This is a genomic window from Burkholderia arboris, from assembly GCF_902499125.1.
Taxonomy (GTDB): domain Bacteria; phylum Pseudomonadota; class Gammaproteobacteria; order Burkholderiales; family Burkholderiaceae; genus Burkholderia; species Burkholderia arboris.
The window spans coordinates 55,411-113,081 of record NZ_CABVPX010000006.1; the positions used below are offsets into that span (position 1 = coordinate 55,411).

At 66.1% G+C, this 57,671-nt stretch carries 39 protein-coding genes and 1 pseudogene (2 of these 40 only partly in view); 14 read left to right on the forward strand and 26 right to left on the reverse strand.

The genetic code is table 11. From position 1 onward, the window contains the following. Positions 1–94: the 5' portion of a hypothetical protein gene (locus tag BLA15945_RS09405; RefSeq protein WP_059240518.1), read on the reverse strand. The gene continues 182 nt to the left of window position 1, outside the view; 94 of the gene's 276 nt are visible here — the first part of the coding sequence; it begins with the start codon at positions 92–94; the stop codon falls past the left edge of the window. 263 nt (positions 95–357) lie between these two features. Beyond that, entirely contained in the window at positions 358–1,908 is a 1,551-nt protein-coding gene (locus tag BLA15945_RS09410) for a sensor domain-containing diguanylate cyclase (RefSeq protein ID WP_059240519.1), read from the reverse strand. A gap of 490 nt (positions 1,909–2,398) precedes the next feature. Here BLA15945_RS09410 and BLA15945_RS09415 point away from each other — a divergent pair, with 490 nt between their 5' ends. From BLA15945_RS09415 to BLA15945_RS09425, 3 genes are read left to right on the forward strand one after another with little or no spacing between them, the layout of a single operon-like run. After that, a complete protein-coding gene (locus BLA15945_RS09415; RefSeq protein ID WP_174992142.1) occupies positions 2,399–5,278 on the forward strand; it encodes a xanthine dehydrogenase family protein molybdopterin-binding subunit in 2,880 nt (959 codons plus the stop codon). Continuing rightward, positions 5,275–5,991, forward strand: a complete 717-nt coding sequence (locus BLA15945_RS09420) for a (2Fe-2S)-binding protein (protein ID WP_174992143.1) — start codon at positions 5,275–5,277, stop codon at positions 5,989–5,991. Before BLA15945_RS09415 ends, BLA15945_RS09420 begins: the two co-directional genes overlap by 4 nt. Next, on the forward strand, positions 5,988–7,247 hold the full coding sequence (locus tag BLA15945_RS09425; RefSeq protein ID WP_174992144.1) for a cytochrome c: 1,260 nt from the start codon (positions 5,988–5,990) through the stop codon (positions 7,245–7,247). The genes BLA15945_RS09420 and BLA15945_RS09425 overlap by 4 nt, the downstream gene beginning before the upstream one ends. A gap of 89 nt (positions 7,248–7,336) precedes the next feature. Here BLA15945_RS09425 and BLA15945_RS09430 read toward each other — a convergent pair whose 3' ends face one another. After that, positions 7,337–7,507, reverse strand: coding sequence for a hypothetical protein (locus BLA15945_RS09430; RefSeq protein ID WP_174992145.1), 171 nt, complete (start codon positions 7,505–7,507; stop codon positions 7,337–7,339). A 97-nt stretch (positions 7,508–7,604) separates the two neighbouring features. Here BLA15945_RS09430 and BLA15945_RS09435 point away from each other — a divergent pair, with 97 nt between their 5' ends. Then, the gene (locus BLA15945_RS09435) at positions 7,605–8,048 is read left to right on the forward strand and encodes a hypothetical protein (RefSeq protein WP_233464161.1); all 444 of its coding nucleotides are present in this window, start codon (positions 7,605–7,607) and stop codon (positions 8,046–8,048) included. Between the two features lie 278 nt (positions 8,049–8,326). On the opposite strand, the gene pal is transcribed toward BLA15945_RS09435, so the two are convergent. From pal to BLA15945_RS09450, 3 genes are all read right to left on the reverse strand, one after another. Continuing rightward, positions 8,327–8,818 (reverse strand): peptidoglycan-associated lipoprotein Pal, encoded by a 492-nt coding sequence (gene pal / locus BLA15945_RS09440; protein ID WP_059240523.1) that lies wholly within the window; start codon positions 8,816–8,818, stop codon positions 8,327–8,329. Positions 8,819–9,228: 410 nt separating this feature from the next. Continuing rightward, complete coding sequence (locus BLA15945_RS09445) at positions 9,229–10,446, reverse strand: porin (protein WP_174992146.1); 1,218 nt, start codon at positions 10,444–10,446, stop codon at positions 9,229–9,231. A gap of 223 nt (positions 10,447–10,669) precedes the next feature. Next, positions 10,670–11,248, reverse strand: a complete 579-nt coding sequence (locus BLA15945_RS09450; protein ID WP_174992147.1) for a hypothetical protein — start codon at positions 11,246–11,248, stop codon at positions 10,670–10,672. A gap of 296 nt (positions 11,249–11,544) precedes the next feature. On the opposite strand from BLA15945_RS09450, the gene BLA15945_RS09455 reads away from it, so the two are divergent. Then, complete coding sequence (locus BLA15945_RS09455; protein ID WP_174992148.1) at positions 11,545–12,633, forward strand: hypothetical protein; 1,089 nt, start codon at positions 11,545–11,547, stop codon at positions 12,631–12,633. Between the two features lie 20 nt (positions 12,634–12,653). On the opposite strand, the gene BLA15945_RS09460 is transcribed toward BLA15945_RS09455, so the two are convergent. Beyond that, positions 12,654–14,069, reverse strand: coding sequence for an ATP-binding protein (locus BLA15945_RS09460; protein WP_174992149.1), 1,416 nt, complete (start codon positions 14,067–14,069; stop codon positions 12,654–12,656). After that, a complete protein-coding gene (locus BLA15945_RS09465) occupies positions 14,069–14,782 on the reverse strand; it encodes a response regulator (protein ID WP_059240528.1) in 714 nt (237 codons plus the stop codon). The genes BLA15945_RS09460 and BLA15945_RS09465 overlap by 1 nt, the downstream gene beginning before the upstream one ends. 157 nt (positions 14,783–14,939) lie before the next feature. Between BLA15945_RS09465 and BLA15945_RS09470 the strand changes: the two genes are divergently transcribed. The 9 genes from BLA15945_RS09470 (at position 14,940) to BLA15945_RS09510 (ending at position 27,173) form a co-directional block, all read left to right on the forward strand. Beyond that, positions 14,940–16,145: an ABC transporter substrate-binding protein gene (locus BLA15945_RS09470; protein WP_174992150.1), complete on the forward strand. Its 1,206-nt coding sequence runs from the start codon at positions 14,940–14,942 to the stop codon at positions 16,143–16,145. Next, complete coding sequence (locus BLA15945_RS09475) at positions 16,142–17,236, forward strand: FecCD family ABC transporter permease (RefSeq protein WP_174992151.1); 1,095 nt, start codon at positions 16,142–16,144, stop codon at positions 17,234–17,236. The genes BLA15945_RS09470 and BLA15945_RS09475 overlap by 4 nt, the downstream gene beginning before the upstream one ends. Then, positions 17,233–18,060, forward strand: coding sequence for an ABC transporter ATP-binding protein (locus tag BLA15945_RS09480; RefSeq protein ID WP_174992152.1), 828 nt, complete (start codon positions 17,233–17,235; stop codon positions 18,058–18,060). The genes BLA15945_RS09475 and BLA15945_RS09480 overlap by 4 nt, the downstream gene beginning before the upstream one ends. A 36-nt stretch (positions 18,061–18,096) precedes the next feature. Further along, positions 18,097–20,466, forward strand: coding sequence for a TonB-dependent receptor (locus BLA15945_RS09485; RefSeq protein ID WP_174992153.1), 2,370 nt, complete (start codon positions 18,097–18,099; stop codon positions 20,464–20,466). Positions 20,467–20,507: 41 nt separating this feature from the next. After that, on the forward strand, positions 20,508–21,188 hold the full coding sequence (locus tag BLA15945_RS09490; RefSeq protein ID WP_174992154.1) for a Fe2+-dependent dioxygenase: 681 nt from the start codon (positions 20,508–20,510) through the stop codon (positions 21,186–21,188). A gap of 167 nt (positions 21,189–21,355) precedes the next feature. Further along, positions 21,356–22,153 (forward strand): hypothetical protein, encoded by a 798-nt coding sequence (locus BLA15945_RS09495; protein WP_233464162.1) that lies wholly within the window; start codon positions 21,356–21,358, stop codon positions 22,151–22,153. A gap of 760 nt (positions 22,154–22,913) precedes the next feature. After that, complete coding sequence (locus BLA15945_RS09500; RefSeq protein ID WP_174992155.1) at positions 22,914–24,863, forward strand: Xaa-Pro dipeptidyl-peptidase; 1,950 nt, start codon at positions 22,914–22,916, stop codon at positions 24,861–24,863. A gap of 158 nt (positions 24,864–25,021) precedes the next feature. Then, the gene (locus tag BLA15945_RS09505) at positions 25,022–26,758 is read left to right on the forward strand and encodes a S10 family serine carboxypeptidase-like protein (protein WP_233464163.1); all 1,737 of its coding nucleotides are present in this window, start codon (positions 25,022–25,024) and stop codon (positions 26,756–26,758) included. Between the two features lie 13 nt (positions 26,759–26,771). Beyond that, positions 26,772–27,173: a hypothetical protein gene (locus BLA15945_RS09510; RefSeq protein ID WP_059240535.1), complete on the forward strand. Its 402-nt coding sequence runs from the start codon at positions 26,772–26,774 to the stop codon at positions 27,171–27,173. Positions 27,174–27,351: 178 nt separating this feature from the next. Here BLA15945_RS09510 and BLA15945_RS09515 read toward each other — a convergent pair whose 3' ends face one another. The 18 genes and pseudogenes from BLA15945_RS09515 to tssM form a co-directional block, all read right to left on the reverse strand. Continuing rightward, entirely contained in the window at positions 27,352–30,237 is a 2,886-nt protein-coding gene (locus BLA15945_RS09515; RefSeq protein WP_174992156.1) for a hypothetical protein, read from the reverse strand. Between the two features lie 359 nt (positions 30,238–30,596). Beyond that, positions 30,597–31,100 (reverse strand): annotated as a pseudogene (locus BLA15945_RS09520) (helix-turn-helix domain-containing protein); the annotation flags it as partial. A 300-nt stretch (positions 31,101–31,400) separates the two neighbouring features. After that, positions 31,401–32,198, reverse strand: a complete 798-nt coding sequence (locus tag BLA15945_RS09525) for an SMI1/KNR4 family protein (protein WP_174992157.1) — start codon at positions 32,196–32,198, stop codon at positions 31,401–31,403. Next, a complete protein-coding gene (locus BLA15945_RS09530; RefSeq protein ID WP_174992158.1) occupies positions 32,198–36,772 on the reverse strand; it encodes an RHS repeat-associated core domain-containing protein in 4,575 nt (1,524 codons plus the stop codon). The genes BLA15945_RS09525 and BLA15945_RS09530 overlap by 1 nt, the downstream gene beginning before the upstream one ends. Then, the gene (locus BLA15945_RS09535) at positions 36,769–38,067 is read right to left on the reverse strand and encodes a hypothetical protein (RefSeq protein WP_174992159.1); all 1,299 of its coding nucleotides are present in this window, start codon (positions 38,065–38,067) and stop codon (positions 36,769–36,771) included. The genes BLA15945_RS09530 and BLA15945_RS09535 overlap by 4 nt, the downstream gene beginning before the upstream one ends. Before the next feature lie 16 nt (positions 38,068–38,083). Continuing rightward, positions 38,084–38,707, reverse strand: a complete 624-nt coding sequence (locus BLA15945_RS09540) for a hypothetical protein (RefSeq protein WP_174992160.1) — start codon at positions 38,705–38,707, stop codon at positions 38,084–38,086. 56 nt (positions 38,708–38,763) lie between these two features. After that, on the reverse strand, positions 38,764–41,037 hold the full coding sequence (tssI, locus tag BLA15945_RS09545) for a type VI secretion system Vgr family protein (protein WP_174992161.1): 2,274 nt from the start codon (positions 41,035–41,037) through the stop codon (positions 38,764–38,766). Further along, on the reverse strand, positions 41,034–43,682 hold the full coding sequence (gene tssH, locus BLA15945_RS09550) for a type VI secretion system ATPase TssH (RefSeq protein ID WP_174992162.1): 2,649 nt from the start codon (positions 43,680–43,682) through the stop codon (positions 41,034–41,036). Before tssH ends, tssI begins: the two co-directional genes overlap by 4 nt. A gap of 12 nt (positions 43,683–43,694) precedes the next feature. Next, positions 43,695–44,762, reverse strand: a complete 1,068-nt coding sequence (tssG, locus tag BLA15945_RS09555) for a type VI secretion system baseplate subunit TssG (protein ID WP_233464164.1) — start codon at positions 44,760–44,762, stop codon at positions 43,695–43,697. A 20-nt stretch (positions 44,763–44,782) separates the two neighbouring features. After that, positions 44,783–46,654: a type VI secretion system baseplate subunit TssF gene (gene tssF / locus BLA15945_RS09560; RefSeq protein WP_174992164.1), complete on the reverse strand. Its 1,872-nt coding sequence runs from the start codon at positions 46,652–46,654 to the stop codon at positions 44,783–44,785. A gap of 4 nt (positions 46,655–46,658) precedes the next feature. Further along, complete coding sequence (gene tssE / locus BLA15945_RS09565; protein ID WP_174992165.1) at positions 46,659–47,207, reverse strand: type VI secretion system baseplate subunit TssE; 549 nt, start codon at positions 47,205–47,207, stop codon at positions 46,659–46,661. Between the two features lie 16 nt (positions 47,208–47,223). Further along, positions 47,224–47,715: an Hcp family type VI secretion system effector gene (locus tag BLA15945_RS09570; protein WP_027791618.1), complete on the reverse strand. Its 492-nt coding sequence runs from the start codon at positions 47,713–47,715 to the stop codon at positions 47,224–47,226. A gap of 59 nt (positions 47,716–47,774) precedes the next feature. Next, the gene (tssC, locus tag BLA15945_RS09575) at positions 47,775–49,283 is read right to left on the reverse strand and encodes a type VI secretion system contractile sheath large subunit (RefSeq protein WP_059240546.1); all 1,509 of its coding nucleotides are present in this window, start codon (positions 49,281–49,283) and stop codon (positions 47,775–47,777) included. Then, the gene (tssB, locus tag BLA15945_RS09580; RefSeq protein WP_059240547.1) at positions 49,276–49,830 is read right to left on the reverse strand and encodes a type VI secretion system contractile sheath small subunit; all 555 of its coding nucleotides are present in this window, start codon (positions 49,828–49,830) and stop codon (positions 49,276–49,278) included. Before tssB ends, tssC begins: the two co-directional genes overlap by 8 nt. Positions 49,831–49,903: 73 nt before the next feature. After that, positions 49,904–51,016 (reverse strand): type VI secretion system protein TssA, encoded by a 1,113-nt coding sequence (gene tssA / locus BLA15945_RS09585; protein ID WP_174992166.1) that lies wholly within the window; start codon positions 51,014–51,016, stop codon positions 49,904–49,906. Continuing rightward, complete coding sequence (locus tag BLA15945_RS09590; protein WP_174992167.1) at positions 51,003–53,351, reverse strand: serine/threonine-protein kinase; 2,349 nt, start codon at positions 53,349–53,351, stop codon at positions 51,003–51,005. Before BLA15945_RS09590 ends, tssA begins: the two co-directional genes overlap by 14 nt. A gap of 52 nt (positions 53,352–53,403) precedes the next feature. Further along, positions 53,404–54,084, reverse strand: a complete 681-nt coding sequence (tagF, locus tag BLA15945_RS09595) for a type VI secretion system-associated protein TagF (protein ID WP_407045096.1) — start codon at positions 54,082–54,084, stop codon at positions 53,404–53,406. Continuing rightward, positions 54,081–57,671: the 3' portion of a type VI secretion system membrane subunit TssM gene (gene tssM, locus BLA15945_RS09600; RefSeq protein WP_174992169.1), read on the reverse strand. The gene runs 36 nt beyond the window's last position; the window shows 3,591 of its 3,627 coding nt (coding positions 37–3,627); its start codon lies beyond the right edge, outside the window — the gene reads right to left on this strand; the stop codon is at positions 54,081–54,083. The genes tagF and tssM overlap by 4 nt, the downstream gene beginning before the upstream one ends.

Sequence of the window (57,671 nt, forward strand, 5' to 3'; positions counted from 1 at the left end):
GTTCGGACACGAGCCGGCGGATCAGCGATGCGCCGTCGATCACGTCCAGTTCGTCGATGGTATCGCTGCGGCTGAGGACTTCGACGGTATTCATGTTGGGTCTCCCTGACAACCTGTTTCCCTGACAGAGAGCAATAAGAGTGCCAACCATGAAAAGCCTTGCGCTGCGTCGATCGTGCGGGCTTCTGCGGCCAACGTGTTGCGTGGCGAACGGCGGTGTTACGGAACACGTCACGTGACACGCGAACGGGCGGCGCCACGTGCGAACCCGCAAAGCGTTGCGAAACTGAATCGTCAGGAGGATGCGGCAGGCGGGGGAAAGACGGAGAGCCAGCGGGCGACACGAGTGTCGCCGGCTCAGTTTGTGGCGGCCGGCGCCATGCGGCGGCTGCCGCTCGAATAGAAGCAGTAGATACCCTTGCCGGCCGACTTTGCGTCGTACAGCGCGCTGTCGGCCTGCCGGATCAGTTCGTCGGGCGAGCCGTGCCCGTCGTCGAGCGCGATGCCGATGCTGATGCCGATGCAGACGGTCTCGCCGATCGACAGCGTGTATGGCGCCGAGATCTGCCGGATGATCCGCGCGGCGAGGATCGAGCACGCCTGCATCGTCGTGTCGTCGATCGCGACGATGAACTCGTCGCCGCCGATACGCGCGGCGAACTCGCCGCGCGGCAGCGTCTTGCCGAGGCGCTCGGCGACCTGCGTGAGCACTTCGTCGCCGGCCTGGTGGCCGCACCGGTCGTTGATCGACTTGAAACCGTCGAGGTCGAGATACATGACGGCGAAGGCCGGGCTCGGCAGGCGCGGCCGGCGCGCGAGCATCCGCTTGAGCTCTGCATGCAGTTCGTGGCGGTTCGGCAAACCCGTCAACGCGTCGTGCCGCGCGAGGTGCCGGATGTGCTGTTCGGTCTGGCGGCGCGCGGTGACGTCCTCGACGATGATCACCGCGTTGCCGTCCGGCACGCGGTGACGCGTCAGTTCGAGCTGGCGGCCGTCGACGAGCGCGATGTCGAATGGCCCGGGTTCGTTGCGGCTCAGCCACGCGTCGCACTGCGCGGCGAGACCGAGGCCGCCGGGATCGGTCACGGCGTTCGTGCCGAGCGCCGCGACGACGGCCGGCAGCGGCGTATCGAGCATGATTTCGCGCGGCGAGCCGAACAGTTGCGCGGTGCGCCGGTTGGCGACGATCACGCGGCTGTCGCCGTCGATCATGCACAGGCCGTGCGGCATGTAGGTCAGGGCGGCGTCGAAGCGCGCGACGAGTTCGGCGTTGCGCTGGCGCGCGGCGATCAGCGCAACGAGCACGCGGTAGTGGCGCTGGACGACCGTGCGCATGGCCGCAAGATAGATCGCGAGCGGCGGCAGCAGCAGCCACGCGCCGGACCGGTGAGCGAGCAGTGCGCCGACGCCGATCGGCAGCACGCCGAGTGCGACCTGCGTCATCGCGAGCCGCGGCAGCGCCGAATTGCGCGACGCGATGCCGCCGAACACGCCGCCCGCAACCATCACCGACAGCGTGCCGAGCTCGACGTCGACGGCCTGCACGCAGCCCATCACGCCGAGGCCGAGCACGAAGCACGCGACGAGCGATACCGGCGCATAGCGCGCCGCCCAGAATTCGGCGCGGTCGTCGCCGGCGTTGCGCCGTACCGCGTAGGCCCGTGCGATCGACAGGCGCGCGACGAGCAGGCCGACGTCGACGATCAGCCACGCGAGACACCACAGCTGCTGTAGCCGGATCAGCGCCACGGCCGCGACGAAGCCGCTCGCGAGCCCGGACAGCGCCATCGGACGCACGTCCTCGAACAGCGTCACGAGCATCGACGGACGCAGCGCAGCCGTCACACGGTGGTTGCCGGAGGGAGGAGTGGCGAGAACGGAGTTCAGGAGAGATGCCCTGACTGCCATGATTTTTGACCTCGACACGCTGTCGGGATGGCTGGCGGCGCCCGCACGGCACGTGGCGGAAGCACCGGCCGAGCCGGATGCGCACGACATTACCATGAAAAATAGACAGCGCGGGGCAGCCGGCCGCGCCGCGCGCTAGTCGTAAACCACGCCTGCGAAAGGCTTGCGCATTCGACGGCGCGAGGGCAGCATCGTTGCGAACGGAACGATGCGCGAGGGCCGACCGGAGACCGGCTGCAATGCGTGGCGCGCGTGCTCGTCGGGTGAGGTCGACACGGCCAAAGCCCGTGCGAATCCGGGTTAAACGCAGACGAATCGCTGCCCGCGACCGCCCGCCGCAGCCCGGCTGAATCCCGTTATAAGAAATTCAATAAGTATTTCATGCGAGAAATACTATAGGCGATATATCTAAAACAATGCCAGAATGCGCGCCGCTCCGAACGCCGCGACACCCTATCGCCGTCCGAGCCGCATCAGGAGGTTCCCCCCAATGAAAAACCACGGCCTGTCACGGCGGGGTTTTCTGAAAGCCAGCGTGCTGGCGGGCGTCGCAGTGTATGTCGCGCCCCTGGGCAGCCGCGCATTCGCGGCGCTCTTCGAAGAAAAACTCCTTACCCCCGTCAAATGGGATAGCGTCACCGGCATCCCCCAATTCCGCATCGACGGCATCGCGAAGGTCACGGGCTCGAAAGTGTTCGCCCGCGACGTGCGCGCGGCCGACATGCCGCACTGGCCCCAGCAGCAGTCGCATGCGCTGATCCTGCGCGTCACGCAGGCCGACCGCACGTACGAAGGCTTCGACCTGTCGCTGCTCGGCGACGACCTGAAGCCGGACCGCGTGGTCACGGCCGACGATCTCGCACGCGACGGCGTCGCGTTCCCGGCGTTCTACGGCGACGACATGCTGTTGCCGGCCGGCAAGACGCCCGCGTATCTCGGCCATGCAGTCGCGATCCTCATCTATCACGACTTCGCGCGCTTCCGTTTCGCGAAGAACGCGTTGAAGTTCCGCGACGACGTGATCCGCTACGGCGCGGTCACGGGCCCGCTCGAGCGCGATCCGTGGGGTACCTTCCGCTACGTGCGCGTGGGTGGCAAGACGGCCTATGACGACGACGTCTATTCGAGCCTGAAGGACGCGCCGATCTTCCCGAGCATGATGCGCAAGCACCTGCCGGTCTGGCCGGACGGCAAGGAACACGGCAAGCTGGACGAGCAGGGCATGTTCCTGGCCGGGCAGATCGCCAGCGAGCTCGATCATCCGACGGCCGACTGGCTCGTGTTCGACCGCGAATACAACACGCAGTCGGTCGATACGGCCGCGCTCGAGCCCGACAACGCGAACTGCTGGTACGACGCCGCGACGCAGTCGCTGCACCTCGTCGTGCCGACGCAGTCGCCGCTCGAAGTGTCGGAGAACGCGGCCGCGATGGTCGCGAAATGCCGCTTCCCGGTGAAGAAGCTGTTCGTGCATCCGTGCTACACGGTCGGCTACGGCTCGAAGGATCACTTCAACGTGCCGTTCTACGGCCTCGTCTGCGCGCTGTACGCGGACGGCCGCCCGGTACGTTTCGCGAACGACCGCTACGAGCAGTTCCAGACGTCGCTGAAGCGTCACGCGTTCAAGATGCATTACCGGATCGCGGTCGACCGCAATACGGGCCTGCTGCAGTCGTTCAAGGGCGACTTCGAGGCGAACGGCGGCGGCCGCATGAACTTCTCGCCGTCGGTCGCGATGGTCGGCGCCACGGCCGCGCAATCGATCTACTACTTCCCGAAGAGCGACCTGGCTTCGGTCGCGATCGCGACGCGCGCGATCGACGCCGGCTCGGCACGCGGCTACGGCACGCTGCAGAGCATGGCCGCGACCGAGATGGCGATCGACGAGATCGCCGCGCAGCTGAACATCGACCCGATCGATTTCCGTCTGCGCAACGCGCTGCGTTCGGGGATGAAGAACACGCAGGGTGCGATTCCCGCCGGCGCGCTGCGCGTCGACGAAGTGCTGGAGCGCGCGAAGCAGCATCCGCTGTGGACGCGCCGTGCCGCGCGCAAGACCGAATTCGAGGCGGCGCATCCGGGCAAGCGCTACGGCGTCGGCTTCGCGTGCGTGCAGAAGGATTTCGGCACGGGCGCGGAAGCGTCGTTCGCGAAGGTCGAGTTCGACGAGAACGGCAAGGTGTCACTGCGGCACACGGCGGCCGAGATCGGCACCGGGATGTCGACGTCGCAGGCCGTCGCGGTCGCGAAATGGCTCGGCCGTCCGGCGACGGACGTGCTCGTGGCCCAGACCGAATGGCCGGACCTGCCGGTCGAGACGAGCGGCGATCCGTACCTGATGTCGCAGGCCGACCAGGATCGCCTGAGCGCGAACCCGCGCTGGTCGCCGGGCTATGCGTCGCCGTCGAGCGCGACGAACTCGGCGTATTACTTCACGCACAGCACGCGCGAAGCCGCCCGTGCGGTGTTCCGCTACGGCCTGTGGCCGGCCGCGATGTCGATCTGGACGCGCGGCCTCGGCGGCGGTCAGGCCGCGCCGTACACGATCCGTATCGAGGACGCGCGCTGGGTCGACGGCAAGCTGACCGCCGACGGCCTCGAGCCGCTGACGTTCGAACAGCTTGCGAAACAGGCGCATGCGCTCGGCCTGCCGACCGGCGCCGCCGTGCACGTGTTCAACCGCTGGCAGTGGACCGAAGCCGAGTTCGAAGTGGGCGGTGCGGTCGAGCGCTTGCCGATCGACGCGCTGTCGCTGCGCGTCGGCGCGCCGAAGACGGGCGCCGACAGCGGCCCGGTGCCGGGCACGGCCGCGCCGGCCGGCGCGACCGCGATGCGCGTCACGCTGGCGCCGACCGCGAACGGCTATCGCGTGCTGGACCGCAAGCGCGTGTTCATCCCGCCGACGAGCCGCAACAACGCGGCCGTCACGTACTACACGGCGGTCGGCACGCTCGTCGAGCTGGCCGTGCACGAAGCGACCGGCAAGGTCGAGCTGCTCACGCACCACTCGATCATGGAATGCGGCAACCAGATTTCGCCGCAGCTCGTGTCGGGCCAGTTGCAGGGCGGTCTCGCGATGGGCATCGGTCACGCGCTGCACGAGTACCTGCCGCTCTATGAGGACGGCCCCGGCAACGGCACGTGGAACTTCAACCGTTACCAGCTGCCGCGCGCGTCGGATGTCGCCGTGTGGACGCAGACGGGCGACGTGTTGCCGCCGCTGTCCGAGACCGATCCGCCGAAGGGCGTCGCCGAAGTGGTGATGATTCCCGTCGTCGGCGCGATCGTGAACGGCATCGCGCACGCGATCGGCCATCGTTTCACCGACCTGCCGGTGACCTCGCAAAAGATTCAGGAGGTGCTCGCATGACGACCGCCCAAACCGCGGCTTCGGCCGCGAGCGCCAGCGCGGCTGCGACCGGCGCTTCCGCGCCGGCGGCGGCTTCGGCCGCACCGGCATCCGTTCCTGCCGCGCCGGCTACGCCGGCATCGGCATCGGCATCGGCGCCGGCCGCCGTCGAGCGTCCGCTTGTCCGCTTCCAGCAGAAGCCGCTGTCGGTGAACATCAACGGCAAGTCCGTCGGCCCGATGCAGGTGCCGGAAGGGCTGATGATGATCGAGTTCCTGCACGAGTACGCGGGCCTCACCGGTTCGCGGCTCGGCTGCGGGCAGGGCATCTGCCACGCGTGCGTCGTGATCGTCGACAAGCCGGACGGCACGAGCGAGGAAATGCGCACCTGCATTACCGGCGCGCACTTCTTCCACGGCCGCTCGATCCGCACGATCGAAGGCCACGCGAAGCGCAATGAAGCGGGCGAGGTGGTCGAGCTGTCGCCGATCCAGCAGAAATTCCTCGAGCACTTCAGCTTCCAGTGCGGTTACTGCACGCCGGGCTTCGTCAATGCGGCGACCGTGCTGATCGAACGCCTGAAGCGCGAGCCGATCGCGAAGGCCGACGTCGAACGCACGATCACCGACGCGCTCGACGCGCACATCTGCCGCTGCACGGGCTATGTCCGCTACTACGAAGCCGTCAAGGACGTGGTGCTGACGACGCCGGGACTCGTGAAGGACGCCGCATGAAACGCACACTCGCTCATCGCGTCGCGCGGGCTGCGGGCCTGCCCGCACTCGCAGCGGCCTGCGCGCTGCTGCTCGCCGCATGCGGCGGCCACGACGCACCGGCCTCGAACGCTGCGTCCGGCGCGCCCGGCGCCGACCAGGTCGCGCGCGGCCGCTATCTCGTCAAGGCCGCCGACTGTGCGGCGTGCCACACCGCGAAGGACGGCGCGCCGTTCGCCGGCGGCGCGGCACTCGAATCGCCGTTCGGCACGTTCTACGGCTCGAACATCACGCCCGACAAGGATCACGGGATCGGCAACTGGAGCGCGGACGAGTTCTACGCCGCGCTGCACGACGGCAAGGCGCCCGGCAAGCGCCTGTATCCGTCGATGCCGTACACGTCGTACCGGCAGCTCACGCGCGCCGACGCCGACGCGATGTATGCGTACCTGATGACGGTCAAGCCGGTCGCACAGGAAAACCGCGCGCACGACCTGAAGTTCCCGTACAACCTGCGCTTCGGCATGGTTTTCTGGGACATGGTGTTCCTGAAGGACAGCCTGCCGGATGCGTCGGCCGGGCAATCCGCCGACTGGCAGCGCGGCCGCTATCTCGCGGGGGCGCTCGGCCACTGCGCGGAATGCCACACGCCGCGCGCATTCACGGGCCAGCTCGACGGTGCGAAGCCGTTCGCGGGTGCCGCGCTCGGCCGCGTGGCCGCGCCGGACATCACGCCGGCCGGCCTCGCCGCGCGCGGCTGGACGGGCACCGACCTGCAGACGTTCTTCGGCGTCGGCATCGCGCCGCAAGGCTCCGCGTTCGGCGAGATGTATCCGGTCGTGCACCTGAGCACGCAGTACCTGACGAAGGACGACCTGCGCGGGCTGTCGGTGTACCTGCTTGGCGACAAGCCGCCCGCGCCGGAACCGGTGAAGCCGGTGTCGGCCGATGCCGCGCAGCTGGCGGCCGGACGCTCGGTGTATCTCGCGGTGTGCGCGGGCTGCCACGGCTTCAACGGCGAAGGCAAGCCGCACGTGGCGGTGCCGATGAACGGCAACTCGACGGTGCGCCAGGGCGATCCGCGCAACCTGCTGGTCGCGATGCTCGACGGCATCGGCGAGCAGAAGTTCGCCGGCTTCGAAAACCTGCAGCCGATGCCGGGCTTCGCGCACACGCTGAGCGACGATGAACTCGCGCAGCTCGCCAATTACCTGCGCGCGACGTGGGGCGGCCAGCCCGCGAGCGTCACGCCGGCCGACGTGAAGGCGATGCGTTAAGTCGTACCGCGGGGCGGGGTGTCGCGCGCGAGGCAGCCGGTTTCCGGCGCTTGCGCGCGATGCGTCGCCCCGTTTATTGCTGCGGCGCTTCAGTAGCCGCCGCCTCCGCCACCGCCACCGCCTCCGCTCCCTCCGGAGCCGCCGCCGTACCGGCTCATGCCCGGTCCTTGCGACACGCCGCTGCCCGACGACGTACATCCCGCCGACAGCACGAGCATCAGCGCCGCGACCAGCGCCGCGGCCAACGTTGCCGATTTCATTGCAATCTCCTTGCAGCGCGCAGGCCGCAGGAAAGGCCGGTTCGCGTGAACCGCGCGTCTGCGCGATGAAAAGACGTTTCGGCGGGCCGATTATTCCATGCTTTTTGCGTATCGTCGCGCGCGAAGGGGCCGGATCGACGGCATGGCGCGGCGACTTGATACACCCCGGCAGGCCGCCATTCCGATTCCGACAAAAACAGCCATGCGTGCCATCACCGAGCGAGCGTCTCGCGAGCCGTTGCGAACGTCCCGTCCGGTCTTGTCCGGCTGCGTGTCGTTCGCCATCGGCGGCCCGTTGATGGCCGCACTCGCATGGCCGCTCGTGATGCTGGTTGCGTGGTCCGTCATCCACGGGCCGCAATGGGACACGCGGGCACTCTGCGCGGGCAGGGTGCCGATGATCTGCGTCGCGTCGTTCGGGTTCGGCGATGTCCTGCCTGCGATCGTGGCCGGCGGCATCATGGGCGCGATCGGCATGCGCGTACGACGATGCCGGCTCGTGTTGCTGGGGGTAATCGGCGCGGGCGCGATGACCGGATAGGCGTTTCTGACCGCAGTCCTGCTTGGCATGGACGGAGTCGGCGGCATCGACGGCGTTGCGATCCTCGATTCGATCGTGACGTCAGCGGTGATGTCGCACTGGTTGCGCCGGCAGTTCGAACGCCGGGGTTGAGCACGACGCGAAGCGCCATCGAGCGCTTGCCCGATGATACGTATCAACCGGGCAATCCGGGGCGGCACCGCGCGGCCGTGACGACGGTCAGCGGCCTGCGTGGCTTTCCTTCATTCGGAGGCCGCCGTCGCGGCGGCGGTGGCACATCAACGATAGACGAGATCGGCGCGGCGGTTCTGCGCCCACGCGTCCTCGTCATGACCGAGCGCGACCGGCTTTTCCTTGCCGAGGCTGACGGCCTCCATCTGCGTCGCCGGCACACCGAGCGTCTGGAGCGCGCTGTATACCGCTTGCGAACGACGCTGGCCGAGCGCGAGGTTGTATTCGGACGTGCCGCGTTCGTCGGTGTTGCCCTGGATCAGCACGCGCCGCGACGGATGGCTGCGCAGGTAGTCGGCGTGCGCCTGCAGCAGCGACTGGAATTCGGGCTTCACGGAATACTGGTCGAAATCGAAGTAGATGCTGCGCTTCGCGAGCGGGCTGTTCGGATTGTCGAGATCGTCGGCAGACACCGTCGCGACGGCTTCGCTCGAGGGCGTCGGCGCCATGCCGGCATTCTCGGGCGTTTTCGCCGCGTTGTGGCAACCGGCCAGTAGTACGAAGGTTGCCAGGACCGCAAACCGGTTCATTTTGCTCATCGTTCGTCTCCAGCGGTTGACTGCGTTGAAAGCGCGGCGCGTGCCGTCTGCACGCGCCAGTCCGGCCGTCATGGCGCGAAAGGTCCGGCTTCGCCGGCATGATGCAGGTTCGTAAGCCAGTGGTGCGCCAGATGAAAGTGTGTTGCGGCCGGAACGTCGAATAACGGTGTCGCTGCAAATAGATTAGGAAAAATGTCACAACGTGACCAGTTTCTCCGCATTTTTTGCGCAGACGCGACACTCGGGGAGACATTCTTGCTCCCGCCTGCCGGGTGCGGTACGCGACGCCACAGCGAAAAGGCCGCGCACGGGCGCGGCCTTATCAAGTGCGGATCGCGACGATCGGGCGGTGCCGGCAACGCGTACCGGATGCAACCGGCCGAGCCGTTCGGCAGCGACGCGTCGCGTCGTCAGAACTTGTGTCGCAGCCCCAGCGCGACGACGACCTGGTTGCTGTTCGCCGACGGCGTCAGCGTCCAGACGGTCGCGTTGAACGCGGGATTGCCGTTGCCGCCGCTCACGCTCTGGTAGGTGCCTTCGAGATACGCGTCCGTGCGCTTCGACAGCGCATAGTCGGCCTGCGCGACCACCTGGTTCCATTTCGGGCGCGTCTGGCCCGTGCGCGTGTCGAAGCGGCCCATCGTGTACGTGTAGGCGGCGGCGACGCTCAGCGCACGCGTGACGAAGTAGCGCCCGTCGATCGTGAAGTTGTCGAACACCAGCGATTCGCCCTTCAGCGGCGCGATGTTGCCGCCCTGGAGCACGCCCGTCACGCCGTCGGTGGTCGAGTGCGACCAGGCGGCGCCGACCGAGTGCGGCCCGAATGCATAACGGCCGGCCATCGCCCAGATCTGCTGGTTGCCGCCCGTGATCGTCGCCGAACCGTCGACCGTGCTCAGCGCGCCGTCCGGATTCGGCGCATTGCGGTCGCGGCTGATCTTCAGGTAGCCGGCGCCGAGCTTCAGCGGCCCGTTCGCATACGACAGCCCCGCGCTCCACGCTGCGTTGTTGGCGAACTGGCCAGCCGTGTTCGAGAAACCAGCCATCGCGCCGAACGTCAGCCCGCGATACGTCGGGCTCGTGTACTTGACCGCGTTGTTGATGCGCAGGTTGCGGTTCGAATCGTCGTTGTCGTACGGATGGACCGCGAGGTTGCCGCCCCAGCCGGGGCCGGACGCACCGAGCGGCGTCACGAAATCGAGGATCAGGTCGTACTGGCGGCCGAACGTGAGCGTGCCGGCCGTCTTCGAGCTCACGCCGACCCACGCCTGGCGGCCGAACAGGTCGACACCTTTCTGCGACAGCTTGCCGGTGGTGCCCGAGAAGCCGTTCTCGAGCGCGAAGACCGCGGCCATCCCGCCGCCGAGATCCTCGCGGCCGCGCAGCCCCCAGCGCGACGCGTTCAGCGCGCCGCTCGTCATCGCGACGCTGCCGCTGCCGCTGCCCGGCGAGCCGGCACCGTGCGTGCGCTGGTTGGTCGAGTAGGTGATCGACGTGTCGATCAGGCCGTACAGCGTCACGCTGCTTTGTGCGTGCGCGAGGCCCGGTGCGAGGCCGGTCAGGCATGCGGCAATGACGGTCCCCGCGACGCGTGCGCCGGCATGCTGGTGAATCTGGTAGGAATGCATAGGAGTTTTTGTTGTTTGGCCGGCCAGGTGTGGCGGCTGGCGGATCGAGCGGCCATTATTGGAGATCCTGCGGCGGTCGATTAAGGCGTTGCACAGGAAAGGTCCTCTGCGGAATCGCACGGAATCGCGGTGCGTCGACTGCGGGGATTCAGTCGGGAAGGGGCGTGCGTCGCGCCGCGCGTGGCGGTTCAGGCCGCGATCGCGCGAGGGTTCGGTCGAACGCTCAGCGGCGGGCGAGCGGCAAGGCGGCGTCGGCGCCACCGCTGCGATACGCGGCGCGAACGGCGCTGGCCTTGGCTTCGAGCGCTTCGGGCGACAGCCAGGGTCTCAACCGGACGGCAACGCGCGGCAATGCGGCCAGCTGATTGCGCAGCAGCACGATCGACCGGCAGCAACGACAGGCCGACGAAGCCGCATCGGGGCCCGCCGCGGCCTCGGCCAGCTCGACCGTCCACGCGACGCCGCGATGGTGCCTGGCGTCGTCGAGGTGCGGCAGGTAGCGTGCCTCTCCCGACAACGCGATCAGCAGCGCGGCCCATTGTGCGCCGTACCACCCGAAGTCCGCGTCTGAGGTCAGGTCGGCCAGCAGTGCGTCGTCGAGTACAGACAGGCTTTGCTGGCACAAATAGTGGAAGTCGAGCGGCTGGTAGCGGACCTGCGGGTAGTCGCGCAACACCTGTTCGAGTTCGTTGCCGGTATCGACGGCGGCGGAAAGAAACCGTTCGGCCGGGGCCGGGCGGTTCAACTGCAGCGTCGGAATGCTCCGGAACAGCCGGCGGATGTCGTCTGGGTGGTAGTGCATCGCGAATGTCGTGGTGGCCGCCCGACGCCAATGTGGTGCTGCGTGCCGGACGGAAGCGCCGTGTAATGCCGCTGATTCCATCGGGTTCGACCGCTTCGCTCGTCTGCCCGATATCGGCCGCAGCGGCGGCCGAGACTCATGCCGCGGATCGGCTCGTCAACGGCGAACAGGCCGATTCTACAAACGAATCGGGCGGCCCGTGCAACGCCGTGGCCCGCGTGACGCTCCGGGCGTCAATCGCTAGAATCCGGGTGGTTCGGCATCCTGCGCGCAACCCACACCGCCCGGTTTCCTTCATGCGACTGATCACGCCTCGTCACTTTTCCCTCGGGAAACGCGCGGCCCTGCTGTTCGCGTTCACCTTCGCGACGATGGCGGTCACGCTGGTGATGCTCTACCGCGTCGACCGCACGGGGGCGATCGACACGCAGGCAGGCAATCCTTACGTCATCGGTGTGCAAACCTGCGTGATCGTCCTTTACGCGCTGCTCGGCTGGGTGTGGATCGTGCGTCCGGCCCGTCACAATCAGCTGTATTTTCCCGGGATCGTCAACCAGGACCGTCAACTGATCGCGTGGTTCGTGCTGGTTTTGAACGGCGCGATCTTCGTGATGGTTCCGCTGCTTTTCAATACCGCGACCCTCAACCGGATGGCGGAGCGTACGAAGCATGTCCGCAGCGTCGTTGCGAGGTCGTATCGCTGGCAGGCCACCACGGGCGGCGGGAAGAATATTCCGCGCCACAGCTATACGACCGGCGGGCTGCTGTTCGCCGATGCCGCTGGCCGCGGGATGGAGCGCGTGCCGTCGCCCGGCGGCCCGTCCGGCGACGGCGCAACCTGTTTCGTCGAGCATACGGGCTGGCTCGGCCAGCGCTGGATCAGCGACGTGCATCCGTGCGACACGCCCGTCGAACACATCCGGCTCGAGCGGCTGGCCGACGGCGGCGGCGAGCTGGCCGCGCAGCCGGGGCTGCAATGTCTGGACGATGAGCCGGCGACCGCGGTGCTCACGATGGGCGCCGATGCCGCGCGATGTCCGGCTGTCGTCAGGCGGGACGGCCGCTGGGTCGTCGTCGCGAATGGGGCCGCGCCATCGTCGCCCGTGCTGGCCGCGCTGCCGTTGCCGGACGACTTCTGGGATGCGCCGAAGGTGGCGTCGGTGTCACCGGACGGCGACCGGATCCTGGTCGGCGATTTCGGGCTGCGCAGCCCGCTGTTTCTGTGGAGCCGGCATGCGGGCGCGTGGGTCGCGCTGCAACTGCCGCCCAGCTACCCGTACAACGCGCCCAACCGCTACGTGCTGACGAGCGATGCGCACACGATCGACGATTGCCCGCAGGGGCCACTTCGCACCTGCGAACGGTGGGGCGACGCGGGCGGTTGAGGCGGTCGCATGCGTGACGGTTACGCGGCGTCGCGCGGCAGCGTGAGAATCGCATCGAGGCCGCCGCCGTCGCGATTGCGCAGGATCAGCGTGCCGCCGTGCAGCGTCGCGATGCTGCGTGCGATCGTGAGCCCGAGCCCGGTGCCGCCGTCGTCGCGGTCCGCGTGCTCGCCGCGCCGGTACGGTTCGAACACGCGTTCGAGCCAGTCGTCCGGCAGGCCGGGGCCGCTGTCGCCGACGACGATGCGCACGGCGTCCTTGCCGTCGCGCACGTCGATCGTCACCGGTGCGCCGCCGCCGTAGTGCGCGGCGTTGTCGACGAGGTTCTGCAGGCAACGCTTCAGGTTGCGCGCGAAGCCCGAGACCGGCGCCGTCGCGTGTCCGCGGACCGCGACCGCCTGGCCCGTGTCGCGCGCATCCTCGGCCAGCCCTTCGAGCATCGAGTCGAGGTCGATCCCGCAGCGCGGCTCCGTCACTTCCACGCCGCGCACGGCGTCGAGCGCGCCGCGGACCATCGATTCCATCTCGTCGAGATCGCCGCGCAGGCGGTCGCGCCATTCGGGATCCGGAAGCATCTCGGTGCGCAGCCGCAGGCGCGTGAGCGGCGTGCGCAGGTCGTGCGACACCGCGCCGAGCAAGCGTGCGCGTCCGGCGAAGCTGTCGATCAACTGCCGCTGCATCGCGTTGAACGACTCCGCGGCGCTGCGCACTTCCGACGGTCCGTCGACCGCCAGCGGCGGCCGATGGATGTCGCGACCGAGCGCTTCGGCCGCGCGCGCGAGCTGCGTGAGCGGTTTCAGCGCGAAGCGCACGGCAACGAACGCAACCGCGCAGACGGCGACAAAGCGGATCAGGTAGAGCCGCAGCAGGTAGTCGGCCACGAGCGACGCGGGCATCGCATGCATGCCCGGCTGGCCTTCGTCGGCCTGCACGTCGAGCCAGCCGCCGGACGGCAGGCCGACCTGAACGTGGAATTCGCCGGTCGGCATCCGTGAATCGAACAGGCTCAGCGGGCCCGCATGGCGGCCCGTGTCGTCGTGCAGTTCGGCATCGACGAGGCGAAACGGCGGATCGGCACCGAGCCGGGTCGACAGGACCCCGGCGATCAGCCCGGCCGTCGCATGCTGCGCGAACGTCAGCGTGCCGGCGGGCGAGGGCGCATCGACATGGCGCAGCCGGTAGCGTGCGTCGCCGAGCGCGGCGATGACCGCGTCGCGTGCGTGAGCATCCGGCGCGGCGTCGACGAGCCGCAGCGTATCGGCGAGCCGGCTCGCGAACAGCCGCGCCGGAATTTCCAGCATGCGGTTGTCGTGCGTGTCGAACCAGATCGTGCCGGTCAGCATCTGGCCGGCGAACATCCCGGCCGCAAGGATCGCGACGAGCCGCCCGAACAGCGAGTCGGGCCAGATGCGCAGCGCCGGGCGCCGCGTGCCCATCACGCTTCGTGCACGACGTCCGCGACGAGCATGTAGCCCTCGTTGCGAACCGTGCGGATCAGGGCCGCGTTGCGCGCGGCGTCCTTCAGGTGGTGGCGCAGCCGGCTCACGCACACGTCGATCGAGCGATCGAGCGGCGCCAGCTCCTTGCCGAACACGCGGTCGAGCAGGAACTCGCGCGACAGCGGGCGGTTCGGGTGATCGAGGAGCGCGCGCAGCGTGCGGTAGTCGGAACCGCCGAGCGATACGACGACGCCGTCCGGCGACATCATCTGCTTCATCCGCGTATCGAGATGCCAGCCGGCGAAGCTGACGCGGGACGATGCCTCGGTGCGCCGCGCGCCCGGAACCGCGCGCGTACGGCGCAGCACCACCTTGATCTTCGCGACGAGCTCGCGCGGATCGAACGGCTTCGGCAGGTAATCGTCCGCGCCCATCTCGAGGCCGAGGATCCGGTCGAGCAGGCCGCCGCGCGCGCTCAGGATCACGATCGGCACGTCGTGGCGCTGGCGCAGGTCGCGCGTGAGGTCGAGGCCGTCCTCGCCGTCGAGCATCAGGTCGAGCACGACGAGATCGACGGTCGCCGTACCGAGCGCCTGCCTGAGCTGCAAGCCGTTCTCGGCCAGCGTGACGCGGTAGTTCATCGCGCGCAGGTAGTCGCCGAGCAGCGTACGGAGGTTCGGATCGTCGTCGACGACAAGAATGTGGTCCATCGGGAGGTGCTTCCGGATCAATCGAAATGAATCTGAAAGGAATGTCGCGCCAACACATTCCATTACAAAAGGCCGTGCTTCCAACACATCGCCATTACACGCCGTGATTACAGTGTCGCCCTTCAAATGGCAATGATTCTCATTCAGAGGCGACATTATGGCAATTTTCAGGCATTCGTGGGTGCGACGTGCGGGCTTCGGCGCCGTCGCATGGGTGATCGGCGTGACCGCTGCGCACGCAGTGACGGCGACGAGTGTGCCGCTTGCCGCGATGTCGCCCGCACCGGCGACCGTGACCGACCTCGCGGGCCGCACGGTTCGCGTGCCGGCTCAGGCGCCGCGCCGGATCCTGCTCGGCGAGAGCCGGCTGCTGTCGGCCGTCGCGCTGCTCGACGGCAAGCAGCCGCTCGCGCGTATCGTCGGCTGGCAGGGCGACCTGCCGCTGATGGACCCGCAGACCTTTGATGCATACGCGCAGGCATTCCCGCAGATCCGCCGGATTCCGCTGATCGGCCAGGCGACCGAGGACAGCATCAGTGCCGAGAAGGCGCTGAGCGTGAAACCGGACCTTGCGATCTTCAGCCTCGGCGGGCACGGGCCGAGCCGCTACAACGCGCTCGTGAAGCAACTGGAGGCGACCGGGACGACGGTCGTGTTCGTCGACTTCCGGCTGCATCCGCTGCAGAACACGCTGCCGAGCATCGCGCTGCTCGGCGCGGTCATGCATCGACCCGAGCAGGCGGATGCGTACGCGGCGTTCTACCGGGCGCATCTCGCGCATGTCGAGGCGGTCGTGAACCGGATTCCCGACGCGCAGCGGCCCAAAGTGTTCGTCGATCTGCTCGCGGGCGTGTGGGACGCCGGCTGCTGCCACACCGCCGGCAACGGCAATTTCGGCGAATTCGTGACGGCCGCGGGCGGCCGCAACATCGCGGCGGGCCTGCTGCCCGGCGTGCTCGGCGACATCAGCATGGAGCAGGCGATCGCCGCGCGGCCCGACGTGTATATCGCGACCGGCAGCCGCACGAAGCCGGGGCTCGCGTCGCTGCGGGTCGGCGCACGGACGAGTGCGCATGACGCCGCGGCCAGCCTCGCGCAGCTCGCCGCGCGGCCGGGATTCGATGCGATCAAGGCGATTCACGACGGCCGCGTGCACGGCATCTCGCACAACTACTACGACTCGCCATACAACATCCTCGCGATCGAGGCGTTCGCGAAGTGGTTCTATCCGCAGCAGTTCAGGGATCTCGATGTGAAGGCAACGCAGGCCGAGCTGCATCGCCGCTTCCTCGCGATCGCGCCGCAGGGCGCCGAGTGGGTCGACGCGCCGCTGCCGGCCGCTTCGTCGCAGGCGGCACGATGAGCGACGCCGTGCTTCGGGACACCGCGCCCGGCCAGGCAGCCGGCCGTGTGCAGGCGGCGAGCCTGCGCGACTACCGCCGGCTCGTGCGGCGGCGCGCGGCCGCGCTGGTCGCCGTTGCGCTGCTGATCGTCGTGTCGGTGCTGTTCGACCTGTCGTCCGGGCCATCGGGCATGCCGGTCGCGACGCTGCTGCGCACCCTCGTCGAGCGCGCGGGCGCCGATCCGGCCGCGCGCGTGATCGTCTGGCAGATCCGCCTGCCGTATGCGGCGATGGCCGTGCTCGTCGGCGCGGCGCTCGGCCTCTCCGGCGCCGAGATGCAGACGATCCTCGCCAATCCGCTCGCGAGCCCGTACACGCTCGGCGTGTCGGCCGCTGCCGCATTCGGAGCGTCGCTCGCGATCGTCCTCGACGTGACGATTCCCGGTGTTGCGCAAACCTGGGTCGTATCGGCGAATGCGTTCGTTTTCGCGTTCCTGTCCGCGCTGCTGCTCGACGCGGTCGCGCGCTGGCGCGGGATGAACACCACGGGCGTCGTGTTGATGGGCATCGCGCTCGTGTTTGCGTTCCACGCGCTCGTCTCGCTGATGCAGTTCATCGCGTCGGCCGACGCGCTGCAGGGGCTCGTGTTCTGGACGCTCGGTTCGCTCGCGCGCGCCGACTGGCCCAAGCTCGCGGTGCTCGCCGCGGCGCTCGCGCTGGCGTTGCCGCTGTCGATGCGCAACGCATGGACGCTCACCGCGCTGCGGCTCGGCGAGGATCGCGCGGCGAGCTTCGGCATCGACGTGAAGCGCGTGCGGCTCGCAACGCTGCTGCGCGTGTCGGTGCTGTCGGCGCTCGCGGTGTCGTTCGTCGGCACGATCGGCTTCGTCGGGCTGATCGCGCCGCATCTGGCCCGCACGCTGTTCGGCGAGGACCACCGGTTCTATCTGCCCGGCAGCGTGCTGCTCGGCGCGCTGATGCTGTCGCTCGCGTCGATCGCGTCGAAGCTGATCGTGCCGGGCGTGCTGATCCCGGTCGGGATCGTCACCGCGCTCGTGGGCATTCCGCTGTTCCTCGGCATCGTCGTGCGTTCGCAGGGAGGTCACGCATGAGCGGGCTGACGATCGACGGACTGACCGTGCATTACGGGCGGCGCAACGTGCTTGTGTCCCTGGGCGCGGGACCGCTGCCGCGCGGTTGCATCACCGCGCTGCTCGGCCCGAACGGCAGCGGCAAGTCGACGCTGCTGCGCACGCTGGCGGGGCTGACGCGTGCTGCATCGGGCTCGCTCGCGCTCGACGGCGCGGCGTTCGTGCCGGGGCTGCGCGATGCGCGCGCGCACGGTGTCGTGTACCTGCCGCAGGCGTTGCCGGCCGGCGTGCGTCTGCAGGTACTCGAATCGGTCGTCGTCGCGCGCCGTGCGACGCGGCACGGGTTCATGCCGGCCGGCCGCCACGCGGGCGCGGAGGATGACGGCACCGCGGCCCTCGCGGTGCTCGCACGGCTCGGCATCGAGGCGCTCGCGCTGCGCACGCTGGACGAACTGTCCGGCGGCCAGCGTCAGCTCGTCGGCCTCGCCCAGGCGCTCGCCCGCGATCCGCAAGTGCTGCTGCTCGACGAGCCGTTGTCCGCGCTCGACCTCAATCACCAGCACCAGGTGATGGCCGCGCTGCGCGACATCACGCGCGAGCGGCAGCTCGTGACGGTCGTCGTGCTGCACGACATCAGCGCCGCGTTGCGCGGTTGCGACCGCGCGATGCTGCTGCACCGTAGCCGCATCGTGCGCTTCGGGATGCCGGAAGACGTCGTGACGCCCGTCAGCCTCGCCGACGTGTTCGGCGTCGCCGCGCGCATCGAACGCTGCTCGCGCGGCCAGCTCCAGGTGCTGATCGACGGGCTCGCGTCGAACGATCCGGTTGCCGCCGCCGCGCGCTAACCCGCCTCTTCATTACTCTCATCACCGGCAGGATTCATGTCGTCGTCTCTTCAACGGGCCGGCCGATCGCCGTCGGCCTTGCTGTCGAACCTGCTGGGCGCCACGCTCGGGCTGGCCATGCTGTCGGCCGCGCATGCGCAGCCGGGTATGCCGGCCGCCGCGCCGGATGCGTCGTCGTCGGGCGCCACGCTGCCCGCGATCGATATCCACGCGCATTCGTCGCCGTACCGCACCGAATTCCTGCAATCGGACCAGTTCACCGCGCCGCTGCTGGACATCGCACAGAGCGTCGCGGTCATCCCGAAGAAAGTGCTCGACGAGCAGCAGGCGCAGAGCCTGCAGGACATCCTGAAGAACGTGCCCGGCATCACGTTCACGTCGGGCGAGGGCAACCTCGGCTGGGGTGACATGTTCACGATCCGCGGTTTTTCGGGCGAGCAGAGCATCACCGTCGACGGCATTCGCGACGCGGGCCTCGCCGGACGCACGGATACGTTCAACGTCGAGCGCGTCGAAGTGTTCAAGGGCACCGGCACGATCGAGTCCGGCGTCGCCGCGCCCGGCGGCAGCGTGAACCTCGTCAGCAAGGAAGCGCATGCCGGCGACGCGTACCACTTTTCGACGACGCTCGGCACCGCCAGCTACCGCCGCGTGACGGCCGACCTCAACAAGCAGTTGACGCCGACGTCGGCGTTCAGGTTGAACCTGATGCGCCACTACAACGCGGTCGACGGCCGCGCTGTGACCGACTACGACCGCTGGGGCGTGGCCGGTTCGCTGGCGCTCGGTCTCGGCACGCCGACGCGCGTGACGATCGACTATCTGCACCAGAACGACGTGAACACGCCCGACACCGGCGTGCCGATCGCGCGCGGCACCGGCGGCGCGCGGATGCCGGGCGTGCCGCGCAACGGCTGGTACGGCGATCCGAACCTGTTCACCGATCGCGAAGTGACGGACCGCGCGACGGTCAAGGTCGAGCACGACTTCAACGACAACGTGCGGATTTCCAACCTCAGCCGCTTCGAGCAGACCGACCGCATCACCGTGCTGTCGCCCGCGCGCTTCAATTCGACCGGCGGCACGTCGTACGGCTATGGCGGCACCGGGCCGCTCGTTACGAGCGGCGCAGGGCTCGCGTCGTACAGCGGCTATGCGCCGCTCGCGAACCCGTCGTCGCTGGCGGTGCTGCGCGGCAGCAACTACGGCACGTCGAAGCGCTATGACATCGTGGCGAACGAAACCAACCTGAATCTCTCGTTCGACACGGGCGGCCTGCATCACGACGTCGTCGCGGGCGCCGAGGTCTATCACGAGCGCTACGGCGATCTTGCGCGCACGATTCTCGCGCCGTCGGTGAACCCGGTGATGAACCTGACGAACGCATACGGCACGAGCATGGGCGGCGTGCCGACGCTGGAAGGCGGCGCGGGCGACTATGCGTCGCTGACCGATGCGGGCGTGTACCTGCGCGATACCGTGACCGTCACGCCGAAGTGGATCGTCGAGGGCGCGGTGCGCTACGACCGTTTCTCGCTGAAGCAGGTCAACGGCGCGGCGAACGCGCACACGGTCGCGCGCAGCAACGACGGCGCGTTGAGCGGCCGGATCGGCATCACGTACAAGCCGGTGCCGTTCGGCAGCCTCTATGCGACCTACAGCCGGGCCGCGCAGCCGTCCGCGGTGGGCGCGACGACCAACAACGTGATCTACGGCAACACGTCGAGCCAGGACCTGCAGGCGGCCGTCGCGCAGACGTGGGAAGTCGGCTCGAAATGGGATCTGTTCGATCACCGGCTGTCGGTGACGGGGGCGCTGTTTCGCACGAAACTGTCCGATTCGTGGGATTACGGCGACGGCACGACGACGGTCGTTCGTGCGCTGCCGCCGCGCCGGGTGGACGGCCTCGAGCTCGGCGTGTCGGGCAACCTGACCGAACGATGGTCCGCGTTCGCGGGATTCGCCGCGATGCGCGGCCGCATCACGAAGGGCGCGAATGCCGGGCTGCGGCCGGCCAACGTGCCCAACGCGACGTTCAACCTGTGGACGACGTATGCCGTCACGCCGAAGCTGTCGGTCAGCTACGGCGCGCAGTACGTCGGCACGCGACGCTATACCGACAACGGCTACGTCGGCGGTCAGAACAACAACAGCAGTACCGTGAACGGCGCGAGCGGCAAGCATCCCGTCTACGTCGCGGACGGCGAAAAGGCACCGTCGTTCTGGCTGCATTCGATCGCCGCGCGCTACGAGGTCGACAAGCATCTGACAGTGGGGCTCAACGTGCAGAACCTGTTCGACACGTTCTACTACTCGGCGATCGGCGCTTCGCTCGACGGCTTCCAGCTGTATGGCGTGCCGGGAGCCGGGCGCACCGTGATGGCAACCGCCGATATCCGGTTCTGACGCCTGCGCGTGTCCGCATTCATTTCGAAGGAAACCACACGATGATGATCGAGATTCCGGGTGTGTTCAGCCCGGCAGAGGCCGCCCGGCTCGTCGAGCGGCTGCGCGCTGCGCAATGGGTCGACGGGCGTGCGACGGCCGGTGCGCAATCGCGGCGCGTGAAGGAGAACCGGCAACTCGACGGCGACGATCCGCTCGCGCGCGAGATCGGCGACGAGATCATTCGCCGTCTCGCACAGAATGCGGTGTTCATGTCGGCGGCGTTGCCCAGGCGGATTTATCCGCCGCTGTTCAACCGATATGCCGGCGGCGAGTCGTTCGGCTATCACGTCGACAATGCAGTGCGCGGCGTTCGCGCGTCGCGCGAACGTGTGCGCACGGATCTGTCGGCCACGTTGTTCCTGAACGACCCGGCGAGCTATGACGGCGGTGAGCTCGTCGTGCGCGACACGTATGGCGAGCATCGCGCCAAGCTCGCGGCTGGCAGCATGATCCTGTACCCGGGATCGAGCGTGCACAAGGTCGAAGCGGTGACGCGCGGCGAGCGGCTGGCGTCGTTTTTCTGGGTCGAGAGCCTTGTGCGCGAGGATGCGCAGCGGAGCCTGCTACTGGATATGGATGTCGCGATCCAGCGGTTGACGCAGCAGGACGCAGATGCGGAGTCGTTGTTGCAACTGACCGGCGCGTATCACAACCTGTTGAGGAGGTGGGCGGATGTCTGAGCCTCGCGTGGCCGGATGACATCCCGAGATCGAAATCCACCAGGACGAGACGCAAATCCACCTGGAACGGCGTGGGGCGGGGCAGAATAGGGCGAACGTGGCGAATGCCGGCCGTTGTCGGCCGATCGCCGACTCATGACAATCCAACTCGTCTCCAGGCGTTCCAGATGGCCACTATCCTGCGTCTATTCCGGTCGGCACCACGAACGACGGCGGGCGTCGCTTGCGTCGTCAGCCTGCTCACGGGGTGCGCCGCGATGACTTCATCCGTTCCGGCCGATCCCGAGCAGCAGTTCGTGACGGAGCAGCGAAACGCCAACATGCTGTACCTCCAAAGCCTGGCCGCGTACAAGCCCGCTTTCGAGAATCCCGGCAGTTTCAGTCGCGCGCAAGTGCTGGCGAAGTACGACGCGATGCTTTATCAATACTCGGTCGCCGCGGTCAGCTATATCCGCACGGTTTATCCGGCCGCCAGGCAAACGCTGCCGCCGTCCCTGCAGCCGTTGCCTGCACCGTCCGGCCCGGTCGGTATCGCGGACGTGAACCGGCACTACGAGCATGCGCTCGAGATGAACGCCGGCATGTGGGAGATCGGCATGGCGGCGGATTTCGGCAAGCCGTCGAAACTGGCGGTTCCGAAATACAACGGACCGTTGCTGTTCATGCCGGTTGCGCCGCCTTTTCCACCGTTGCAGGACGTTCGCGATCCCCAGTTCGCGCGGCTGGTGACCATGACCAAGAAAGTGGACGACGCGCAGAAGGCAGACCTTGCTCGACAGAATGCAGCGAACGCGAAACTGATGGCAGAGACCGCCGCGCGCAGAGCGGCAAACCGCCCGCCGGGGCCGGATCCGCTTGACTCGATCAATCCGCGGACCGGGTTGCCGTATCCGCCGCCGGCACAGGAGACGCAGCGCTGGTGCACGATGATGGGCAATGGCGTCGGCGGTCGGGTTCCGTGTTGACGCGTGGAGATCGGCAGCAGGGTGGTGGGATGAGTCGGCGACAATATGATCCGGATACACGAAAAATCACCGATTTTCCGCTTCAACTGAATTGACTTTTCAGCGTGAAAAATGGCTCTGCGGACATCAGCCGCCATCCACGATGCGGCTGATGCGACGATAGCAGGGATACCACATGCAAACGTCAATGCATTGCGAGTGCAGGCGGAAATTTCTTGAATTCCGGTCGAAATATTTCGGATTCGGCTTTGAATTGATCAATTAAATCGATTCGAGAAATAAAGCATGGAATCACACCGAGCGGCAAAACTGCCGCTCCCGCATCGCCTGCCTGGCCGAAAGTAACCGCGCGCCAAAACGTGCCGGTTCCGGTTTGACGGCACGCCGCGACAGGCGCCGACGGCCACTGCGTCCGGTTCCGGAAACCCGCCACTGTGGCGGATCTCATCGAACACCCTCCCGTTCGGCGACCCGGTCGTCTCCGTGCTTTTCCATGTTCGACAAGGCTCGCGACAGCGGAATGGTCCACGCGTGCGGACACACGGCACGCCGACATCGTTGGCCGGTCCGACCTGTACCGCGAGCGCCAACGACGTAATCCCCACGTCGGCATTCCGGCACGGAAGTTGTCACTCTTTTAAGAATTTCCTTGACATCCGTAATACGGATGTCATTTCATACGGTCTGAAATATTTCACAGTGTTACAAAGAATTCGACTCATTAGTTTAGTTTTCCTCAATAAACAGGGTGTCGGAGAACATGAAAAAAACACAATGGGCGGGGGATCGTCCTTTTTTTGGGAGCAATGCCCGGCTGCTGAGTCTGCTGGTGCCGATTGCAATCCAGCTGGCCGGATGCGGCGGGGATGATTCGGCTTCGCCGCGCGCATCGAACGACGGGAGCGGCCAATCGACTCAACCCGGCACCGTGACGACGGCCCCCGTGCCGGCACCCTTTACGCCGCCCACGCCGGTGCCCGAAGTCGGCGCGCAGTACGAGCGCTCGCCGACCGGGTTGTCCTATCCGAAGCTGGCTGCGCTGTATCCGGGACACGATGGCCCGACTGTCGAGAACGGCATGATCTTGCCCTGGCTGTCGATGCGGCCGCCACTGAAGCTGAACGTGATGGTGCAGACCCCGTTCGACACGGACGCGGACGGCAAACCCGACCGGATCGCGCTGCGCATCGTGCAGCCTGCCGAAGTGGCGGAGGGGCTCAAGACACCGGTCATCGTGCGGCCGTCGGTGTACTACGCGGATCCGACTTACGCGACGCAGGCGCGCGCGCCGTTTCTCGGCGAGGCGGAGTATCTGCGGATGGGTTACACGATCGTCTACGCGGATTCGATCGGCACCAACCAGTCGGACGGCTGCTGGTCGGTGATGGACCGTACCGAACGCGACGCGATGGCGAGCGTCGTGCGTTGGTTGACGGGCGACCCGGTCGCACCGGGTTTCGACCCGCAGGGCAAACAGGTTGCGGCATCCTGGTCGACCGGGCACGTCGCGATGGAGGGGATTTCCTATGGCGGCACGTTGCCCACGATGGTCGCGGCGACGGGGGTGCCGGGGCTGGAGGCGATCGTGCCGGTGGAGGGCATCAGTAGCGGGTACGACTATTTCCGTTACAACGGCGTGATCGCGGATATCGACAACACGGTATCGCTCGGCAGCTACATGAAATCCCAGCAGGCGTCCGCTCGTGCGCCAATCTGCGAACCCGCGCGCGTCGCGGCCGTCACGGCTTCCGACAACACGACCTATGCGTACAACGAGTTCTGGAAGGCGCGCAACACGGTGTCGCTCGTCGACCGGATTCAGGCCGCTACGCTGATTGCACAGGGGCAGGCCGACAACAACGTCAAGACGAAGAACGCGACGCAACTGTACGACGCGTTGTATCGCGCGAAGAAGCCGGTGCAGCTCTGGCTGCACAGCCGAAACCATGACGATCCCGCGTGGCAAAAGGAATGGCAGAAGCAGATCGCGATGTGGTACTCACGCTATCTGTTCGGCGTCAACAATGGCGTCGAGACGCAGCCGACGTACGTTCGGGAGACGCCGGCGGGTGACATCCCGGTTGGCGCAACGCTGCCTCCCGATCCGAACAACACGGACGACACGCTGATCGGCCACTGCCATTCAGGCCACAATCCGCGCGACTGCATTCCGACGGGTGAGCTGTTCATCAAGGAGGATGCATGGCCCAAGACGGCCGACACGTCCTACTACCTGCGCGGCGACGGACGGGCGGGAGGATTGCTGACGCCGAATACGGCGGAGGGCACGCCGGCTGCGTCGGTCGATTTGAGCAACGCCACGGCCGTGACTTACGAGACGAAATCGCTCGCGAACGCGACCCGCTACGCCGGCGCGATCCGGGTCGCGATGCGTGGCCGGTTTGCGCCGGCCGTCACCAACATCAAGGCCACGTTGTCGGTGGACGGGCACGACGTGACCTACGGTTGGGCAAATCCGCGCTTCTACAAGGGGCTGGAGGTCGCACAACCGATCGCGCCGAACACGGACTACGATTTTTCGCTGGAGATGATGCCGCGCGATTTCACGGTACTGCCGGGCAGCAAGGTCAAGTTGAAGCTGGAGGGCTACCAGGGCACGTCACTGGTGACGCTCGACCTGTCGCACACGGTGCTCTCGATGCCGGTTGTTCCGAAGGCACGCGTCGCGGCAGTCATGATGGCGAAGTAGCAGGCGGGGCACGTTGTGAATCGATAGCCGGCGGCGGGACGTCTCGCCGACGCTATCGGGCATGACGCGGTATGCGACGCAAGGTTGTTCGGGTTGATCGAAGTCGTTGTGTGTTTCTAAGCATATCTAATGAATTGAACTGTTCAGGAGATTGATCGATGACGATAAGAATTCCAGTCTGGGCCGTGGCCACTGCGCTCGCCACGGCAGTACTGGCAGCATGCGGTGGTGACGACCCGTCGTCCACTGCCGTGAGCGCGGCGAACACGACAGTCACCTCGCCGTCAACGCCGGTCACCGCGTCAGAGGAGTCCGAGCTGGATGTGTTTGCAAGAGTCGCGCCGGCCGACAAGGTGCTGAACGACGGCAACACCTACGACACGACGCTCAACGGATCGATCGCGTTGTCCAGGATCAACGAGGATTCGTCGGTCAAGCGTCACACGATCACGATCAACGGGAAGGTGTTGCCGTATGTTGCGCGCGCCGGGCACCTCGTTGCCTACCGGCAGAACGGGTCGGGCAAGAAGGCCGAGGCGGCGATCTTCTACACGGCGTACACGCGTGACGCGCTGCCCAAGGAGAATCGCCCGGTCACGTTCTTGTGGAACGGCGGCCCCGGTTCGGCGTCGATCTGGCTGCACATGGGATCGTGGGGCCCGAAACGGCTCAAATCCGACGCACCGAACATGGCCGATCCGACGAAACAGCCCGACAGCTTCCCGTTCGAGGACAATGCGATTTCGCTGCTCGACCAGTCGGATATCGTTTTCGTCGATCCGCCAGGGACCGGCCTCTCCACGGCCATCGAGCCGCTCAAGAACGGCGATCTATGGGGCACCGACGATGATGCCCAGGTCGTTGCCGACTTCATCACGAGCTATACGAACAAGTACAACCGGCAGAGCTCGCCGAAGTACCTGTACGGCGAATCCTACGGCGGCATCCGCACACCGATCGTCGCCAATCTGCTGGAGCAGGCGGGTACCAGCGGCTACGCCCCCGATCCGTCGGGCAAGCCGGCCAAGGTCCTGGCGGGGTTCATCCTCAATTCGCCGCTCGTCGACTACAACTCCAATTGCGACATGATGCGCGGGACGGTGACCTGCGAGGGTTACATCCCGTCCTACGCGATGACGGCAGACTACTTCAAGAAATCCGTCAAGCGCGGTACGCAAACGCAGGAGCAGTATCTTGGCGAGCTGCGCACGCTGGCGAGGGCGACATTCCAGACGACCTACGGGGCCTATTTCACCAACGGCCGGCCGAACAACCAATGGAATGCGTACGCGGCAAGCACGGCCGGACAAGCGCTCCTGAACCGGATGGCCGACTATACCGGGATTCCCGCGTCGACCTGGAAGAGCGCGTTCAACTACACGCCGGGGCCGTTCCGAAGCGCGCTGGTTCCCGGTTACAACCTCGGGCGCTACGATGCGCGCATGAAGGTACCGAACGGCAACAGCTTCGCGGCGGACAGCTACATCGACGTGGCCTTCCTCAATCAACTCAAGACGTATTTCCCCGATTTCGTCAACTACAAGACCCAGTCGAGCTACGAACCACTCAATAGTGCGACGATCTCGAACTGGAAATGGAAGCGGGCGGGGAGCAAATACTATTACCCGCAGAGCATTACCGATATTCAAGCCGTTCTCACCGCGGACCCCGATGCCAAACTGCTGATTCTTCACGGTTATGAAGATATCGCGACGCCAGGATTCCAGACCGAGCTGGATCTCGAGGGGGTGAACCTGAGCGATCGCATCCCGGTCAAATGGTTCGAAGGCGGGCACATGATCTACAACACCGAGGCATCGCGCGCGCCGCTGAAACAGACGATCGACAGCTATTACAAGTCGCCAGCGCGTATCGCGGACGGTTCCTTACTGTAAGCCGAGGACAGCTATGAAAATCGTGACTTATGTTGGTTTCACCGTAGCCGCCTCCGTCATTTCGATGTCGGGCATCGGCGCAGCGCTTGCCTATGACGATTTGCCGAAGCCGCCGCCGCCGCCCGAGGGCTGGGTTCAACCGCCCAAGCAATCGGAGGGCTCCGTGACGCGAGACGTCGATAACCAGGTCGCCCAGCGTTTTACCGCCGCCACCGGCGGCAATCCCGACGGACTCTTGTCGAAGCAGCAGGCCAAGGCGGCTGGCTGGGGGCTGGTCAGTGACCATTTTTCGGAGATCGACCGTGCAGGGACGGGTTATGTCCGGCTCGACGACGTGCTGCGGTTCATGTCTGAACGAACGCCGCAGCACATCATGCGCATGAAAAATGCGACGAAACAGAATCAGCAGCTGTGACGTGAGGGGGATTCCCCGCTGCGGGTGGCGGGGAGTCTTGTTTTGGCCGCGTGGGAATCGCTTGGGTCGGCGCTGCGTTCTTCATCCCCTTCGGGGGGCGGTGCCGATGAAAAGTGGATGACACGCGCCAGTCGAGCTTTTGCGCGCCGAGCGTCTCGACGCGCAAAAGCTCGCACCTTCAATCCTGCGCGGATTGGACACCCAAGCCCATCGCCGCCTTGCAGGCGTTTGCGACGTCGCCACGGGGGCGTCTGTCGAGGAAGGCTTGCCGCGAGTCAGCATCGAGCGGACGGAACATCTGATCGATCAACTGTGCGCGCGTCGCGTCAGGTACTTCCCTGAAGATGGCGTCTGGAATTCCGGCCAGATATTTCGCACGCTTGTCGGCGTCGGCGAGCCGGCGCACCCCCTGCAGCAGCGATTGCACGCCGCGCAAGCGAATCGACGGATCGTCGGACGTCCAGTCGAGCGCTGCGAGCGTCGCTCGAAAAGCGACGATTCGAGTGCGCGTCCTTTCCGATACACCGGGCATTCCTGCATTGATCAGCCCGTCGAGCAGCTCGTCGGCAATTTTGCGATCTGGTTTGCCTGTACGAAAGCGCGTCAACGAATGTTCGTCGAATGCGATCACGCGCGCCATGTGTTCCACTACCGAGGCGATCCGGTTGACTGTAAATCTGCTCCGGGCGTTGTCGCGATGCAGGTTTGCGCGCATGCGCTGTGTCGTCGCGGACAGGCTCGCCTCCATGTCCTGAGATTCGGCTTCCGCGACGCCGATTCGTGCGATCTTGTCCTGCAGCGGTAGCGGTGGAGTACGCGCTGCGCCGTCCGGATCGATCTCCTTCATTGCGCTATCGACGAGCGCCATCACGTGCTTGCGTGCCTCAAGGGTGCCCCAGGCGCTGCGGGGCGTGCGCATGAGCAGGCCAGGTGTGTAAAACATCTCCATCAGTTCGCCGCGCGACTCCAGACCGAACGACAGCCGGATGCTCGACTCGACGTTGATCTTCGTCGTCGACGCGAAGGCGAAGCTGTCGCGTGTCGCAATCGAGTCCATGAGGTGGCCCGGCCGGGTGAAAACCGTCGGCCTGCCGCTGGCGAATCGAAAATACTGATCGGGCGTCTGGGCGTATTGCATTCGGGCGAGGGGAAGGCCTTCGTCGTACGTATCGAATCCCAGGTGCTCCGCGCTTGCGCCAAAGCAGGCAGTCCGAACGAAATCGGCATTGCTTGCCGCGCGTTCCAACAACGTGAATTCATGCGGATCGCCGCTGCGCAAGAAGTGAATCAGCAGTTGCATTTCGTCGTTGCCGGCCCAGCCGGTCGCCCGTTCGCGCAGACGCAACTGGTGCCGGGCTTCGTCGCTGGTTGCGTCGTCGGCGGAGAGCAGGGCGATGCTGCCCGCCATGACCTTCGCCGTGGCCAGATTCGCGTACTTCTGGTAGCTCTTGCAGATCAAGAAGCGTACCCGTCCCGCGGCGATATCGGGCGAGAAGCGGTCCAGTAACGCCTGCATGTCGCCGCGGCGTTCAATCGTCGTGTCGAGCACAACCGTGAGGGGCGTTTCCGCGCGGACGGTCTGCCGCTCGTGCAGCAGGCCATCGAGTTTCCCGATCAACACGTGCACGTTCCACGCGCGTTCCTGGTCGTCGGGGCCGCGTTTCTCCGTGGTGCTGGGATTGAGTGTCGCGCTTACGACATCGCTGTCTTCGACGATATTGTCAAGCCTGAGCAACTGCATGATTTCGTAATAATCGGGCGCAACCTTCGTCGGCGCCGACGACGCCAGTCTGACTTTGTCGTGGCCACTCAGATCCGCGGCCAACTCGAATGCCCACGCCAGTGCGCCCATGCCGCTCGAGGTCAGGAAAATCTCGGGCGCGGCAATGCCGTTCTGTCCGGCAACCGTGCCCATGCGTGTTGCGAACTGGTCGTGAGCGGCCTGTTTGAAATCCGCTTCGCCATAGGGGCGCGCAGCCATCAGGACAACCTGCAATTCCTCGATCATGGCCTGGTACGCATTCGCGAAGCGGTCGCTGCGTTGGGCGAGGGGCGGCATTGCCTCCGCAATGGCGATCAGTGATTGAAGACCGCTGGCGAGAATCGCTGAGTGCTCGAGTACTTCCGCCTTTCCGCTGCGTTCGAGAACCTCGGCCATGTCCGCGATCAGCGCCGCGCTGGTTTGTGCGAGCGCATGGGCCGAGTGGTGTTCGGGGATGGCGCGCAGCGCCGCGATGCAAAGCCCGGGCGTTTCATTGCGAAGGCGCGCGAGGAGGCGGCGATTGCTGATCCCGGGATCCATGACCTCGTCTCGAACGAGGGGGCACGTGAGGCTGGCGATTCGATACGCGGACGGCCGGGCACCCATCATCGTGGTCCACTTGTCCAGAATGTCGGCATCGTCCGCAGAACCGCATCGAATCGCTGTCAGCCCTGGTGCGATCGTGATGATGGGCATGCGCGCCGATTCGACCCGGCCCGTTATCGTTTCGACTCGGCTCATCATCTGCCAGGCGGCATCGTCGCTATGGACAAAGACGACGTTGTCATTGGGGTTGCCGCCTTGCGCTTCATAAAGCGCAAGGCAATCCGCGTGAAACCGCTCCGACTGGAATTCGCGCTGATATTTCCCGGTGTAGGGGCTGTCGAAGCGCAGTTCCGCAAGCGTATTCCGATCTTCGCGGTAGCTGGCCAGGCTGATCCCGTACTGCGCGCTTATCGCTTCTGCGCCGGGCAATGCGTTCAGCGTTTTCCTGCGTCGGGCGGCGTAGGAATTCATGCTGAGTTGATCGATCGCTACTGCGTGGTCGTACACACGCTGACGAACAAAGTTGTGCCTGAGGTCTGTCGACAGCGCACCATCGGCGTCGGGCAGGTGTCGAATCGAGGGCAGCGTGGCCGCGCGCCGTAGCGAATGCTGGCGCGGACGGAGAGGGTAGTCCGGCGATTGGGCGTTGCCGTCGCGAGGAGGCGATTCGCCGATCGCCGTGGCGGACGTTCCCGTCTGGGGCACTGCGTCATTCGATCGATCAGGAAGCGGAGGCAGGCCGGGCGTGATGCGCATAGGGTGCTCCATGCTGCTCGAATAGGTTCGCATGAGCCGGCCATTCCGGCATGTCGATCGATGATTCCGCCGTCGCCGGGCATCACGACCGGGGACGGTCTGCGACACGATCCCGCGTGAACGTGTGTACCTTGCTGCATGCCGTGGCGCAGCGGTGTGCCGACCGCGGCTGGGCCGGGAATGCACGATGCGGCGCGGAGATAGGCAATGGCCTCAACATGCTAGAACGCAAGATCGGTACGCGCTGAGGCAAGACGAAAAGCAAGCGCGCGAAACGAAGGTGTGATGGGGCCATTGCAGCCTCCGGCTGCTGGGCATTTTGCGGTCGGACGCTTGCACGGTGCGAAAGCGGTAATTTGTCGAGTCGTCGTGTTGTCCACATTTACCGGCTGCTTGCAGGCCGGCGCCCGTTCCTCGAACCATCGATGATCGCTGCCGTCGATCTGGATCAGTTCGCCCAGGCAGGCCCGGCGTGCTCGTGGCTGATAGACCTTGGGCGGTCGTTGCCGGCGCGGAATCCAGAGCCCAGCGTCCGTCATCAGCTTCCTGACCGTTTCCTTCGACAACTGCAGCCCGTGACATTCCCAGAGCTTCTCGCAGGCCAGCGTCGGGCCAAAATCGGCGTAGCGCTCGCGAATTAGGCTCAAGGCTCGATGAGCCAGATCCTCGGGCAGTTGATCGTTGCTCACGTGGCCACGACGCTGCGAAACCAGTCCGGCCGGGCCAGCAGCACGATACCGGGCGACCAGTCGTTCAATCTGTCGTCGACTGATCCCAAGCCGTTCTGCGGCTCGCCAAGGCATCAGACGCTGCTCGACGATGGCGTCCACGACCTTCAGACGATCCAGCTCCCGCATGCTCATGGTGATCAGTCCAGGATGGCCCACGATGCGCTCCGGCAGTCCAGATCGCCGCCAGCATGCGCTCAACCCCTCGAGCTACGACATTTCAACTTTGCTCTTACACCCAAACCATCGATAATTCACGTTATGTAAAATCAGTTTTGTTCGGCTCGAGATGGGGCGCGCCGATCACGGCAGCCTGCATCCCCGGCATCTTGTTGAGCTGCGGGATCTGCGCAATACCTGTACAAGGCACTACACGGCCACGTTGCGTCAAGCGAATGCCTTCCAACTCGTACGCGCTCGACTCCGTACTGAAGCTCAAATGTCGATGTCGCGAATCACTCTCACCCTGACCCCGCCACGAGCGCGAACTTCCGGAAGCGTCGGCTCTTTGACCACTCGTCTCAAGCTTCCCGTGCCTGTTTTTTCCAGAATGCGATCGCCTTCCTCGAACGCCGTTATTTCGCTGTTGCACGATATCTCGATCTTCAGGCCGTTGTTCGGTGCGCCTGCGTAGGCCAGTAACAATGAATTTTCCTTGCGCCCGCAATAGAGTCGAGCATCGGAGAACCATTCTTCCAAATATCCGATATCGGCCAGGGTTGATTTGATCGCGTCAATCGTGATTTCACTGTTGAAATTTTCATAATGCGCAGTCAAAGCCAGTGTTGCTCGCTCGTATAGGAATGCGCGCTGATACAAAAAAGACGGCAGATTTCTGCATAAAATATCACCGGGAAGGCCGTCATTCAAAAAGACGACGGGTGGATTGACGGAGTCCTGCTCCACCCACAATCCTATTCCTTCAAATACATCGCCAGTCGCAAATGGAATGCAACGTTCGAATTTTATGTCAGGGATATCTTCACGCAGGTCTTGGCAGTAGGTGGTGACTGTTCTTGCTCGAGAGTCGGCACGTAGCCTGTTGAGCAAGCCGCCGTCACTATCTCCCAGATGCATCAGGTATGCGCGATGCACGGCCGGCAATCTTTCACCAATAACGTCCTCAAGAGCCGAGATCTCGCTTTCCCTGGCTGCCTTTATTGCGACGCCATATTCGGAGTCGAATCGAGAAATATAGGCGATCAGTTCATTGATCCAGTTATTGTCGTCCATTAATGCCACACCTCTCGGGAAGTTCTTCTGGCGAATCGATTGATAACCCCCTCATTCAAGCTGCAATTGTCGCACGGTTCCATCTGGGTTGGCTCGAAAACGCCTTCCTTATCCTTGTATCGTTGCGGAACCTCTTGCTTTCCCGGGTGATTTTCGTCGAGGGGCCATTGATTTTCATTGTATGGCCCGTTGACATTATCGAAGCCCGTGATTTTGCTGTTTGTCTGGTGAGCTGCAGCGGCGGCTCGCGGTTCCGCACAGTTGTCCTTGGCTATTCCTCCAGGCCTCTCAGGAGAGGATCCCAAATGGTTCGTATTCATCGGTTCGGTTGACGCGGAAACTCGCCAGGTACCCGGACTGTCCCGATTGAGATAGTCCTGGATTCGTGCGGCGTCTTCATTTGAAAATTTTTGCCCAGACAAGCCGACCGACCGGGTTCCATCCTGGTGCGTATAGACCGCGATCGACCCGGGCATCTTTCTCTTGGACACACCTGTATCCAGAAGCGCGTCATACACCTGCAGGCAGGCATCGTGAGCTTCTTTGGTTCGCGCCGGGTATTTGTTCTTTGCGCCCCTTTTAATCTTTGGCGGGTCCGCGTGATGTAGCTCCGTCGATTCGGCCTCGCCCCCACGGGCATCACGACCCTTGGGAGCGGGGTCGTTGGTTTGGGCATGCCGCGCGTGCAGTCCAAGTACGTCAACCAGGACAAGGGGATTTGCCGGATAGGCATAGAGATTGATACCACCTGCCTGCCCCATTGGATCGGATTGAAGGTATCGACCCAGTGTCGGGCTATAAGATCGGAATCGGTTGTAGTGCAGTCCGGTTTCTCTATCGAACCAATGTCCCGGCCATCGAAGATCGTATTCAATCGAGTGCCCATCGGCGACCCGGATCGTGCCGTATGGATCAAGATCGTCGGCTCGCCAGACCTCATTCTGGCGTTCGTCTTCGATCCATTCCGGGAGGCCCGCCTGGTTGCAGAATACGAAGTAAGCGCGGCCCGTCTCGGGGGCAGCATCGACGTTCGGGTAATCGACGAACATGAAAGGAAGGAGTGCGACCTCGTTGACGTAGACGTAGATTCGCACTGCGCCTGTGGGACCGATTTCGGCCGCCAGCCGATCGTTGTCCCAGTAATACGAAGTCCGCTGGTCGCGAACGGTCGTTTCCACACGCCGGCAAAGCCCGTCGTATGCAGCAGTCCATGAATGCGGCCTGTCACTCCACTCCACCCTGACCAACAGGTCCATTCCGTCGTAGTGGTACGTTTGCCGCCGTCCGTCACCCGTCAAATGTTCGGCAAGATGGTTGCGATCGTTATAGCGAAAGATGCCGGACGACGCGGTGGAGAGACGATTGCCTTCCGAATAGCGCATCCATGAGCAAGTCGGCATCGATAGCACGTTCCCGCCGGGATCGTATGCAAATTGACGGATGGGCCACCCATCGCGCCTCTCGCCAATCAGGCGGTGTGCCGCATCGTAGTAGAAATCGATGACACCGCTCCTGCCGTCAATTGTGCGTAGAAGCTCCCCCGTTTCGCCATATTGGTAACTCGCATGATTCTTCCTGACTGAACAGGCCTCCGGCCAGATCAGTCTTCCCGTACATCGACCCGCGGCGTCAAAGGTATAGGCCGAATTCGTGCCGTTGCCCAACTGCACGAGCATCTTCGTATCGGCTTCGCGAGATACATGATGGATGCCCCCGGTCGGCGTAATGATTCGCTTCCGGCCTGAACCGACCATTTCGTAGCGGACCTGGAATTTTCCCAGGTAAGTGGTTCGCGAAAGACCGTCTTCCCCATAGATATGCTCGATACCCATGCCGTCGCGTTTATCGGAGGTTCGGCGATGCTCATCATCGAACGTCCGCGTAACATCGAATCGGTCGGTCGAGGCTATCGTGTCGTTGCCGAACGCATCGTAGCCGTAGAAATGCGTCTCTCCAGTCGAAAGCAGCCGTTTGCTGTACAGGCCATCATTCCCCACCTGCAGTCGAAGCAGCGTGTTACCGGCACCGTCGCGTTTTTCGATCAGCCGGTCGCCGGCATCATAGACATAGGTCTCGCGCAGTGTGCCGTGACGCACGACGCTTGTGATACGGTTCTTGAAATCGTACGTGTATGCACTTTCGTTGCCATTCGGGTCGACGATCGTGGAAATTCTACGATTCGGTGAATAGCGAAAGGACGTGGTCGATCCCATCGGATTTGTTTCACTGCCGCGGAGATGCCACGACGCGGCCGAATATCGATATGTTCCACCGCCGGGGTCGTGCCGGGCTTTCAACATACCGGTGGCATCATGTTCGAAGCGTTCGACGTGGCCATGCGGATCGGTACGCTGAACCAATCGCCCCATCGCGTCATGCCGCTCTCCCGGCGGATCTTCGGACGTTGCGAAAACCGACGTTATTTGCCAACCGTCGTAGTCGAGATCGGGCGGCAATAATATGCTGCCGGCGGTACTGATCGTCTCCTCTTCTCCCCAGTGCAATCCGATCGTGGTATCGGGAACGTGGTGAGCCAATGAGTTCGGCAAATTCGGTGCGTCGTCCTTGGGCGGGACGATATTTCCCCAATGGTCCATTCGACCGACGTTGTGCCCGCTGGCGTCATAGAGCCAGCGCAGCACGCGGCCACCTGAGTCCGTTTCCCTGACAACGCTTCCGTAACGGTCCAGGTGGTATTCCGTTGCTCCTCCATACGGATCTACGACGCGGGTAATCGTCCCTGCTTCGTTACAAAGAATCGTCCACTTCCCGCCGTTACCCTCGGTGACGATCGTTCTTCCAGGGTGGTACTGGAATCGTACATGCCACATGCCGTCCTGCCCGGTGCTTTCAATGCATCGGCCGCTACTGTCGTATCGGTATGAAAACGCGTACCCGTTTGCGTCCACGAGTCGCGCGATTCGCAAATTCTCCCCGTACTCGTATGTCGAAACGGCTCCGAGAGCATCGTGGGAACGTATCAGGCAGTCGCGTTCGTCATATTCGTATCGTGCAATCTGCTTGCTTGATCCGTCGATGTCTATCAGATCGACACGGACGATTCTTTCGAAGTCGCCGTATTGGAATGCAATGACACGCCGGGTTTGATCGTGCTCGTGAAATTGTTCGATTGTTTTCAGGAGACCGTTCTCACCCCGGTGCAGGATGCTATGTACGTTGTTGAAGACGTGCTTGATGCAATGGGCAGCCGATTCCGTTTCCTTCTTGAATTCGACATCGCCAGCGTCTCGATGTCGAACGATAAAACGTAGATCGTCCAGTTGCTCAAGTTTGTAGCCTTGGGCATGGCTGCGGTAATTTCCGTCGCTCCTTTTGTCGAAGTGGTGTTCAGTTCCATCGGGGTTCACGTAGATAATTCTAGTTCGGAGAATGTGAAGCTCGTGTTGCCACGAGTGACGAAATCCACGCCCAAGCGTTTGAATGTGCCCGTGCTTGCCACTGCTGTAATATCGAGCCCATCGGAACTGCATCGCCCCCTTGGCTTCGTAATCGACGAAGTCGTTTCGCACATCCCCGGTCACGGGATTGATCGGCTCACCTCGAAACTCGCATTTCAATTCCTGAGGCCGCTTTGGCAACTTGGGCTCGACTCTTTTCCCGACCCCATGCTTCGCCCCATGCCACATCACCTGCGAGTCCGGTAGCGGAAACCCGCCGATCAACACCGTCGGATTCCCCAGCAGCAACGTCCCCATACTCGGCTCGACACCGGGATCCTTGCCCATCAGATTGCTCAGCATCATGAACACGAGATCCGCGGCCGTCTGCGCAGCCATCATTGCCGCCGCGGCGATCTCCCCTTGCGATGCGTCTTCGGCCGCAGTCGCCCCCCCCGACGCCGGCCCGACTGCCGCGTTACCGACCGACCACGCCTTTCCTGCCCGCCCCAACGCTTTCGCCCGGCCGGTCACCTGCGCCGCCTCACTCGCGACCTCTTCGCTTTTCCCGGCAGCACTCGCCGCTTCACCACCCGACTTCCCGACATGCCCCATCGGGTTGCAGTGCCGCGTCATATCGATTCCCATGCGCGCGGCACGCATTCCGCCGATGAACGTATTGCTCGATCCCGTCTGAATATCGAAGTAAGGCGTCAATCCGCCGCAAGTCGGTGCATAGCCGATATCCAGCACACGGGCAGCCGGAATACCGCCGATCAACACGCTCAAACAACCGCTGCCGATCGTCAGGCCGACACTGGGCAACGGAAAGCCGTTGCTTGGCGGATGAGCATGCGCATGCGGCGTGCCGAGGTGGGGAACGCCGATCGTCGCCGCCGGCATCCCCGGCATTTTGTCGAGCAGCGGAATCTGCGCAATACCTGTGTTGAGCAACTGCGACGGCATACCCTGTACGGAGGCAAGCGCATTCACCGCCTCGCTGACATGGTGGAGTGCGCCGCCTTCCGACGAGAACGTCTGCTTGAACGGATCGAAGGTTGACTTGACCGTTCCGAGCAGCGAATCGCACGCGGTATCCGTCTTCGATTCAGACGACACGGTATGGCTCTCGGCGGGTTCGGACGCACGCGTCAAACGGCTTGCCGTTTCACTCATGGTCTTACTCCCTCGTATCCAGACGTCGCGTCACGTATGCCCGGTGCTATGGCTTCCCGCAACCGGGCCATGTACCGCGGATCCTTTTCCAACTCATACGCCCTCGCCTCGGTTTTCAGCCCGGCGTTTCCATAAAGCGATACGAGTCGATCGAGGAGGCTGATGCGCTGCCGTTCGCAGCCGAACTGTTCGCACAATCCCTTCGCGGCGATCCAGCTTTTCGCGGCTTCGGCTGCCTGCCCACATGCCAGCAACGCGACACCGCCCTTCTCCATTGCCTCGATCTTCGTATGCACGAGCATCAGCCTGCCGGCCGCATCGCTTGCCAGACCGAAATAAGTCGCCGCCTTCGCATGTTCGCCAAGCTTGTTGAAACAGCCACCAGTCGCCATCAGCGCGTTGAGCACGACCAGCAAATTCCGGCCATCGAGTGCTGCAGGCAGTGCACGCAGGTACCAGTCCTTCGCATCGCGCGGTGATCCGTGGCGCAATGCGACGTCGCCCAAGCCATGCAACGCGACAGCGCAACCAGTCGAATCCTTCCGCTCCGCATGAAATGAAAAGAGCGCGTAGTACTTGCGCTGCGCATCGGGCAGCCTGCCGTGCGCAAGGTCGATCCCGGCGATCTGCATCAGGGCACCCATGCGCTGCTCGATCGGATGAGCGGCATCATTCGCGATGTCGACCAGATGGCGGGTTGCCTTCTCTGACGAGAAATCGACCGGAAGAATCAGCACATGCTCGGCCTTTCTGTCGCGCGCAAGCGGAATCAGGCACGGATGCTTCCGGTCATCGCGGATACAAAACCGATGCCCTTCCATCCATTCCTCAAAACCGTTCAGCGCCAGGCATTGCAGCACCAGCTTCGCGAACCCGCCGAAATCGCCAAGCGGCGATGGCAACCATGCCCAGACGACCTTGGTGCCTTCCGGCATCAGCGTGCGGACGTGCATGACGGCATCGCGCAGTCGCGTCACCGGCGCGCGCCTCGGGTCGATACAGGTCAGTGGCAACGGCAGCCATCCTGTTTCGCCACGCTCGATGCGCGCGCTGCTCGCTTCGTCGATCTGACGTGCAAGCGCCTCCATGCATGTCTGCAAATACGCATCGGCAGAGTCGCAAGGAAACGGAAAATTAAGGAAAACGGCATCACCAACACGCTCGTCGAGCGACTGCATCATCTTCAGAACCGGCACGACATCGTTGTCGGTTGCCTCGATCAACAGCGTCGGATCGTCGGGCTGATCGACGAACGCTTCGATCGACGATTCGATGGCGGAGAATTCACGATGCATGACGTCAGGCCGCCTCTCAGTTCAGGCGAACGTACCGGCTGCGCACGACGGTGTCCGCTTCGGTCCGGATATCGACACCGCCTCGCCCGCCCTCCAGTTCGAGCGTCTGTGCACTCAACCGCAGCTTGCCGGCGACTTCGATGTTCACGTTCCGGTTCAGCAGCGTCACGACAGGCCCGTCCGGCGATGCCCGTACCTGCAGCAGCGGGCAGCCCGATGCATCCGCGATCTGTACGCACTTGTCGGCTTCGAGCGAAAGCGCCATCGCGGGCTCGACCACCGGTTCGACCGGTTCACCATGCCCTTTTCGCGTCAGCAGCCCGGCGATCAGGTACTCGGGCCAGTTCGCCGGCGATTGCAACAGCACGCGATCGCCGATTCGCGGTTTCACGCCATCCACACAGTCGAGCCAGCGTTCGTATGTGGCGTCGTCCTGCGATGTCCACTTCACGCGAATGAGCCCCATCGCGTCGGGATGGTGCGTATCGGTCACTTCGCCGATCATCGTCGACGATTCGCGGCGGTCGGCAGATGGCGTGCGATCCGGCGTCGGATCGTTGGCGAACAACCGGCGCAATGCCTCGACCGTTTCCGCTTCGAGCGTTTCATCAACCATCATCTGATCCGATTCGTTTTCCATCGAATGTCTCCCATGCTTCGAATGCAATCGGGCAGCCGGCAGGCTGCCGGTCGAAATCAATTGATGTGGGCAATCGTTCCCTGGATCGTCACGCCCGATCCGTCGAGCGTGATGGATCCGCCGCCGGTCGACAGGACAATCCTCGTCGCGGTGACATTGACGGTGCAACTGGCCTTGCCGTTGTCGATGTTGACCGTCGGCGCCTGTAGATTGGCGGTCGACTTTCCGGAAAGATTGAGATCGTTTTCGCCGTAAATCGTTACGCCCGGTGCATAGCCCGCAATGTTGACGCCCTTGCCGTATCCGGCGATGGCCACACCGCCACCCTGGCCGTTGATCCCGACACCGGTATCGCCTCCGGTTCCGCCGATGGAGACGCCGATGTTGTCCTTGTTGATCGACACGCCACTCTTTCCTGAACCCATGTCGATGTACTGGCCCGCTGCCAGTGACGAGACTTTGGCGACGTCAACGGAATGGTTTCCCGTATTGACCTTCGTCGCATACGACCCGGTGCCGACGACATGCGTGCTGTTTCCCTCGACGAAAACGTCATGCGTGCCGGCAACCACGGCCAGGTTGTGATTCCCCTTCGTCACCGTATGCGAACTGTTCCCGTCGACCGACACGCTGCGATTCCCCGTCACCCCATGCGTCTCGTTCGCGCCGATCTGCGCGACCCGGTTCTGCCCGATATTGACCGTCTCGTTCTGCCCCACACGCCTCTGCCGGTTGTTCTTTACCTGCATCGTCTCGTCGTTCCCGACCGTATGCATATGGTTGTTCCCCACCGACAGCGTGTGATCGGCCTCCGTCTCCGCATCGAAATTCCGTTCCGCATGCATCCACAGCTGCTCGGCGCCCTTCTTGTCCTCGAACCGGAACGCATTCGCGTGCTCGGTTGTCCCGCCTGGCGACGACCTCGACAGCAACCCGCTCTGCGTCGCACTCCCCGGCAGCCCCCACGGCGGCATCTTCTCGCCGTTGTAAACCCGTCCGGTCACGATCGGCTCATCCGGATCGCCATTCAGGAAATCGACGACGACCTCGTCGCCTGCGCGAGGAACCTGCACGCCCCCGAACCCACCGCCGGCCCACGGGCTCGACACCCGCACCCAGCACGAAGAATCCTGATTGCTTTGCCCGTACCGGTCCCAGCGAAACTGCAGCTTCACGCGCCCGTACTGATCGGTCCAGATTTCCTCGCCCGGCGGCCCGACGACGGTTGCCGTTTGCGGCCCGTTGGTCCGTGGCCGCGGCGTATCGCGCGGCGACCGGTAAGGCAGGCTCGACGGTTGCACGAGCATCATCGTCTGATGCACGACGGCCTCCGCGCCCTGGTCGCTCGCATACGCGTTCTCCTGAAACCGGTACTGGCACCGCACGATCAGGTATTCACGGTTCTGGTCCGCACGCGGGCAATGCGCAAGTGTGAACAGGTACCCCGGCGCGGCACCGCGCGCGTCGGTATCCGCACTCGCCCGCTCGTGCTCGGCCTGCTGTTCCTCGAGCCGCACGCGGCTGTAATGCGCACCGGGCGCATCGTCGCGATACCCGCCCGGCCATTCGAACGACGCGAAGCTGTCGTGATCGTGGCCGCGCGGATCGACCTTCTGTGAAGAAAGATCGGCGCGCGGCTTCGTGTAGTCGTAGTCGGTGGTCTGGTGCTTGCCGACGCTCACCGCCTGCGCGGGCAGCCAGCCGTCGATGTGTTCCTCGTCGGCGATCGCCGTACGGTCACGCGCGATGTACGGAATCGTCTCGTAACCGGGCAGCGCCGCATGCGACGACATCGCGTCGCCGAGCATCAGCGTATGCGTGTCGTCGGCATGCCTGAACCAGTAATAGATACCTTCGAACTCCATCAGCCGCGACACGAACGCGGCGTCGGTCTCGTTGTATTGCACGCAAAACTCACGCGGCACGTACGATTTGACGAGATGGTTTTCAATCGGAAATCCGTACGTCGACAGCACGTCCTGCACGATCTCGGGCACGGTCTTGTTCTGGAAGATCCGGCAATCGGAGCGGCGCGTCGCGAGCCACAGCCACGGGCGCACGATCAGCTCGTAGCCGTAGTACCGCTCGGCACGCCGGCCGGCCAGCGAGGCGCGCGCAACGATGCCGTTGAGATAGCGCGTCGACTGGTCCTGCTGCTCGATCCGCACCGTCACGGGCTTGCCGAGCATGTCCTTCAGCGACAGGCTGTGGCTGTCGGCGAGCGCCTCGATCCGGAATTCGAACAGCCGGCCGAGTTCGTCGCTGCCGTCGAGCGTGTGAAATTTCAGGTCGTCGCCGTGCGGGCTGTCGAGGGTGAATACGCGATTCACGTCATGGCCTCCTCGTCGAACCGGTAAGCGAATTCGCCGTCGGCAGCGCTCACCTCGATCGACGCCAGCGCGCGCGCTTCGAGCGTGGCCTGCAGGATCGCGCGGCTGATGCGAGGCATCACGGTGTGCGTGAGAATCGCGTCGACCATGCGGCCGCCGGATTCAATGGTCCGGCAGCGTTCGACGATCAGCGCGGTCGCCGCGTCGGTGCAGCGCAGCCGGATGCCGTGATGCGCGTCGATCCGCTGCTCGATCCGCCGCAACTGCAACGCGACGATGCGCGCGAGCGTCGCGTCGGTGAGCGGGTAGTACGGCACGACGGTGAGCCGGCCGAGCAAGGCGGCCGGGAACACGTCGAGCAGCGGCGCGCGCAGCGCATCGGCAAGCGTCTGCACGTCGGGCAGGCGCTCGGGGTCGCGGCACAGCGCCATCATGCGATCGGCGCCGACGTTCGACGTCAGCAGGATCACGGTGTGCCGGAAATCGATGTCGCGCCCCTCGCCGTCCTCCATCCAGCCTTTGTCGAACACCTGGAAGAAAATCTCGTGCACGTCGCGGTGCGCCTTCTCGATCTCGTCGAGCAGCACGACGCTGTACGGCCGGCGGCGCACGGCCTCGGTCAGCACCCCGCCCTGCCCGTAGCCGACATAGCCGGGCGGCGCGCCTTTCAGCGTCGACACCGTGTGTGCTTCCTGAAACTCGCTCATGTTGATCGTGATCGCGTTGTGCTCGCCGCCGTACAACGTGTCGGCCAGCGCGAGCGCGGTCTCGGTCTTGCCGACGCCGGACGGGCCGCACAGCAGGAACACGCCGTGCGGCTTGGTCGGATCGTCGAGCTTCGCGCGCGCGGTCTGGATCCGTTCGGCGATCAGTTCGACCGCATGGCGCTGGCCGACGACGCGTTCGCCGAGCGTATCGGCGAGCTTCAGCACGGCCTGCGTTTCGTCGCGCACCATCCGGCCGAGCGGAATGCCGGTCCAGTCGGCAACGACGGCCGCCACGGCGTGCGTGTCGACGGCGGGCAGCACGAGCGGCGCATCGCCCTGCAGGTCCGCTAGCGCCTGCTGGGCGGCGGCGAGACGGGCTTGCGCGGCGGCGCGGGCGTCCGCATCGAGCGCATGCGACGAACCATCGTCGAGCAACAAGGCACGCGATTCGTCGATCGACGCCAGCGCATCGCGCTCGGTTTGCCAACGTGCGTCGAGCTGGTCGAGTTCCGCCTGCGCAGCCGAAATCTCGGTGTCGATCGCATCGCGCCGTGCGGCATCGCCGGTGCCGAGCGCGCACTCGCGCCCGATCCGCGCTTGTTCGACACGCAGGCTGTCGATGCGGCGGCGCGCATCCTCGATCGGCGCGGGCACCGCGTGCTGGCTGACGGCAACGCGCGCACAGGCCGTATCGAGCAGGCTGATCGCCTTGTCGGGCAACTGCCGCGCGGGGATGTACCGGTGCGACAGCGTGACGGCCGCCTGCAGCGCATCGTCGAGCACGAGCACGCGGTGATGCGCCTCGAGCTTCGCGGCCAGGCCGCGCAACATCGTCAGCGCGGCCGCTTCTTCCGGTTCATGCACGTGGACGAGCTGGAAACGCCGCGTCAGCGCGGGATCCTTCTCGATGTACTGCTTGTACTCGGACCATGTGGTCGCGCCGATCGTGCGCAGCAGGCCGCGCGCGAGCGCGGGCTTCAGCAGGTTCGCGGCATCGCCGGTGCCGGCTGCGCCGCCCGCGCCGACGAGCGTATGCACTTCGTCGATGAACAGGATCGCCGGCCGCTCGGACGACATCGCTTCGTCGATCACGCCGCGCAGCCGGCTCTCGAACTCGCCCTTCACGCTCGCGCCGGCCTGCAGCAGCCCGATGTCGAGCAGGTACAGCGCGACGCCGCGCAGCGAAGGCGGCACGTCGCCGGCCGCAATCCGCAGCGCGAAGCCTTCCGCGACGGCCGTCTTGCCGACGCCGGCCTCGCCGACCAGCAGCGGGTTGTTCTGCCGGCGCCGCAGCAGGATGTCGACGATCTGGCGAATCTCGGCGTCGCGGCCGACGACGGGATCGATCTCGCCGGCCCGTGCGCGCGCGGTCAGGTCGACGGCGAAGCGCGCGAGCGCGGCGCCTTCGGCGGCGGTCGCGCCTTGCAACGCCGTGTCGCTATCCTGCGAAGCCGGTTGCGCCTCCGGCGAACCTTCGACGATCGACGCCAGCTCGTCGGCGAGCACGTCGGGCACGATGCGCTCGAATTCGCGCGTGATCGCCACCGGCACGTTGCGCAACTGCGGCGTCTTCAGGATCGCGAGCAGCAGCACCGCGCCGCGAATGCGCGTCGCGTCGTATCTGAGCGTCGCATAGACCCACGCGCGCTCGACCGCGTCGTCGATGTGCACCGACAGGTCCGACACCGAGCCCGCGCCGCGCGGCAGCTTGTCGAGCGCGGCGACGAGCCCGCGGTCGATCACGGCTTCGTCGATCCCGAAGCGGCGCAGCACGCGCTGCAGGTCGCCGTCCGGCCGCTGCAACATCTGCTTGAACCAGTGCGCGAGTTCGACGTACGGGTTGCCGCGCAGCCGGCAGAACCCGGTCGCCTGCTCGAGCGTTTCGTAGAGGAACGGGTTCAGTTTCCCGAACAGGTTGACGCGGCCGATATCGGACATGACGGTTCCCGGTTAGGCGGTTTCGCGATGAAGGGGCGTGCCGCCGCGCCGCACGTCGTAGCGGACGACGAGATCGCGCGCGGGGCCGGGTTCGAGCCGCTGTCCGAGCCAGGCAGTCCGGCCGATGCCCTGCCGCATGCCGAGCGCGATGGCCGGTACCGCGTCGGCTGCCAGTTCGAGCTGCACGTCCCAGTCGAACTCGATGCCGACGTATTCGCGCACCCATTGCGCGAGCTGCCGCGCGTGCGGCCCGCCCGGCAGGAAGCGGCGGTACGCGTCGAGCGACAGCGGGCCGAGCACGATCCGGAAGCGCGACTGCGCATCGCGCACCGCGACGCCGAGTGCGACGGCGCCGACCCGCATCGTCGGCCGTGTCGCACGAATCGTGCAGCGCTGCGAGCGCTCGATCGCGACCCACTGCGGCACGTGCTCGACGATGCGCGCGTCGACGCCGAAATGCCGGCGCAGGATCTGCACGAGTCCTTCCGGGTTACGCGTATGCCGCACGAGATGGCCAGCATGGAAATAGCGCGCATGCGGCGCCAGCGTGTCGGCGGCGGTTGGCGCGGCAGGTGTGTCGGGATGCGCCGCGCGCCCGATCAGGCTCGCGATATAGCCGTCGAACCGCGCGCGTTCCGGGCGATCGAGGCTCACCGTCGGCTGGGCGTCGGCCCACGCGCGGTAGAACAGCAGGATCAGCCGGTGATGGAACAGGTCGGCGAATGCGGCAAACGTCGGATCGTCGTGCTGCGCTGCGCGTTCGTGCGCGTATTCGGTCAGGTGGGTCGGCAGCGGGCCGTTCGGGCCGAACAGCCCGAAACCGTGGATCGCGATGCGCGGCGGCACGGTGCCGTCCTCGTCGTGGATGCCGGCCAGCATCGACGCGGCGAACGCAAGCGACGGCTGTTGCCCGAGCCGCACCGGTTCGTCGCGCGGCCGGGTGGCCCGCCCGAGCGGCGCGCGGCCCGGCGACAGTGCGTCGAGCCAGCGCAGCGCCTGGAACAGGTCGTAGCCGTGCGGCGCGGCACGCAGCCGCGCCCACCACGCGTCGCGGCGTGCGGATTCGGCGTCCGGTTGCATACCGGGTGGCGGTTCGCGCTTCATATCGCCGGCCGCCTGCCGATACGTGCGGGCCAGCGCGCGAGCGTGCCGCGCTGCGCGCTGGTCAGCACGCATTCGGCGAACGCGTTGATCGACACGTGACGCGCGAAGAACTGTTCGAGCACCGCGCCGAGCAGGAACGGGCTGTCGCCGGAAAACGCATGGTCGTCGACGGTCACGTCGACCTGCACGCCGCGCCCGAACATCAACGGCCCGGATGCCGGCAGGCGGCGGAATACCGGCGAGAACGCGACGCGCTGCACGCCGTCGATCTGCCGGCGCATCGCGGCGTCGGCGGGATCCGCATGCAGGCCGAGCAGTTCGCGCAGCGCATGTGCGCCCTCGTCGTCGTCGAGATCGGTCAGCGTGTGGCGTGCGAGCCCGAGATGGCGGATCAGGCGCCACGCGGTTTGCGCGTCGGCGATCGGCGGGCGCGGCCGCGACGGGCCGCGGATCGCGACGACACGCTCGACCGGCGCCGACACGCGCAGCGTGAACGTGTTCGCGTCTCCGGGCGGCTGCAGCAGCACGAGATCGCGGTTCGTGCACAGCGTGTCGGCGGCCAGGTAGCGCATCGTCTCGTCGTACGGCGCGCACTGGCTGTCGACGAGCGACACATAGGTCTCGCTACCGACGTAGCCGGTGCGCGTGCCGTTCGCGCGCGCCTGCGCGGACACCAGCCGCGGCTCGCGCCGCACCGTGTAGTACGCGCCGTAATTGCCGTCGTCGCCGGCGAACGATGCGTGAAACGGCCTGAATTCGCGCGACTGGCCATCGTCGCGCTGTTCGCTTGCGAGCCGCTGCAGCGCATAGACCTCGTAGTCGAGCGGCCGGCTGCGATCGACGACGACATGGTGTTCGCGCGCGCCCGGCTGCAGCGGAATGCGATCCGCGCGGCGCGCGAACAGGTTCACGGCCGGCGTGCAGTTCAGCGCGAGATGGCGTGCGTCGACGGCCGCTTCGAGCGCCGCGTCGTGCCGGTCGAACAGCACGGTCAGCTCGCACTCGTCGCCGGTCGCACGCGCGAGCGCGGCGCGCAGCCCGCCGATGCTGAAGAACAGGAAGCGCGCCGGAAACGCGAAATACTCGCGCAGTAGCCGGTAACCGTGGAAGCTGCGGCCGTCGTCGGGCAGGATCGCCTGTGCCGGATCGAAGCCTTCGTGGACGATCGCATCGGCATCGAGCGTATGCAGCCAGCGCGGCGGCTGCCCCGGGTCGTGGCACACGACGCCGAGCGCATGTGCGGCGATCAGTTCGAGCAGATGCAGCGCGTCGCGCTCGGGGCCGGCGAGATGGAACGTCAGCCGGTCGAGCGGCAATTGCGACAGTTTGGCGCCGCCGCGCGCCTTCAGCCGGATGCGCAGTGCGCCGCGCACGTCCTGGCGGGCGGCGACGGCGCCACGCGGCAGCCACGATGGCGCACCGGTGACGGTCGCGGCGGTCAGTTCGAGCGGCCACAGCGTCAGGTCGTGCGCGGTGCGGAATTCGCACGCGGTCTGCTCGGACGCAACCGGCCGTGCGCGCAGCGCGGTGCCGGCCGGCAGGTGCCAGCCCTGCGCGAGGCTGCCTTCGTTCATCAGCGGCGCGAAGCGCACGATCGCCATCGACGGCAGCGGCGCGATATAGCCGGGATACACGGCATCGAGCAACGCCTGCGTGAAGCGCGGAAACTCGGCGTCCATCTTCAGCTGCACGCGTGCGGTGAGGAAGCTGAAGCCTTCGAGCAGCCGCTCGACGTACGGGTCGGGCGGCCCCGATTCATTGAGCCGCAGCCGCGCGGCGACCTTCGGGAACCGTTGCGCGAATTCGCCGCCAAGCTCGCGCAGGTACGCGAGTTCGCGGTTGTAGTAGTCGAGCAGGCGCGTATCCATCGCGTCAGCCCCCCGCCACCGATTGCAGCGACATTGCACCGGTCTCGAGATCGAGGTCGGAGCGCAGCACGAATTCGAGCGGATGCGGGATCGACCACAGCGTGCCGCGGATCTCGAACAGCAGCACGTTGTGGCGCCGTTCGCCGGCGCGGCCGTCCGGCGCGTCGATCACGCTGCGGACGTCGACGCTGTCGGGTGCGATGCGCGGTTCGAAGCGGACGATCGCGTCCCGGATCGACGCCTCGACCGACATCCGCTCGACGCCCGACATCGGCTTGCCGACGAGCGGCCGCATCCCGTAGTTGAGCACCGATGCCTGCGCGTGCGCGAACGCTGACCAGTCGACGAAGCCGTCCTCGGCGTTGCGTGTGTTGAGCAGCCACGCGAGATCGCGCAGCACGGCCGCACGCAGCCGTTCGGTGCCGATCCATTGCGCGCCGTGCGCTTCGGCTGCGCGCTGCGGCGCGTCGTCGGTGAGCCGGTCGAGCAACGCCGGCTGCAGCCGGTCGCGCAGGTTGCCCTCCCGGCCGTCGCGGGTTCGCGGGTCGTCCATGGTCGTCTCCGCGCCGTCACATTTCGGTGTTTTCCTTGATGTTCCAGCCGACCGTTACCTCGGCGCCCTTGCCGCCGTTGTCGTTCTGCTGCCAGTACTGCTTCTTCACCTTCGCGGCCTGAAAGCCGTAGTGCATCATCAACCGGTCGGCGACGTCGCCCGGATCGATGCCCGCGACCTGCGCGGACGTGACGAGCACCTCCTGCAGCGTCACGCGCATGAACTCGACCTGCGTGCCGCCGGTCTTGCATGCGGAAATCTCGACCGACGACAGATGCTTGCCGTTCGCGCAGTTCTTGATGATCGCGGGCGCGCCTTTATCCATGTACGCGGCGACGACGAGATCGTTGAAGCTCGCCTTGCCCGCGTTGCCGCCGCTGCCGCTTGCCATCGCGCCCGGCTGGCTTGCGCCCCACGTGAACGACTGGATGTCGGTCCAGCCCTTGTGTTGCGCGTCCGCCGATTCGCCGGTCACGCCGTCCACCTTCATAAACATTGCCACGCCCATTGCCGTCTCCGTTTCGGTGCGATGTCAGGATGAATGCCGATCGTTGCGCGTGCCGCCGCTCACTCGTTCGCCGCCTTCGCGGTCGGCAGCCGCGAGATGAGCCGCAGCGACACGGTGAGCCCTTCGAGCTGGTAGTGCGGCCTCAGGAAGAATTTCGACGTGTAGTAGCCGGGGTTGTCCTCGACCTCGTCGACGACCACCTGCGCGGCCGCGAGCGGCTTGCGCGCCTTGGTTTCCTGCGACGAGTTCACGGGATCGCCGTCGACGTAGTTCATGATCCAGTCGTTCAGCCAGCGCTCCATGTCGTCGCGTTCGCGGAACGAGCCGATCTTGTCGCGCACGATGCACTTCAGGTAGTGCGCGAAGCGGCAGCACGCGAACAGGTACGGCAGGCGGCCGGACAGCCGCGCGTTCGCGGTCGCGTCGGGATCGTGGTATTCGGCCGGCTGGTACAGCGACTGCGCGCCGATGAACGCCGCGAAATCGGAGTTCTTCCGGTGCACGAACGGCATGAAGCCGTTCTTCGCGAGTTCGGCCTCGCGGCGGTCGCTGATTGCGATCTCGGTCGGGCATTTCTGGTCGACGCCGCCGTCGTCGGTCGGGAACGTGTGGCTCGGCAGCCCTTCGACGGCCCCGCCCGATTCGACGCCGCGAATCGACGAGCACCAGCCGAACTGCTTGAACGAACGGTTGATGTTCGCGGCCATCGCGTAGGCTGAATTCGCCCACGTGTAGCGGTCGTGATTCGCGGCGTCGGTGTCTTCCTCGAAGTCGAATTCGTCGACCGGGTTGGTGCGTGCGCCGTACGGCAGCCGCGCGAGAAAGCGCGGCATCGCGAGGCCGACGTAACGCGAATCCTCCGACTGCCGCAGGCTGCGCCACGCCGCGTACTCGGTGTTCTGGAAGATCTTCGTCAGGTCGCGCGGGTTCGACAATTCCTGCCACGAATCCATCTGCATCAGCTCCGGCGACGCCCCGGCGATGAACGGCGCATGGGCGGCCGCCGCGATCTTCGACAACTCGCCGAGCATCTCGACGTCCGGCGGGCTGTGGTTGAAATGAAAATCGCCGACCAGGCAGCCGAACGGCTCGCCGCCGAACTGCCCGTATTCCTCCTCGTAGATCTTGCGGAACAACGGGCTCTGATCCCACGCGACACCCTTGTAGCGCTTCAGCATTCGCGCGACTTCGTTGCGCGATGCCGGCAGCGCCTTGATCTTCAGCAGCTCGTCGGTCTCGGTGTGCGTGACGAGGTAATGCAGCCCGCGCCACGCGCCTTCGAGTGTCTGGAATTCGTTGTGGTGCAGGATCTGGTTGATCTGCTCGGACAGCTTGCGATCGATCTCCGCGATGATCTGCTTCACGCTGCCGTACGCGTCGTTCGTCATGCCGACCGTATGTTCGAGCGCCTGCTGCGCGAGCGTGCGCACCGCGCGCTCGACCGACTCGCGTGCCTCGGCCGTTTTCGGCTTGAATTCCTTTTGCAGCAGCGCAGCGAATTCGTCGTGCGCGACGGCCGGCTGCGCAGGCTGGCGCGTATCGGCGCGGGCTTGGACGGGATCATTCATCGCGGGCCTCCGGTTGGGTCGCATCGCCGCCCTGCGCGGGTTCGCGCGGCTCGCGCACGAGCGTTTTCAGCAGGTCGGGATCGTTGATCGCGCGCTCGATCAGCTGCTCGGCGCCGTGCTTGCCGTCCATGTACGACAGCAGGTTCGACAGCTCGGTGCGCGCCTCCAGCAACCGGCGCAGCGCATCGACGTTGCGTGCGATCGCGGCCGGCGAGAAATCGTCGATCTGCTCGAACGTCATGTCGACGTTGAGCATCCCGTCGCCCGTCAGCGTATTGGGCACCTGGAACGCGACGCGCGGTGCGACCGACTTCATCCGCTCGTCGAAGTTGTCGACGTCGATCTCGAGGAACTTGCGCTCCGGCAGGTCCGGCAGCGGCTCGGCGCGCTTGCCGGCCAGGTCCGAAATCACGCCCATCACGAACGGCAACTGCACCTTGCGTTCCGCGCCGTAAGTCTCGACGTCGTACTCGATCTGCACGCGCGGCGCCCGATTGCGTGCGATGAATTTCTGTCCGCTGCCCGCCGCCTTGGTTCTGTCCGTCATCGTCCACTCCTTCACATCGATCAGGTTGCGCAGGTCGCCGCCGCCGCCCGCATGGCGGCGCCGCCGGTTCGTTTCATTCGCTTCGCTCGCCGCTCAGCAGGTCCAGCTTCGGCAGGCTTTCCGGCGCGAGGTCGCGGATGATGTCGTAGAAGTCGAGCGCGAGCAGCCGCTGCGCGCGCCGCAACAGCAGCGGCGCCGGATGGCTCGGCTCGTGCTGCGCGAAATAGCGGCACATCTTGTCCAGGCCGATGCGCACGTCGTCGCGGCTCGTGATCTCGGCGTCGCGCCATGCGTGAGCGTTCGGCGTGGCCGCCGGCGCAGCGGTTGCCGCGCTGCCAGGCGTGGCCTGCCGTGCGGGCGTCGCGCCTTCCGGTACGTGCTGCGATGGCTCGGGCAGCGGGACTTCCTGCACGATCCGCCGCAACGCTTTTTCCGCATCGCCCTCATCGGGTACCCATTCGCGGCCGAGCTTGTCCGCGACGCACGCACGGATCGCATCGAGCGATCGCAACGCGGTGCGGGTTGCGTCGAGCGGCGTCGTGCCGTCGTCGCGCGCGGCCGACAGCGCGGCGATCAGGCTTTCGCGGCTGCCGGTTGCGACGGCGCCGGTTTCGTCGCGGCCGTCGAGCAGTCGTTCGGCGTCGCGCACGGTCGGCCCGCCGTCGAACAGTGGCTGGCGGCGCGCCGCGCGTGCGCAGTCGTGCGCGCCGGCCACGTCGGCGAGTGCGTTCATCCGTGGTGTCGGGTCCGGCTCGCCGTCCGCATCGAGCCGCGGATGCAGGTCGTCCCACCGGTGTTCGAGCAGGTCCGCGACGACCGCGAGCGCGTCCGCATAGCCGGGAATGCCGTGCTGCTCGGTCCAGCTGCGCGCGAGATATGCGACGACGCGCAGGTCTTTCGTGCGCGCGGACAGCGCAAGTGCAAGCCGCTCGACCGTACGCCAGTCGGGCGCCTCGGCCGGGATCACGGTGTCGCCGTACTGCTGCTCGGCGCGCGGCGTCGCACGCTCCTGCAGTTGCAGGAACTCGGCGTCGTATTCGAGGTTCGCGCCGCACGGCGCATCGGGCGCGACGTCCGCGAGCAGCCGGCCGATCAGGTCGGCGTGCGGCGATGCCGGCACGCCGGGCGATGTCGCGGAAGATTCGGCGGCGGCCAGCGCCGCCTGGCTGACGTCATTCGAATGCATAGTCGATGTTGACCGGTTTGCTGCCGAAGTCGATCGCGACAGTGCGGTGCAACGGCGGCAGCGAGCCGTTGCGGATTTCGATCACATAGACGCCCGGCGTCAGCGACACCGAGCGCAGCGGCGGGCTCGCGCCGCGCCGCGCACCGTTCACGTAGATATCGCCCCACGGCCGCACGTTGAAACGCACCTGGACGGTTTCCTGCGTCTTCGGCGGACGCGGCTGCGACTCGGCCGTCGGCGCGTTCACGGCGGCGACGGCCGGCTCGGCTTCCGCCTGCGTCCTGCGCGCGGGCGAAGGCGTGGTTGGCTGGGCCCCGGCCGCTTCCGACGGCGGCACGTTGACGATCCGCTCCGATGCGTCGAGGCTGCCGGCGGGTGCGATGGTTGAACTCGAACCGGCTTGCGGCGCAGGCGGGTTCGTCACGGTCGTCGCGACCTGCGGCGCGGGCGTGGCGGTTTCGACGGCGGGCGCACTGCCCGGCGCGGCAGCGGCGGGCGGCGGCGGAACCTCCGCGGACGAACCGGCCGGCAGGCTCGACGGCGGCACGACGGTCGGTGTCGGCCCCTGCTGGGCCAGCGTGGCGCCCGGCGTGCTCGCAAGCGGCGACGCGCCGGCCAGCGGCTGGCTCGCGGCGGGCGCGGCTTCGTCGGCGACGCGGGCCGGACGCGACAGATAGGTCGCGGCAAGGCCAACCGCGATCAGTGCGACGAGCGCGCCGCCGGCGTAGACCGGGATGCGGCGGTTGCGCGATCCGGCGGCTGCCGCCGCACGCGGGGGGCCGGTCGGCGGTGATGCGCCGTCAGGCGCTGCGGCCGATGCGGCGGGCCGCGGCGCGGTCGCTCCAGCGGCTCCGGCAATCGGGGCAGCATTTCCGTCGGCATTTCCGGCTCCCGGTGCGGTGTCACCCTTGCGGATAGCTGCGTCGGCACTTGCCGGTTGCGTGCCGGTATCGTCGTGTGCTCCGGTTCTCGCTGCGGGCGGTTCCTTTGCGCGTTCGACAACTCCGTCCGGCGCATTGGATCCCGCAGGCTTCGCCGCATGCGTTGCCGCTGAAGCTGCCGGCGTCCCCGTAGCGCCAATCGCGACGCCTTGTACCGCCGCCTTCGACGTAGAAGATCCGTCCGACTCAGGTTTCGCGCCCGACATGACTGACGAAGCGGATGCGGTTTCCGATGGCGTCGACCCGTTGTCCGCACGCGCTGGTGGCGACGACGGCACCTCGGAATCGGCCTGGCCCGAAGCCGTCCCGCCCTCGCCTGTCGCCGACGCACCCGTAGTCGATGCGGTACCGGACGCGGCGGAAGCGGTTTCGGCCTTCCCTTCCCCGCCCCTGCCCGCATCGCCCGCCGGTGGCACGACCGCCGCGCCATACCCGCTTCCTGTCCGGTCGACGTCCCGCAACCCCAGCTCCGCCGCGAACGCCGCGACCGATTCCGGCCGGTCCGGTATCCGCAACTGCAGCGCATGATCGACTGCCGCGAGGAACGCCGGGCTGTACACCTCGCCGGCCGGCAGTTCGCGCGACGCGAGCGGCCGGTACGTGTCCTTGATGCTGCGCACGACGGCCGCCGGCGGCAACTCACCGGTGATCATCGCGTGCATCACCGCGCCGAGCGCATAGAGGTCGGTCCACGGCCCCTGGCTGAATGCGGGATCGTCGGTGTACTGCTCGATCGGCGCGTAGCCCGGCTTGATCATCATCGCGCCGTCGTCGACCAGGTCGCCGATCCGTTTGCGCGCCGCGCCGAAGTCGAGCAGGATCGCGCTGCCGTTCGGGCGGATCAGCACGTTGTCGAGCGCGACGTCGCGATGGAAGCACTGCGCGCGGTGCAGCGTATCGAGCGCGCCGAGCAGCGCGCCGACGATGTTGCGCAACTGTGTCTCGCTGATCCGCATCCCGCCGTCGAGCAGTTGCTTGAGCGTGCGCCCTTCGTAGAACGGCATCACCATGTAGGCGGTGCCGTGGCTTTCCCAGAAGTGCAGGACCTTGACGAGCCCCGGATGGTCGAACTGCGCGAGCAGGCGCGCTTCGTTGAGGAACGCGCCGCGCCCCGCGTCGAACGCCTGCGCGAACCGCTCGGAACGCAGCGACACCGTATAGTCGCCACCGCGCGTCGCCAGCATCGACGGCATGTATTCCTTGATCGCGACCGCGCGCCGCAACGTGCGGTCGAACGCGCGATAGACGATGCCGAAACCGCCAATGCCCAGCACCTCGTCGAGCTGAAGCTCGCCGAGGCGATGGCCGAGCGGCAGCGGCCGCACCGTGAATTCGGAAGCGTCGCCGCGTGTCGCGGTGTCGTGCTCGTGATCTCTCGATCCAGCGTCCTTCATCTCCACCACCTCTCGAAACTGCGTGTTGCCCCGCCGGCCTTCCTCCGGGCCGCTAGCCGCCGCCGAACAGCGTCAGGAACAGCGCGTTGTCGGGCGTGCCCGTATGCGCATGCGTGCGCAGCGGTGATCCGTCGGCGCGGTTGGTCCACCAGAAGCTGGTGCCGCCGTGCGGATCGAAATAGCCGGACAGCCCGGGCCATGCGGCCGCGGCCGGCTGCGCCGGCAACGCTGCCGACGAGCGTTCGTCGATGTCCGCGTAACGGCCGCCGCCCGGTGCGAGCCGCACGCGTTCGAGCGTCCGATCGAGATCGCCCGGCGCACGCGCATGGCGGATCGCGTCGAGCAGCGCGTGGCCGATCTGCCAGTAGAACGCGCCGGCGGCGTCGGGCAGCCCGTTCCAGTAATCGGCCGCGCGCATCGGCAGCGTGACGATCACCGGGTAGTAGCGCCCCACGCGGTCGCAACTCGGCGCGAGGCAGCCCGGCTGCACGCACGACGCGCCGGCGCCCGCCGGGATCAGGAAGTTCCAGACCGGCGCGACCGTGTAGTGGCGCTCGATCTCGTCCGTGCCGTGCTGGCGCATCGCGGCCATCCCCTGCTGGAGCCAGCGTTCCCACCACAGCGCGAGCGCATGCGGCAGCCGGCTGTTCACGAAGTCGCCGGCGCCGGGAATCTTCCCGTACCAGGCCGGCGCGTCGCCGTCGGCGCGCGCGAGCGGCGGCGTCGGGCTCATGGCTTCGGAGGGCATGTAAAGGACTCCATCTGGGGCAGCCGGAACGGATTGCGGACACTGCCCGCATTCACCTGCAGCACGATCGGTTTGCCGTCGACCGTGAAGCGCGCAATCATCTGGTCCGAACCGCGCCCGGCCGACACGGCCGCACGGTCGAACAGCCGGTGCAGCGCCCACGGCCCGTCGGCCGCGAAGCCATCGGACGCGCCGGCCTGGCCCGACACCTGCAGCCGCACCTGGTTGCTGCCGCGCGGGCCCGGCCAGTCCACCGCGCTCTGCACGAGCGGACCGTGCGCGTAGCGGACGATCTGCCCGTCGACGTCGAGCACCATCTCCGTGATCGACGGGTCCATTTCGAGCGGCTGGATCTGCACCTTCAACTGCGCGGTGCGCGCGCCGCCGCCGAAATAGACGTCGCGGATCACCGCGGCCTTTTCGAACGACGCGAGCATCGCGGCGGCCGACGGATCGGCGTCCGCATTGCGGTTCGCGAAGCGCCACGGGTGCGACGTCGTATCGACGATCGACTGCAGGTTCTTCTGGAAGAAATCGTCCATCAGCCCGCCCGGGGCGAACATCTGCGCGAAATCGGCCGGCGCGACGTCGCGCGACGCACCGCGCGCGAACGGATAGCGGCCCGCGATCGCCTGCCGGCAGAAGTCGCCGACGTTCGCGCCGGCGCGCTGCGCGACGCTGCGCTGCTCGACGGTCGCGACGCTGCCGTTCGCGACGTTCGACAGGTCGTCGAGCACTTCCCGGAACGGCGTCGGCAGGCGGCCGGCCTGCGCGCGCAGCCGCGCGGGGGCGTCCGACGGCGGCGGCTGCGCGCCGCTCCTCAGCGCGTCGTCGGTGGCCGTCAGGTACGTGTACAGCGCGTCGATCGACTTCAGCACCGCGTCGAATGCCTGCGCCTGGTCGCCGCTACCCGGGGCGAACGCGCGCAGCCCGGCGAAATGGCTGTCGACCACCTGTTCGGGGCTCGCGGGCGCCGCTGCCGACGGATTGGCGTCGCTGGCCTGCCCCGCGAAGATCTGCGACAGGGAACTGCGCGCTTCGTCGACCTTGTCCTGCGCACGCGACGCGAGATTGCGCGCGCCGCCCGGCGCATCGCCGAGCGCCGTGTCGCGCGCGAGCGCCACCATCAGCCGCGTGAGCGGCGAATCGGCCGACGACAGCGCGCGCGCGACCTGGATGCTCTGCGCGAGCGTTGCCGTGCGCTGCAGCTTGATGTCCGCGAGATAGTCGTCCCAGATCTTCAGGTAATCGTTCAGGTAGAGCTGGCGGATGTCGCGCGCCCAGGCGGCCGCGTCGTTCGGCCCGGGGATCTCGGACAGGCCGAGGTTCAGCACCCACACTTCCTCGCGCCCGTACGCTTCGACCTCGCCGGCCAGACGCGGCGCGAACACGTTGCGATAGCCGTTGCGCGTATAGAGGCCCGGCACGCCTTCCGACAACGACTTGCCGCTCTGGCGACGGAACACCAGCGACGCGTCGGGGCCGACCGCGCGGACGACGCTGAAGTCGAACGCCGCCGTGGCCGGGCGCAGCGTGCGCGTGAGCTGCCGGTACAGCCGTTGCGAGAACGGCACCTGCCGCAGCCGGTCGCGCACGTCGGCCACGAGCCGCTCGTTCATCGGATACGGCGACACCGCGACGCGGCTGCCGAACAGCGCGGCGAGATGCGCGCGCAGCGCGGCGCGTTCGGCCGGCGAGAAATCGGGCGGCAGCGAGCGTTCCATTTCGAGGTCGACGACGGCCTGCACGAACGCGGGATCGTAGTGTGCGCTGTCGTACAGCATCAGGTACGCCTTCAGCGCCGCATACGCGTATTCGGTTTCGTCGGGCCGTGCGTCGCGCAGCGCGGCCTCCATGCGGCTCGCGGCGATCGGCAGCAGCACGTCGTCGAGCGCGCGCCGGTACACGGCCTCGACGGCCTCGTCGATCTTCTCGCCCTGGAACAGCCCCCAGCGGTACGCGAGCGGCGGATGCTGCAGATCGACGCCGCCCGCATTCGCGAGGCCGCCGAGCGCGTCGAGCACGGGCAGCAGCCGCGCGATGTCGGACGCACCGGAGAATTTCGCGCCGGCGATCTGCGAATCGACGGCCGGCACGCGCGCGGAGATCTGGTCGAGATACGCGCGGTTGTTCGCATAGCTGCGCAGCCACGCGGCCAGCACGGCGACACACACCAGTGCGAGCAGCACGTAGCCGGCGATCTGCAGCACGCGCCGCTTCTGGTGCCAGCGCAGGTCGCTGCCGGCGAGCGCGGCTTCGCGGAAGATGTGCTCCTGCAGCAGCGATTTCAGGAAGAAGCTGCGCCCGGTCGAGCCGACCTGCGCGGCCGGCGGCACGCCCTCGATCTTCAGGAAGCGCTTGATGCCGCTCATCACCCGATCGAATGCGGTGCCCTCCTGCGTGCCGCTCGTCAGGTAGACGCCGCGCAGCATCGGCATCGGCTCGTAGCTCGACACCGAAAACACTTCGGCGACGAACTGGCCGAGCATGTCCTGCAAGTCGGCGATCTGCTGCGGCAGCAGGTAGGTCATCTCGCGCTGGCGCGCGTCGGTCTGCGCGGCGAGCAGCTCGGGCAGACCGTCGTTCAGCCGCTGGTGCAGCAGCCGGTATTCGCGGTCGAATGCCGCGCGCAGGTCGAAGCCCGGCGCCTCGCTCTGCGCGAGCGGGAACGTGAAGCCCCATACCTGCGCACATTCCGCGCGGCCGTACGCTCCGAAATATTCGGCGAAGCCGGCCAGCAGGTCGGCCTTCGTCACGAGCAGGTACACGGGAAAGCGGATGCCGAGCTGCGCGCGCAGTTCGAGCAGCCGCTTGCGCAGCACCATCGCGTGCTGCGTGCGTTCGGCCTCCGATGCGCCGAGCAGGTCGGCGACGCTGATCGTCAGCATCGCGCCGTTCAGCGGCTGGCGCGTGCGGTATTTCTTCAGCAGCTCGACGAAGCCTTTCCACTCGGCCTCGTCGAGCGCGCGGTTGCCTTCGTGCGTCGTGTAGCGGCCGGCCGTGTCGATCAGCACCGCATCGTTCGTGAACCACCAGTCGCAGTGCCGCGTACCGCCCACGCCGCGAATCGCCGCGCGGCCGAACTGCTCGGCAAGCGGAAAGCTGAGCCCGGAATTCACGAGCGCGGTGGTCTTGCCCGAACCGGGCGCGCCGATGAACACGTACCACGGCAACTGGTACAGATACTGGCGCGAGACCCGGTCGAACCAGCGCGGCAGGCCGCGGCGCACGGTATCGGCCTGCCCGAAGCGGACTTTCTTCAGCAGCGTCGCGGCTTCGTCGAAGCGGCTGCGCAACTCGTCGAGCTGCGCTTTCGCCGGATCGCCGGCGGTGGCCGGCCCCGGTGCGGCTTCGCGCAGCTGGTTCAGCAACTGTGCGTTGAGGCGGCCGGCGCGCCAACTGCGCCATGCGACGCGTGCGCCCCACGCGATGAACAGCACCGCGATCGTCAGCCCGCGCGCCCAGCTGCTTTCAAGCGGCCGGAATTCGGCGAACGCGAACAGCGGGCCCGCGAGCCACACGAAGCACGCGAGCACGACGAGACCGGCGAAGGTCCAGATTTCCCGCGACGG

Coding starts and splice junctions, on each gene's coding strand:
- BLA15945_RS09410 (WP_059240519.1), bottom strand. CDS start 1,908: ATGGCAGTCAGGGCATCTCTCCTGAACTCCGTTCTCGCCACTCCTCCC.
- BLA15945_RS09415 (WP_174992142.1), top strand. CDS start 2,399: ATGAAAAACCACGGCCTGTCACGGCGGGGTTTTCTGAAAGCCAGCGTG.
- BLA15945_RS09420 (WP_174992143.1), top strand. CDS start 5,275: ATGACGACCGCCCAAACCGCGGCTTCGGCCGCGAGCGCCAGCGCGGCT.
- BLA15945_RS09425 (WP_174992144.1), top strand. CDS start 5,988: ATGAAACGCACACTCGCTCATCGCGTCGCGCGGGCTGCGGGCCTGCCC.
- BLA15945_RS09430 (WP_174992145.1), bottom strand. CDS start 7,507: ATGAAATCGGCAACGTTGGCCGCGGCGCTGGTCGCGGCGCTGATGCTC.
- BLA15945_RS09435 (WP_233464161.1), top strand. CDS start 7,605: ATGCTTTTTGCGTATCGTCGCGCGCGAAGGGGCCGGATCGACGGCATG.
- pal (WP_059240523.1), bottom strand. CDS start 8,818: ATGAGCAAAATGAACCGGTTTGCGGTCCTGGCAACCTTCGTACTACTG.
- BLA15945_RS09445 (WP_174992146.1), bottom strand. CDS start 10,446: ATGCATTCCTACCAGATTCACCAGCATGCCGGCGCACGCGTCGCGGGG.
- BLA15945_RS09450 (WP_174992147.1), bottom strand. CDS start 11,248: ATGCACTACCACCCAGACGACATCCGCCGGCTGTTCCGGAGCATTCCG.
- BLA15945_RS09455 (WP_174992148.1), top strand. CDS start 11,545: ATGCGACTGATCACGCCTCGTCACTTTTCCCTCGGGAAACGCGCGGCC.
- BLA15945_RS09460 (WP_174992149.1), bottom strand. CDS start 14,069: ATGGGCACGCGGCGCCCGGCGCTGCGCATCTGGCCCGACTCGCTGTTC.
- BLA15945_RS09465 (WP_059240528.1), bottom strand. CDS start 14,782: ATGGACCACATTCTTGTCGTCGACGACGATCCGAACCTCCGTACGCTG.
- BLA15945_RS09470 (WP_174992150.1), top strand. CDS start 14,940: ATGGCAATTTTCAGGCATTCGTGGGTGCGACGTGCGGGCTTCGGCGCC.
- BLA15945_RS09475 (WP_174992151.1), top strand. CDS start 16,142: ATGAGCGACGCCGTGCTTCGGGACACCGCGCCCGGCCAGGCAGCCGGC.
- BLA15945_RS09480 (WP_174992152.1), top strand. CDS start 17,233: ATGAGCGGGCTGACGATCGACGGACTGACCGTGCATTACGGGCGGCGC.
- BLA15945_RS09485 (WP_174992153.1), top strand. CDS start 18,097: ATGTCGTCGTCTCTTCAACGGGCCGGCCGATCGCCGTCGGCCTTGCTG.
- BLA15945_RS09490 (WP_174992154.1), top strand. CDS start 20,508: ATGATGATCGAGATTCCGGGTGTGTTCAGCCCGGCAGAGGCCGCCCGG.
- BLA15945_RS09495 (WP_233464162.1), top strand. CDS start 21,356: ATGGCCACTATCCTGCGTCTATTCCGGTCGGCACCACGAACGACGGCG.
- BLA15945_RS09500 (WP_174992155.1), top strand. CDS start 22,914: ATGAAAAAAACACAATGGGCGGGGGATCGTCCTTTTTTTGGGAGCAAT.
- BLA15945_RS09505 (WP_233464163.1), top strand. CDS start 25,022: ATGACGATAAGAATTCCAGTCTGGGCCGTGGCCACTGCGCTCGCCACG.
- BLA15945_RS09510 (WP_059240535.1), top strand. CDS start 26,772: ATGAAAATCGTGACTTATGTTGGTTTCACCGTAGCCGCCTCCGTCATT.
- BLA15945_RS09515 (WP_174992156.1), bottom strand. CDS start 30,237: ATGCGCATCACGCCCGGCCTGCCTCCGCTTCCTGATCGATCGAATGAC.
- BLA15945_RS09525 (WP_174992157.1), bottom strand. CDS start 32,198: ATGGACGACAATAACTGGATCAATGAACTGATCGCCTATATTTCTCGA.
- BLA15945_RS09530 (WP_174992158.1), bottom strand. CDS start 36,772: ATGAGTGAAACGGCAAGCCGTTTGACGCGTGCGTCCGAACCCGCCGAG.
- BLA15945_RS09535 (WP_174992159.1), bottom strand. CDS start 38,067: ATGCATCGTGAATTCTCCGCCATCGAATCGTCGATCGAAGCGTTCGTC.
- BLA15945_RS09540 (WP_174992160.1), bottom strand. CDS start 38,707: ATGGAAAACGAATCGGATCAGATGATGGTTGATGAAACGCTCGAAGCG.
- tssH (WP_174992162.1), bottom strand. CDS start 43,682: ATGTCCGATATCGGCCGCGTCAACCTGTTCGGGAAACTGAACCCGTTC.
- tssG (WP_233464164.1), bottom strand. CDS start 44,762: ATGCAACCGGACGCCGAATCCGCACGCCGCGACGCGTGGTGGGCGCGG.
- tssF (WP_174992164.1), bottom strand. CDS start 46,654: ATGGATACGCGCCTGCTCGACTACTACAACCGCGAACTCGCGTACCTG.
- tssE (WP_174992165.1), bottom strand. CDS start 47,207: ATGGACGACCCGCGAACCCGCGACGGCCGGGAGGGCAACCTGCGCGAC.
- BLA15945_RS09570 (WP_027791618.1), bottom strand. CDS start 47,715: ATGGGCGTGGCAATGTTTATGAAGGTGGACGGCGTGACCGGCGAATCG.
- tssC (WP_059240546.1), bottom strand. CDS start 49,283: ATGAATGATCCCGTCCAAGCCCGCGCCGATACGCGCCAGCCTGCGCAG.
- tssB (WP_059240547.1), bottom strand. CDS start 49,830: ATGACGGACAGAACCAAGGCGGCGGGCAGCGGACAGAAATTCATCGCA.
- tssA (WP_174992166.1), bottom strand. CDS start 51,016: ATGCATTCGAATGACGTCAGCCAGGCGGCGCTGGCCGCCGCCGAATCT.
- BLA15945_RS09590 (WP_174992167.1), bottom strand. CDS start 53,351: ATGAAGGACGCTGGATCGAGAGATCACGAGCACGACACCGCGACACGC.
- tagF (WP_407045096.1), bottom strand. CDS start 54,084: ATGAGCCCGACGCCGCCGCTCGCGCGCGCCGACGGCGACGCGCCGGCC.